The 56615-nt window shown below is 71.4% G+C and carries 55 protein-coding genes (1 of these 55 only partly in view); 33 read left to right on the forward strand and 22 right to left on the reverse strand.

What is annotated here, in order from left to right:
* The 4 genes from EIY87_RS25150 to rnhA all read right to left on the reverse strand — a co-directional run.
* Positions 1-1828, reverse strand: partial view of a glycosyl hydrolase 2 galactose-binding domain-containing protein gene (locus tag EIY87_RS25150; protein WP_191984258.1) — the 5' portion only. The gene continues 1247 nt to the left of window position 1, outside the view; only the first 1828 of its 3075 coding nucleotides appear in the window; the start codon lies at positions 1826-1828; the stop codon falls past the left edge of the window.
* Between the two features lie 114 nt (positions 1829-1942).
* Positions 1943-3175, reverse strand: coding sequence for a hypothetical protein (locus EIY87_RS25155; protein WP_125312353.1), 1233 nt, complete (start codon positions 3173-3175; stop codon positions 1943-1945).
* A gap of 44 nt (positions 3176-3219) precedes the next feature.
* A complete protein-coding gene (locus EIY87_RS25160; RefSeq protein WP_125312354.1) occupies positions 3220-3600 on the reverse strand; it encodes a YchJ family protein in 381 nt (126 codons plus the stop codon).
* A gap of 32 nt (positions 3601-3632) precedes the next feature.
* On the reverse strand, positions 3633-4094 hold the full coding sequence (gene rnhA, locus EIY87_RS25165; protein WP_086860213.1) for a ribonuclease HI: 462 nt from the start codon (positions 4092-4094) through the stop codon (positions 3633-3635).
* 86 nt (positions 4095-4180) lie between these two features.
* Here rnhA and EIY87_RS25170 point away from each other — a divergent pair, with 86 nt between their 5' ends.
* From EIY87_RS25170 to EIY87_RS25185, 4 genes are all read left to right on the forward strand, one after another.
* The gene (locus EIY87_RS25170) at positions 4181-4888 is read left to right on the forward strand and encodes a Crp/Fnr family transcriptional regulator (RefSeq protein WP_125312355.1); all 708 of its coding nucleotides are present in this window, start codon (positions 4181-4183) and stop codon (positions 4886-4888) included.
* 430 nt (positions 4889-5318) lie between these two features.
* Positions 5319-6284, forward strand: a complete 966-nt coding sequence (locus EIY87_RS25175) for a hypothetical protein (RefSeq protein ID WP_191984259.1) — start codon at positions 5319-5321, stop codon at positions 6282-6284.
* Between the two features lie 7 nt (positions 6285-6291).
* Positions 6292-6894, forward strand: coding sequence for a hypothetical protein (locus tag EIY87_RS25180; protein ID WP_125312356.1), 603 nt, complete (start codon positions 6292-6294; stop codon positions 6892-6894).
* A 20-nt stretch (positions 6895-6914) separates the two neighbouring features.
* Entirely contained in the window at positions 6915-7697 is a 783-nt protein-coding gene (locus EIY87_RS25185) for a DUF1684 domain-containing protein (protein ID WP_125312357.1), read from the forward strand.
* Here the strand turns inward: EIY87_RS25185 and EIY87_RS25190 are convergent.
* Together EIY87_RS25190 and EIY87_RS25195 are read right to left on the reverse strand one after the other, a co-directional pair.
* Entirely contained in the window at positions 7694-8179 is a 486-nt protein-coding gene (locus EIY87_RS25190) for an AMIN-like domain-containing (lipo)protein (RefSeq protein ID WP_125312358.1), read from the reverse strand. The two genes, EIY87_RS25185 and EIY87_RS25190, sit on opposite strands and share 4 nt — an antisense overlap.
* Positions 8180-8341: 162 nt before the next feature.
* Positions 8342-9019, reverse strand: coding sequence for an MBL fold metallo-hydrolase (locus EIY87_RS25195; protein WP_125312359.1), 678 nt, complete (start codon positions 9017-9019; stop codon positions 8342-8344).
* A gap of 110 nt (positions 9020-9129) precedes the next feature.
* On the opposite strand from EIY87_RS25195, the gene EIY87_RS25200 reads away from it, so the two are divergent.
* On the forward strand, positions 9130-10335 hold the full coding sequence (locus EIY87_RS25200; protein ID WP_125312360.1) for an acyltransferase family protein: 1206 nt from the start codon (positions 9130-9132) through the stop codon (positions 10333-10335).
* A gap of 77 nt (positions 10336-10412) precedes the next feature.
* Positions 10413-13274: an excinuclease ABC subunit UvrA gene (gene uvrA, locus EIY87_RS25205; protein WP_125312361.1), complete on the forward strand. Its 2862-nt coding sequence runs from the start codon at positions 10413-10415 to the stop codon at positions 13272-13274.
* A 3-nt stretch (positions 13275-13277) separates the two neighbouring features.
* Here uvrA and EIY87_RS25210 read toward each other — a convergent pair whose 3' ends face one another.
* Positions 13278-13814 (reverse strand): fibronectin type III domain-containing protein, encoded by a 537-nt coding sequence (locus tag EIY87_RS25210; RefSeq protein WP_125312362.1) that lies wholly within the window; start codon positions 13812-13814, stop codon positions 13278-13280.
* A gap of 222 nt (positions 13815-14036) precedes the next feature.
* On the opposite strand from EIY87_RS25210, the gene EIY87_RS25215 reads away from it, so the two are divergent.
* The 4 genes from EIY87_RS25215 to EIY87_RS25230 all read left to right on the forward strand — a co-directional run bounded on the left by EIY87_RS25215 (position 14037) and on the right by EIY87_RS25230 (position 16387).
* Complete coding sequence (locus EIY87_RS25215; RefSeq protein WP_125312363.1) at positions 14037-14540, forward strand: COG4315 family predicted lipoprotein; 504 nt, start codon at positions 14037-14039, stop codon at positions 14538-14540.
* A 146-nt stretch (positions 14541-14686) separates the two neighbouring features.
* On the forward strand, positions 14687-15238 hold the full coding sequence (locus EIY87_RS25220; protein ID WP_026469270.1) for a sigma-70 family RNA polymerase sigma factor: 552 nt from the start codon (positions 14687-14689) through the stop codon (positions 15236-15238).
* Positions 15235-15942 carry an anti-sigma factor family protein gene (locus EIY87_RS25225; protein ID WP_125312364.1) on the forward strand — a complete coding sequence of 236 codons (708 nt, stop codon included), beginning with the start codon at positions 15235-15237 and terminating at the stop codon, positions 15940-15942. Before EIY87_RS25220 ends, EIY87_RS25225 begins: the two co-directional genes overlap by 4 nt.
* Position 15943: 1 nt before the next feature.
* Positions 15944-16387 (forward strand): SRPBCC family protein, encoded by a 444-nt coding sequence (locus tag EIY87_RS25230; RefSeq protein WP_125312365.1) that lies wholly within the window; start codon positions 15944-15946, stop codon positions 16385-16387.
* Positions 16388-16487: 100 nt separating this feature from the next.
* Here the strand turns inward: EIY87_RS25230 and EIY87_RS25235 are convergent, their stop codons facing one another.
* A complete protein-coding gene (locus EIY87_RS25235; protein ID WP_125312366.1) occupies positions 16488-17927 on the reverse strand; it encodes an MFS transporter in 1440 nt (479 codons plus the stop codon).
* 105 nt (positions 17928-18032) lie between these two features.
* Between EIY87_RS25235 and EIY87_RS25240 the strand changes: the two genes are divergently transcribed.
* Entirely contained in the window at positions 18033-18425 is a 393-nt protein-coding gene (locus EIY87_RS25240) for a winged helix-turn-helix transcriptional regulator (RefSeq protein ID WP_125312367.1), read from the forward strand.
* 94 nt (positions 18426-18519) lie between these two features.
* Here the strand turns inward: EIY87_RS25240 and EIY87_RS25245 are convergent, their stop codons facing one another.
* On the reverse strand, positions 18520-19860 hold the full coding sequence (locus tag EIY87_RS25245) for a cation:dicarboxylate symporter family transporter (RefSeq protein WP_125312368.1): 1341 nt from the start codon (positions 19858-19860) through the stop codon (positions 18520-18522).
* 150 nt (positions 19861-20010) lie between these two features.
* Here EIY87_RS25245 and EIY87_RS25250 point away from each other — a divergent pair, with 150 nt between their 5' ends.
* The 3 genes from EIY87_RS25250 (at position 20011) to EIY87_RS25260 (ending at position 24092) form a co-directional block, all read left to right on the forward strand.
* The gene (locus EIY87_RS25250) at positions 20011-21585 is read left to right on the forward strand and encodes a sensor histidine kinase (RefSeq protein ID WP_125312369.1); all 1575 of its coding nucleotides are present in this window, start codon (positions 20011-20013) and stop codon (positions 21583-21585) included.
* Positions 21582-22250 (forward strand): response regulator, encoded by a 669-nt coding sequence (locus EIY87_RS25255; protein ID WP_125312370.1) that lies wholly within the window; start codon positions 21582-21584, stop codon positions 22248-22250. Before EIY87_RS25250 ends, EIY87_RS25255 begins: the two co-directional genes overlap by 4 nt.
* 93 nt (positions 22251-22343) lie before the next feature.
* On the forward strand, positions 22344-24092 hold the full coding sequence (locus EIY87_RS25260; protein WP_125312413.1) for a M64 family metallopeptidase: 1749 nt from the start codon (positions 22344-22346) through the stop codon (positions 24090-24092).
* 104 nt (positions 24093-24196) lie between these two features.
* On the opposite strand, the gene EIY87_RS25265 is transcribed toward EIY87_RS25260, so the two are convergent.
* Genes EIY87_RS25265 through EIY87_RS25300 form a run of 8 tightly spaced genes read right to left on the reverse strand, consistent with a single transcriptional unit; the run spans position 24197 to position 34121 of the window.
* Positions 24197-25570 (reverse strand): beta-N-acetylhexosaminidase, encoded by a 1374-nt coding sequence (locus EIY87_RS25265; RefSeq protein ID WP_125312371.1) that lies wholly within the window; start codon positions 25568-25570, stop codon positions 24197-24199.
* A 1-nt stretch (position 25571) separates the two neighbouring features.
* A complete protein-coding gene (locus EIY87_RS25270; protein WP_125312372.1) occupies positions 25572-26420 on the reverse strand; it encodes a carbohydrate ABC transporter permease in 849 nt (282 codons plus the stop codon).
* On the reverse strand, positions 26411-27358 hold the full coding sequence (locus tag EIY87_RS25275) for a carbohydrate ABC transporter permease (protein ID WP_125312373.1): 948 nt from the start codon (positions 27356-27358) through the stop codon (positions 26411-26413). Before EIY87_RS25275 ends, EIY87_RS25270 begins: the two co-directional genes overlap by 10 nt.
* Positions 27358-28641: an extracellular solute-binding protein gene (locus EIY87_RS25280; RefSeq protein ID WP_125312374.1), complete on the reverse strand. Its 1284-nt coding sequence runs from the start codon at positions 28639-28641 to the stop codon at positions 27358-27360. The genes EIY87_RS25275 and EIY87_RS25280 overlap by 1 nt, the downstream gene beginning before the upstream one ends.
* A 25-nt stretch (positions 28642-28666) precedes the next feature.
* Positions 28667-29794 carry a lactonase family protein gene (locus EIY87_RS25285; protein ID WP_125312375.1) on the reverse strand — a complete coding sequence of 376 codons (1128 nt, stop codon included), beginning with the start codon at positions 29792-29794 and terminating at the stop codon, positions 28667-28669.
* Between the two features lie 48 nt (positions 29795-29842).
* Positions 29843-31231 (reverse strand): GntP family permease, encoded by a 1389-nt coding sequence (locus tag EIY87_RS25290; RefSeq protein ID WP_125312376.1) that lies wholly within the window; start codon positions 31229-31231, stop codon positions 29843-29845.
* Entirely contained in the window at positions 31228-32823 is a 1596-nt protein-coding gene (locus EIY87_RS25295) for an N-acyl-D-amino-acid deacylase family protein (RefSeq protein ID WP_125312377.1), read from the reverse strand. Before EIY87_RS25295 ends, EIY87_RS25290 begins: the two co-directional genes overlap by 4 nt.
* Positions 32823-34121, reverse strand: coding sequence for an amino acid deaminase (locus EIY87_RS25300; RefSeq protein WP_125312378.1), 1299 nt, complete (start codon positions 34119-34121; stop codon positions 32823-32825). The genes EIY87_RS25295 and EIY87_RS25300 overlap by 1 nt, the downstream gene beginning before the upstream one ends.
* 151 nt (positions 34122-34272) lie before the next feature.
* Between EIY87_RS25300 and EIY87_RS25305 the strand changes: the two genes are divergently transcribed.
* The 3 genes from EIY87_RS25305 to EIY87_RS25315 are packed head-to-tail and all read left to right on the forward strand — an operon-like array spanning position 34273 to position 36346.
* Positions 34273-35208 (forward strand): sugar kinase, encoded by a 936-nt coding sequence (locus EIY87_RS25305; protein ID WP_263855624.1) that lies wholly within the window; start codon positions 34273-34275, stop codon positions 35206-35208.
* Complete coding sequence (locus EIY87_RS25310) at positions 35205-35963, forward strand: IclR family transcriptional regulator (protein WP_125312380.1); 759 nt, start codon at positions 35205-35207, stop codon at positions 35961-35963. The genes EIY87_RS25305 and EIY87_RS25310 overlap by 4 nt, the downstream gene beginning before the upstream one ends.
* Complete coding sequence (locus EIY87_RS25315) at positions 35963-36346, forward strand: RidA family protein (RefSeq protein WP_125312381.1); 384 nt, start codon at positions 35963-35965, stop codon at positions 36344-36346. The genes EIY87_RS25310 and EIY87_RS25315 overlap by 1 nt, the downstream gene beginning before the upstream one ends.
* A gap of 37 nt (positions 36347-36383) precedes the next feature.
* Here the strand turns inward: EIY87_RS25315 and EIY87_RS25320 are convergent, their stop codons facing one another.
* The 3 genes from EIY87_RS25320 to EIY87_RS25330 are packed head-to-tail and all read right to left on the reverse strand — an operon-like array spanning position 36384 to position 38422.
* Entirely contained in the window at positions 36384-37379 is a 996-nt protein-coding gene (locus EIY87_RS25320) for a 1-aminocyclopropane-1-carboxylate deaminase (protein WP_125312382.1), read from the reverse strand.
* Positions 37376-38011 (reverse strand): GntR family transcriptional regulator, encoded by a 636-nt coding sequence (locus tag EIY87_RS25325; protein WP_404800096.1) that lies wholly within the window; start codon positions 38009-38011, stop codon positions 37376-37378. The genes EIY87_RS25320 and EIY87_RS25325 overlap by 4 nt, the downstream gene beginning before the upstream one ends.
* 57 nt (positions 38012-38068) lie before the next feature.
* Entirely contained in the window at positions 38069-38422 is a 354-nt protein-coding gene (locus EIY87_RS25330; RefSeq protein WP_158641355.1) for a DUF1844 domain-containing protein, read from the reverse strand.
* Between the two features lie 197 nt (positions 38423-38619).
* On the opposite strand from EIY87_RS25330, the gene infC reads away from it, so the two are divergent.
* The 6 genes from infC (at position 38620) to pheT (ending at position 44550) form a co-directional block, all read left to right on the forward strand.
* Positions 38620-39228 carry a translation initiation factor IF-3 gene (infC, locus tag EIY87_RS25335; RefSeq protein ID WP_125312415.1) on the forward strand — a complete coding sequence of 203 codons (609 nt, stop codon included), beginning with the start codon at positions 38620-38622 and terminating at the stop codon, positions 39226-39228.
* 63 nt (positions 39229-39291) lie between these two features.
* Positions 39292-39486, forward strand: coding sequence for a 50S ribosomal protein L35 (rpmI, locus tag EIY87_RS25340; protein ID WP_125312384.1), 195 nt, complete (start codon positions 39292-39294; stop codon positions 39484-39486).
* 68 nt (positions 39487-39554) lie between these two features.
* Entirely contained in the window at positions 39555-39929 is a 375-nt protein-coding gene (gene rplT, locus EIY87_RS25345; RefSeq protein ID WP_086672344.1) for a 50S ribosomal protein L20, read from the forward strand.
* Positions 39930-39952: 23 nt separating this feature from the next.
* On the forward strand, positions 39953-40741 hold the full coding sequence (locus EIY87_RS25350; protein ID WP_263855623.1) for a TrmH family RNA methyltransferase: 789 nt from the start codon (positions 39953-39955) through the stop codon (positions 40739-40741).
* 183 nt (positions 40742-40924) lie between these two features.
* The gene (gene pheS, locus EIY87_RS25355; protein ID WP_086856942.1) at positions 40925-41986 is read left to right on the forward strand and encodes a phenylalanine--tRNA ligase subunit alpha; all 1062 of its coding nucleotides are present in this window, start codon (positions 40925-40927) and stop codon (positions 41984-41986) included.
* Positions 41986-44550 (forward strand): phenylalanine--tRNA ligase subunit beta, encoded by a 2565-nt coding sequence (gene pheT / locus EIY87_RS25360; RefSeq protein ID WP_125312385.1) that lies wholly within the window; start codon positions 41986-41988, stop codon positions 44548-44550. Before pheS ends, pheT begins: the two co-directional genes overlap by 1 nt.
* Before the next feature lie 62 nt (positions 44551-44612).
* Here pheT and EIY87_RS25365 read toward each other — a convergent pair whose 3' ends face one another.
* Positions 44613-45302, reverse strand: coding sequence for a DNA alkylation repair protein (locus EIY87_RS25365; RefSeq protein WP_125312386.1), 690 nt, complete (start codon positions 45300-45302; stop codon positions 44613-44615).
* A gap of 193 nt (positions 45303-45495) precedes the next feature.
* Between EIY87_RS25365 and EIY87_RS25370 the strand changes: the two genes are divergently transcribed.
* Positions 45496-47079, forward strand: coding sequence for an alpha/beta hydrolase (locus tag EIY87_RS25370; protein WP_125312387.1), 1584 nt, complete (start codon positions 45496-45498; stop codon positions 47077-47079).
* 200 nt (positions 47080-47279) lie between these two features.
* Positions 47280-47777, forward strand: a complete 498-nt coding sequence (locus EIY87_RS25375) for a helix-turn-helix domain containing protein (RefSeq protein ID WP_125312388.1) — start codon at positions 47280-47282, stop codon at positions 47775-47777.
* 354 nt (positions 47778-48131) lie between these two features.
* Here the strand turns inward: EIY87_RS25375 and EIY87_RS25380 are convergent, their stop codons facing one another.
* Complete coding sequence (locus EIY87_RS25380; protein ID WP_125312389.1) at positions 48132-49097, reverse strand: helix-turn-helix transcriptional regulator; 966 nt, start codon at positions 49095-49097, stop codon at positions 48132-48134.
* Between the two features lie 83 nt (positions 49098-49180).
* Between EIY87_RS25380 and argC the strand changes: the two genes are divergently transcribed.
* Genes argC through argH form a run of 8 tightly spaced genes read left to right on the forward strand, consistent with a single transcriptional unit; the run spans position 49181 to position 56608 of the window.
* Positions 49181-50209 (forward strand): N-acetyl-gamma-glutamyl-phosphate reductase, encoded by a 1029-nt coding sequence (gene argC / locus EIY87_RS25385; RefSeq protein WP_125312390.1) that lies wholly within the window; start codon positions 49181-49183, stop codon positions 50207-50209.
* Complete coding sequence (gene argJ, locus EIY87_RS25390; protein ID WP_125312391.1) at positions 50206-51366, forward strand: bifunctional glutamate N-acetyltransferase/amino-acid acetyltransferase ArgJ; 1161 nt, start codon at positions 50206-50208, stop codon at positions 51364-51366. Before argC ends, argJ begins: the two co-directional genes overlap by 4 nt.
* Positions 51363-52280 carry an acetylglutamate kinase gene (argB, locus tag EIY87_RS25395; RefSeq protein WP_125312392.1) on the forward strand — a complete coding sequence of 306 codons (918 nt, stop codon included), beginning with the start codon at positions 51363-51365 and terminating at the stop codon, positions 52278-52280. Before argJ ends, argB begins: the two co-directional genes overlap by 4 nt.
* Entirely contained in the window at positions 52277-53479 is a 1203-nt protein-coding gene (locus tag EIY87_RS25400; protein WP_125312393.1) for an acetylornithine transaminase, read from the forward strand. Before argB ends, EIY87_RS25400 begins: the two co-directional genes overlap by 4 nt.
* Positions 53479-54405 carry an ornithine carbamoyltransferase gene (gene argF / locus EIY87_RS25405; protein ID WP_125312394.1) on the forward strand — a complete coding sequence of 309 codons (927 nt, stop codon included), beginning with the start codon at positions 53479-53481 and terminating at the stop codon, positions 54403-54405. Before EIY87_RS25400 ends, argF begins: the two co-directional genes overlap by 1 nt.
* On the forward strand, positions 54402-54902 hold the full coding sequence (locus EIY87_RS25410; protein ID WP_125312395.1) for an arginine repressor: 501 nt from the start codon (positions 54402-54404) through the stop codon (positions 54900-54902). The genes argF and EIY87_RS25410 overlap by 4 nt, the downstream gene beginning before the upstream one ends.
* Positions 54899-55162 (forward strand): argininosuccinate synthase, encoded by a 264-nt coding sequence (locus EIY87_RS25415; protein ID WP_225440039.1) that lies wholly within the window; start codon positions 54899-54901, stop codon positions 55160-55162. Before EIY87_RS25410 ends, EIY87_RS25415 begins: the two co-directional genes overlap by 4 nt.
* Before the next feature lie 30 nt (positions 55163-55192).
* The gene (gene argH / locus EIY87_RS25420) at positions 55193-56608 is read left to right on the forward strand and encodes an argininosuccinate lyase (protein WP_125312396.1); all 1416 of its coding nucleotides are present in this window, start codon (positions 55193-55195) and stop codon (positions 56606-56608) included.
* Positions 56609-56615: the final 7 nt, after the last annotated feature.

The following is a 56615-nucleotide window of genomic DNA, read 5'->3' on the forward strand; positions in this document are numbered from 1 at the left end:
CGTACTGCGCCAGCTGCGCCTTCCGGACGTAGTCGTCGAGGCTCGCGGGCTTGCCGTAGCGGTTGGTGAGCGCGTCACCGAAGAGCTTCAGGTTGCCGAACGTCGAGGACGAGGACCGGTGGTACTGCGTGGCCGACGGATTCTTCCACAGCGTGTCCAGCTCACCGGCCGACATCATCCGCTTGAGCGTGTCCATGGTCGGGATGTCCGGCCCGGCACTGGTTTCGGAGTTGAAGCTCCACGCGCCGCCGAGGTCGCTGTGCGCCTTGTCGTACCAGTAGTTCGGCGGGACGTAGTCGTACGGCCCGTTCATCTTCATGCCGGACGACCCGAGCTGCGGCGACGACTTCGCCGACGCGGCCGGGACCACCGGGGTGGGCCAGTCCGCGGCGCTCAGCGCGTCGAGGTAGTTCTTCTCGATCGTCGCGTCGGGCGCGAAGTCGCTGCCGATGAGGAAGGAGATGACGCTCGGGTGGTCGCGCAGCCGCTCGGCCTCCGCGGTCATCGACGCCTTCGCGACCGGGTAGTCCGCGGCCGTCCACGGGTCACCCTTCTCCTCGCCGTTGACCTGGCCCTCCCACTTGTCGCAGCACTCCCAGCCGGGCAGCGTCAGCACGCCCATCCGGTCGGCGAGGTCGAAGAACTCGTCCGGCTCGATGTGCCCCTCCAGGCGCACGGTGTTGAGCCCGAGGTCCTTGACGTAGGCCAGCTTGTCGGCCGCGTACTGCTCGTTCCAGCGCAGGAACAGGTCCGGCGAGTAGCCGCCGCCCTTGATCAGCAGCGGGCGCCCGTTGATCGTGTACGCCCGGCCGCCGCTGGAGTTCTTGTTCGCCGTCACCGTGCGCACGCCGAAGCTGGAGTGCGAGGTGTCCGACGCCGTCCCGCCGACGGCCGCGGTCAGGTCGAGGTCGTAGAGCGGCTGCCCGCCCATCCCGGCAGGCCACCAGACCTGCGGGTTGTCGATCCCGATCACCGGGAAGGTGACGGTCTTCTTCTCCTTGGCAGCCAGGGAGATGGTCTGGCTGATCGGTTTGCCGGCGACCGTGCCGGAGACGGTCGTGGACACGGCGGCCGCGGAGTCGTTGCGGACGTCGGCCTTCACCGTCAGGTCGGCGTGGGACAGGCCGGTCAGCTTCGTCACGACGTGGCCGCCGCGCAGCGCCACCGGGCCGCTGCGCCGGACGAGGACGTCCCGCACGATGCCCATGTTCTGGTCCGGCGGGGTCTGGGCCCAGTCGATCCAGCCCATCGACAGGTCCTTGTTCGGGTCGTTCGGGTAGACCTTGAACGCGACGCTGTTCGTGCCCGCCTTCACCAGCGAGGTGATGTCGAGGTCGTGGCGCGTGTAGGCGCCGGTGACCTGCGTCTTGTCGGCGACGCGCGTCCCGTTGACCCAGACGTCGGCCTTGGACAGCACGCCGCTGAAGTCGAGGTAGGTCCGCTGGGTGGTGTCGGCGACGGTGAGGTCGGTGCGGTACCACCACGGGACCTGGAAGTCCGCGACCGGCACGTTCTTCATGTTCGTCGAGTAGAACGGGTCGGCGTACTTGCCGTTGGCCAGCAGGCCGGCGTAGACGGTCGAGCGCGGGCCGACCGGGTACCAGCCGGACGTGTTGTACCCCGGCTTGGAGACCGCCGAGTCGTCGCTGACCTGCGCCGACGTCTGGATCAGGAAGCCGGGGACGGCGGTGGCCGGGCTCGCGGCCGCGACCGTCGCTCTCGCCTGCTCCTGCCCGGTGGCGGCGGGGGTGGCCGCCCCGCTCACCGCGACGGCCAAGGCGACCGCCGACAGCAGCGTCGTCCGTGTTCTTCTCTGCCGATGACTCACTAGCGCGCCTCCTAGGCACCGCGGCGGCGAGGGACGGGTTTTCGTTAGTAAAGTTCCCTAACAATTGCGGACGATCGTAGCGGGCCGATCACGCGGAGAACAGGGGCGTTTCGGTCAGACCCGGGCCGCCTGCCACGCCGCCGCGGCACGCAGGGCCAGCAGGAGCGGCAGGGAGCCGTCCTCCCAAAGCCGTTGAGGAAGTGCCTCGCTGAGCGGGACACCGTCGGCCAGCGCGGCGCCGATCGCGGCGAGGTCGACGTCGAAGAGCGTCAGGCCGGCGCTGTAGAGCCGCTCGCCGCTGACCGGCCGGCGCCGGGCGACCTCTGCGCTGTCGACGGCCAGCTCGGTGAGCCCGAAGAACTCCGGCTTGGCGCCGCGGTCCATCCAGCGGGCGAACCCGACGACCTTCGTCCCGCGGACGTCGTCGGGCGTGAGGCCGCTTTCCTCGCACAGCTCGCGCTCCATCCCGGCGCGGACCGCGGTGTGCAGCAGGCGTCGCGCGCCGCCGTCCGGCGTGCGCAGGTCGCGCGGTTCGAGCGAGCCGCTGCCCGACGGCGCGAGCAGCAGTCCGCTCACGGCGTTGAGCGCCGACTGCCGGACGGTGACGAGCTTGCCGTCGGTGGTGAACGCGACCGTGGAGACGCCGACGTGGTCGGCCAGTGAGCTGCTGCTCAGCTCGCGCAGCGCGCCCGCGGAGTCGGTGAGCTCGGCCTTGCGCAGGTCGTACTCCTCGCCGGTGCCGGTGCGGGTGATGCGCAGGGTGCCGAGCTCGTTCGAGCAGACGGCGTCGAAGAACCGGGCGCGGTGCAGCCGGATCGGCGCGGGCCGCGCCCCGGCGGCGGGCAGCGGGTCGCCGCGCATGCCGACGACGGGGCCGTTGAACAGCAGCCGGCCGCGGGCCCGCAGCGGGAGGACGTGCGGCGCGGTCGCCTTGAGCGACGCCGGCAGCCGGTAGGGCTCCTCGGCGACCTCGATGGTGTGCCGCCCGGTCCAGAGGTCGCGGTCGATCGCGGCGCTGACCAGCGCGGTTCCCCGGGCGGGCACGGCGACGTACTCGGCTTGCGGGTACGCCGACGGCGGCGGCAGCTCCGCGGTGGGGAAGGGCGCGGCGATGGTCGTGAACTCGAACCCGGCCCACCGGCGGCGCAGCAGCCGCACGTCCCGGGTGAAGGTGGTGACGCCGAGAGCGAGCGCGACGACCGAGAGCACCACGCCGATCGCGCTCGGCAGGATGGTGACGACCCCGAGCAGCACCCCGAGCCCCGACGCGGCGAGCGGCCATTCCCGGGCGCCGAGGAAGCCGAGGTAGTCCGCCTTGGCCCGGGCGCGGCGCGTCAGTTTTCCCATCGCCGCACTGTTTAGCACGACGGCGGCGGTGCGCGGGACGGGTTTCAGGCTTCGGCGTCGAGGTAGACCCAGTGGCCGTCGTCACGCCGGAAGCGGCTGTTCTCCTCCAGGACCCCGTCGCGCCCGCGGTGGCGGTAGTGCGCCCGGAACTCGACCGTGCCCTCGGCGTGCAGCAGGCCCCCGCCGGTGCGCCCGAGGATCTCCAGCCGAGTCCACTCCTGACCGGGATCGAGGTCCAATCGCCGCGGCCGGGTGTCCGGGTGCCAGGTCCGCAGCAGATACGCGGTGTCGCCGACGGCGAAGGCACTGAACCGCGACCGCATCAGCAGTTCGGCCGTCGGCGCGGCGAGCGCCCCGGTGTGGAACCGGCCGCAGCAGGCGGCGTAGGACTCGGCGAGACCACACGGGCAGGGGGCGGGAGGCACCGGGGAATTGTGCCACGACCGTCCAATGGGGACTAACCGGCGTTGACCGGCTTCCCGCTCTCCCGCGCCTCTTGCGCCCCGCGCACCGCCAGCCGGTCGGCCCGCTCGTTCTCCGGGTGGCCCGCGTGACCCTTCACCCACAGCCATTCGACCTGGTGCTCGCCGATCGCTGCGTCGAGGCGTTGCCAGAGGTCCGCGTTCTTGACCGGTTCGCGTGCCGCCGTCTGCCAGCCGTTGTTCTTCCAGCGGGGCAGCCACTGCGTGATGCCGTTGCGCACGTACGTGCTGTCGGTGAACACGCGCACCTGCGACGGCCGCGTCAGGGTCTCCAGTGCCCGGATCGGGGCGGTCAGCTCCATCCGGTTGTTCGTCGTCGGCGTGGCTTCGCCGCCGTACAGCTCGCGCTCGTGCTTGCCGTAGCGCAGCACCGCGCCCCAGCCGCCCGGTCCGGGGTTCCCGCTGCACGCGCCGTCGGTGTAGATCTCCACGTCCACGCGGTGACCCTATCGGTTCCGGTGCTCGCCCAACGCCGCCACGCCGGGTTACGGTGGGCATCCGGAGCGGAGCGGGGATCGGGGCGATGAACGGGCACGACGACACGGCGGACGGGGCGCTCCTGGCCTACCTCGCCGACGCCGATCGCGAGTACCTGCTCGCCAGGGGCACCCGGCGGCGGTTCCGGGCGAACGACGTCGTGCTCATGGAAGGCGACCCCTCCGACCACGTCCACGTGCTGGTTTCCGGCTGGGTACGGGTTTCCGCGATCGTCGAGGACGGCCGCGAGGTGCTCTTCGGGCTCCGCGGCCCCGGCGAGGTGCTCGGCGACCTCGCGGCCGTGACCGGGCGCCCGCGCACGGCGTCGGTCCGCGCGATCGAACCCTGCACCGTCTTCCAGCTGACCGGCGCGCAGTTCATCGACGTCCTGCACGCCCGGCCCGAGATCGCCATCGCGACGATCAAGACCGTCGCGGCCCGGCTCCGCAACGCCGAGTCCGCCAGGGTCGATTCGGCGGCCCTCGACGTCACCCGGCGGGTCGCGGTGCACCTGCTCCGGCTGGCCGAAGAGCACGGGCGGTCCGTCCCGGAGGGCGTGGTCATCGAGGCCGCGCTTTCGCAGACCGACATCGCCGCCCAGGTCGGCGCCGCCCGGCGGACCGTCGCCCGCGCGCTGCGCGTGCTGCGCGAGCGCGGGATCGTCGAGACCGGCCGTCGCCGGATCCTCATCCGCAAGCTGCGCGTGCTGCAGGCCTTCGCCCGTTCTGAGCCAAACGGCACACAAGGGCAGTGACAGCGGGCATCTGACGACCGCCGCGACCCGGCGATGCTGGAACCCGGCCGGGAAATGAATGCGATGCCCCCGGCCGGGATTCCCTTTTCGAACGAGGCAGGGGAGTGCTCGTCCGGAACGTCTCGGCAGGTTTTCGGCCCAGGTGAAATCGGCCTTTTCCCGCGGCGGCCGGAAACGCGCCGGAACCCGCCACTGCCCGCCTCGGCCTGGGTGCTGCGATGAGGAGGTGTGTGATGGAAAGCCACTCGATCTGGGCCCTGATCTTCGGGGCCCGCTGAGCCCGCGGTGGGAACCCGGCCGGCCGGCACGCGGGGGGCCGGCCGGCCGGGCATTCCGCTGATCGCGTGTCCGGGATTTGTCACGTCACCGCCGCCCGTGACCGCTGGTAATGTCGGCAGCTCTTTCCACCGGCGGCGCGGAAGGGGGTGGGATGACGTCGGAGAACTCGTTCCCGTTCGTGCGCGAACTGAACGAACTGCGCCGCGGCCGCGGGCTCGACGCGGCCGACCTGCACCAGCGGATCGGCCCCTGCCTGCGGGCGGCCTGCGAGATCGCCGACGACGACCCGCCCGCCGCCGCGCGGCACAAGGTCGTGCTGCGGCTGACCGAGCTGTGCGGGCGGCTGCCCGCGGACCTGCGGCTCGCCGCGCTGGCGGCTCTCGGCCTGCACGAAGAGGCGGCCGGCGAGTTCCTCGACCGGCGGATCTCCTGGCTGGCCAGCGTCCTCGACCGCGACCCGCGCACCGCGCGCCGTCGCATCGACCTCGCGTTCCGCCGGCTCGACGAGCTGCTCGGCGCGCCCGCGCGCGAGCGCGACCTGCACCCGCTCGCCGGCTGGTACGTCGAGTCGATGAAAGCCGTGCTCCGGCTCGACCGCGACGCGCCGGACGTGCAGGAGGAACGCCGGATCGTCGCGGAGGTCGACGAGCTCGACGAGCTGGTGCTGTCGTTCAGCGTCCCCGCCGTGCCGGGCCTCGACCCGGTGCCCGCCATCGCCGCGGACGTGCTGTTCGGCGGTGAGATCGTCGAAGCGCGCCAGGTTTCGGCGAGCCACGCCCAGTTCGTCATGCGGCTGCCCAGCCCGTTGCGGCTCGGGCAGCGCCACGAATACGGCATCCGCTTCGCGCCGCAGCGCTCTTCGCTGCGGCCGTACTACGTCATGACCCCGTTGCGCCGCTGCGAGAAGTTCTCGGTGCGGGTGCGGTTCGACCGCGACGCGCCGCCGTCGCGGGTGTGGCGGCTCAACGGCGTGCCCGGCCGCGTGATCGACGACGGCACCGACTCCGGCGACGCGCTGACGGTCAACAGCCTCGGCGAGGTCGGGCTCGAGTTCCACGACCTGCACCAGGGGCTCAGCTACGGGCTCCAATGGTCGTCCGATCCCGGCGGGGACTGACCCGGCCGTGCGCACCGACCCGGTGACCGCGACCGTCGTCCGGCTCGGGATCGTCGCCCCGAGCCGGGGCCGGACCGCTCGCGCGGTGCACCTCGGCGTCACGCTCGACGCGGTGCTGGACGAGGTGTTCGAACGCGTCCCGGTGCCCTACCGCACGCCGACCTGGTTCCGCCGCGCCGAGGGCGACGCCACGACGTTGATCATCCCGCCGACGGTGCCGCGCGGCTGGATCGCGGCGGACCTCGTCGCGCTGCTCGCCGGGGCGCTGCGGCGGCGCAACCGCCACCTCAACGAGTTCGGCAAGCTCCGGCTGCGGGTGGCCGCCGACCACGGCGACGTCGTGCTGCGCCCGCCCCACTTCGGCGGCGCGGCGGTGGCGCTGGCGACGTGGCTGTGCGCGGCCGAGGAGCTGAAGGCGGCGATCGCGGCGGCACCGGAGCTGGACCTGCTGCTGATCGTCTCCGACCGCTTCCACACCGCCATCGCCGACGACCCCGGCTACCGGCGGATCGTCGTCCCGGCCGGCGGCGAGCGCGAAATCGCGTGGCTCGGCGGTCCGGATACTGGGACGCGGAATACCGGCACCGGCGGCGGGTTGGCACCGTCGTAGCCGATCGGAAGGGGCCCGCGATGAGCACGTTCACGCAGGAGTGGCAGGACTGGAAGACCCAGCGGGAGGCGGACCTCGCGGCCCCGCACGGCTGGCTGGCGCTGGTTTCGCTGGACTGGCTGACCGACTCCCCGCGCGAATACCCCGGCATCCCCGGCCGCTGGTGGCAGGACGCGGATGCGGCGTACGTCGACCCGGCCGGCGCTTCGCTGACGCACGAGGGCACGCCGATCACGGAGGTCCGCAGGTTCGAGCTGGTCAACAGCGGCGCGGGCACCCGGGTGCTGGCGGGCGACGTCGAGATCGAGGTGGCCCGCCGGTCCGGGTACCTGATCCGCGTGCACGACCCGAAGGCAGAGGTGCTGCGCGAGTTCCACGGCATCCCGGCGTACGAGCCGTCGGAGTCGTGGGTCTTGCAGGGGCGGTTCGAGCCGTTCGACGAGCCGCGCCCGACCACGGTCGGCGCGGTGGTGGAGGGCCTGAGCCACGTCTACACGGCGCCGGGCGTGGTCCGCTTTTCGCACGGCGGCTCGTCGCACACCCTGACGGCGTTCAACGGCAAGGACGGCGGCTTCAGCATCCTGTTCACCGACGGCACGAGCGGCGTCACGACGTACGCGGCGAACCGCTCGCTGCCGGTCGGCGCGCCGGCAGCGGACGGTTCGGTGACGCTGGACTTCAACCGCGCGGTGAACCTCCCGTGCGCGTTCACGGACTTCGCCACGTGCCCCCTCCCGCCGGCGGGCAACGACCTGCCGTTCGCGGTGGAGGCGGGGGAGAAGATCCCGTACGAGCGCGGTTAGGAGGCGACGTCGATCACGACGCGGTTGGGCGCGGTGAGCGTGAAGACGTGCACCGCGGTCCGCGTCCGCACCCCGAGCCCGATGGAGAGGTGCGCCTCGAAGTCCCCGGTGACGGCGACGGCCATGACGTTCCGGAGGTTCCGCGTCCGGAACTTCTGCGGCCCGGTGTAGGTGAGGTTCCCGTTCACGTCGTGCGCTGCGGCCGGCGTGGCGGTGACGTTGACGAAGTACTGGCCGGTGAGCCAGACGATTTCCCCGCTCGGATCGGCGGTCAGCTCGTCGAGCAGCTGGTAGCCGACGGCGGGCGCGGGACCGGAGCTCAGGTCGAGCACGATCCGGTCGAAGCCGGTGTTCAACCCGGTCCGGATGTTGGTCATGGCCGGGATGACGGGCCCTGCGGCTTGCGCCGGAGCGGCGGCGGCGAGGGCACCGGCGATGAGGATGGTGAGTGCGGCGAGCGCGCGCCGTGTGGGTCTGGACATGGTGGGCCTCCTGGCGGAGAGAACCGGTGGAAGTCCCAGCGCTGGGTCTGCTGTGGACGTCCGGTTCGTCCGGGAGTTGCCCAGGAGTCCTCTATCGTTACCCGGCTGCTCCGAACGGGTCAGCACCCGCCGGCTTCGTACGCGCGCAGCTCGCCGGCCAAGTCACCAGCCGCGCTCGCGCCACTCCTTCAGCTTCGCCCGCTCGGCGCCCAGCGTCGAGTCGTCGCCGTGGCCCGGGTAGAACCACGTCTCGTCCGGCAGCTCGCCGAAGATCCGCGACTCGACGTCGTCCAGCAGTGACCGGAAGTCCTCCGGGGACGTCGTCCGCCCCACGCCGCCCGGGAACAGCGAGTCGCCGGTGAACAGGTGCGGGTGGCCCGACGGGTCGCGGTAGAGCAGGGCGATCGAACCCGGCGTGTGGCCGCGCAGGTGGATCACCGAGAGGGTGACCTGGCCCACCGAAAGCGTGTCGCCGTGCTCGACCAGGAAGTCCGGCGGGACCGGCAACGGCGGGGCGTCCAGCGGGTGGGCCGCCGTGTTCGCGCCGTTCGCGCCCGCGACCGCGCCCAGTGCCTGCCAGTGGTCCTGGTGCTGGTGGGTGGTGACGACCGTCTTCAGCGCGGGCCGGTCCGGGCCGTGGCCGATCAGGTCGGAGATCCGCTCCGGGTCGCTCGCCGCGTCGATGAGCAGTGCCTCGTTGTCCGCCCGGCACACCAGCAGGTACGTGTTGTTGTCCATCGGGCCGACGGACAGCTTGGTGATGGTCAGCTCGTCCAGCGTGCGCCGGGTGGCGTCGCCGCCCGGGTCGACGTGCCCGGTGTAGGTGTCCACGATGTTCACCGTGCACACGGTAGTCGTTTCGCTCCAACCGGTTCCACCCGCACAAGCGCGCGGCCGCGGCGGCACGTAGGCTCACGGCGACCCCCAGCCAGCCCGACCTCAGGACGACCGTGCCCACCTCCCCGACGCCGCGCCGGATCAGCTGGGACCTCCTTCGCGTCGTCGCCGTCCTCGCGGTCATCCTCGGGCACGTCACCCACCAGGGCGCGCTGCTGCACCCGGAACTCACGGGGTACCCCTTCCGGGTGACAGCGCAGTTCGGCGCCGCGATCCTCCTGGTGATCTCCGCCTTCTTCGTTTGCGCCAGCCTCCGCAAGGGCGATCCGCGCCGGTGGCTGTGGAACCGCGTCGCGCGTCTCGTCCCCGCGTACCTCGTCGCAGTCATCGTGACCTACCTCGTGACGCGGTGGGCGGCCATCTCCTTCAGCGGACTGCCCTACCCGCCCGGCGTCACCGGGTTCCTCTTCGGGGTCCCGCAGGGGCCGCCGACGAACCCGTCGCCGTGGTACATCCCGACGTGGCTGGACCTGGTCACGAACCTCGGCATGGTGCAGGAGTGGGGCATCCGCTGGGACGCCTTCTACTACCTCGACGGCTCCTACTGGACCCTGCCCGTCCAGCTCATGGCCTTCACCGGCGCCGCGCTGCTGTGGCCGCGGCCGTGGCGCACCCACCGGCTGACCGTCGCCCTGCTGTGGGCGCTGATCCTGGTGCCGCTCACGCTGCGCTTCGTGGTCTTCCCGCCCGGGACGGCGAGCCCGCTCGTCGAGACGTTCTACTACGGCCTCGGCCTGCACCGGCTGCACGTCTTCGCGATCGGCGTCGCGATCTGGCTGTGGTCGCAGCGGCGCCTGAAGAGCTGGCACGTCGCGCTCTTCGTCTTCGCCGCCGTCGCCGCGCAGGACCTGCAGGTCTTCCCGTTCCACGTCGCGCTGCCGCAGGACGCGCTGCGCTGGCCGTCCACGATCGGGTTCGCCGTGCTCCTGCTGCTGGTCTGCCTGGCCGCCCGCGGCCCGGACTGGCGGTTCCCCGGGCTGGCGCGGATCGCCCCGGCCGTCACCTGGCTCGCGGGCATCTCGTATGGTCTTTATCTGGTGCACCAGGAACTGGGTTACATCCTGGCCCGCGCTCTGCTCGACCTCGGCCTCCCCGGCTGGCTGCGGCTCCCCGCGGTCGTCGGCGCCGCCGTGCTGGCCGGCTGGGCGGTCACCGCGGGGGTCGAGCGCCCGGCCCACCGGTGGCTCACCAGACGCCGGAAGCCCGCAAAACCGCAGGTGGAAGACGCGGAACCCGTTTTTGTCGGTGGTGGCTCGTAGCATGGATCGCGGCCACCCGTGCAGCTTGAGACCGGGTCGGCGACCGCAGCTGAAGAAGACATTGAGAGGACCCTGGCGTGGCTGATCGCCTCGTTGTTCGCGGTGCCCGCGAGCACAACCTCCGCGGCGTGGATCTCGACCTGCCCCGCGACAGCCTGATCGTGTTCACCGGCCTGTCCGGGTCGGGGAAGTCGAGCCTCGCCTTCGACACCATCTTCGCCGAGGGCCAGCGGCGCTACGTCGAGTCGCTCTCGGCGTACGCCCGGCAGTTCCTCGGGCAGATGGACAAGCCGGACGTCGACTTCATCGAGGGCCTCTCGCCCGCGGTGTCGATCGACCAGAAGTCCACTTCGCGCAACCCGCGTTCGACCGTCGGCACGATCACCGAGGTCTACGACTACCTGCGCCTGCTCTACGCCCGCGCCGGCAAGGCGCACTGCCCCAAGTGCGGCGAGGCGATCAGCAAGCAGACCCCGCAGCAGATCGTCGACCAGGTGCTGGAGATGGACGAAGGCGTCCGCTTCCAGGTGCTCGCGCCGGTGGTGCGCGGGCGCAAGGGCGAGTACGTCGACCTGTTCGAGAACCTGCAGCAGCAGGGCTACGCGCGCGTGGTCGTGGACGGCACGGTGCACTCGCTCACCGACCCGCCGAAGCTGAAGAAGCAGGAAAAGCACCAGATCGGCGTGGTCATCGACCGCCTGAGCGTGAAGTCGTCTTCGCGCCAGCGCCTCACCGACTCGGTCGAGACGGCGCTGCGGCTGGCCGACGGGCTGATCGAGCTGGAGTTCGTCGACCTGCCGGAGAACGACCCGCACCGCATCCGCGGCTTCTCCGAGAACCTCGCCTGCCCGAACGGCCACCCCCTCGCCATCGAGGACCTCGAGCCCCGCTCGTTCTCCTTCAACTCGCCCTACGGCGCCTGCCCCGAGTGCACCGGCATCGGCATCCGCAAGGAGGTCGACCCGGAGCTGGTGGTCCCGGACGACGAGCTTTCGCTGGCCGAGGGCGCGATCGCGCCGTGGTCGGGCGGCCAGAGCGCGGACTACTTCATCCGCCTGCTCGAGTCGCTGTCGGAGACCATCGGCTTCCGCATGGACACGCCGTGGCGGCGGCTGCCCGCGCGCGCCCAGAAGGCGGTGCTGCACGGCGTCGACGAGCAGGTGCACGTCCGCTACAAGAACCGCTACGGGCGCCAGCGCTCGTACTACGCGGCCTTCGAGGGCGTCATCCCGTTCCTCGAGCGGCGGCAGGAGCAGACCGAGTCCGAGTACATGCGCGAGCGGTACGAGGGCTACATGCGCGAGGTGCCGTGCCCGGCGTGCCAGGGCACCCGGCTCAAGCCGGAGATCCTCGCCGTGACGCTGGCGCACAAGACCCGCGGTGACATGTCGATCGCCGAGGTCTGCGCGCTGTCCATCGCGGAGGCGTCGCAGTTCCTCGACGAACTGGAGCTGGGCCAGCGCGAGGCGATGATCGCCGGCGCGGTGCTCAAGGAGATCCAGGCACGGCTGCGCTTCCTGCTCGACGTCGGCCTGACGTACCTCTCGCTCGACCGCGCGTCCGCCACTCTTTCGGGTGGGGAAGCGCAGCGGATCCGGCTGGCCACGCAGATCGGGTCCGGCCTGGTGGGCGTGCTGTACGTGCTGGACGAGCCGTCGATCGGCCTGCACCAGCGCGACAACCACCGCCTGATCGAGACGCTGACCCGGCTGCGCAACCTGGGCAACACGCTGATCGTCGTCGAGCACGACGAGGACACGATCCGCTCGAGCGACTGGGTGGTCGACATCGGCCCGGGCGCGGGCGAGCACGGCGGCCACATCGTCCACAGTGGACCGTACAAGAAGCTGCTGAAGAGCAAGGAATCGCTGACCGGGCAGTACCTGTCCGGCCGCAGGCAGATCGAGGTGCCGGCGATCCGGCGGCCGGTCGACAAGAAGCGGCAGCTGACCGTCGTGGGCGCGCGCGAGCACAACCTGCGAGGGCTGGACGTCTCGTTCCCGCTCGGCTGCCTGGTCTCGGTCACCGGCGTCTCCGGCTCGGGCAAGTCCACGCTGGTCAACGACATCCTCGCGACGGTGCTGGCCAACAAGCTCAACGGCGCCCGCCAGGTGCCCGGCCGGCACACCCGCGTGAACGGCCTCGGCAACGTCGACAAGCTGGTGCGCGTCGACCAGTCGCCGATCGGCCGGACCCCGCGGTCCAACCCGGCCACCTACACGGGTGTCTGGGACCACGTCCGCAAGCTGTTCGCCGCGACCACCGAGGCGAAGGTGCGCGGCTACCAGCAGGGCCGGTTCTCGTTCAACGTCAAGGGCGGGCGCTGCGAGGCCTGCGCCGGCGACGGCACGATCAAGATCGAGATGAACTTCCTCCCGGACGTCTACGTCCCCTGCGAGGTCTGCAAGGGCGCGCGGTACAACCGGGAAACCCTCGAGGTGCACTACAAGGGCAAGACCGTCTCGGACGTGCTCGACATGCCCATCGAGGAGGCCGCGGAGTTCTTCGAGCCGATCAAGGCCATCCACCGCCACCTGCAGACGCTGGTGGACGTCGGCCTCGGCTACGTCCGGCTCGGCCAGCCCGCGCCGACGCTGTCGGGCGGTGAGGCGCAGCGCGTCAAGCTGGCCAGCGAGCTGCAGAAGCGCTCGACCGGCAAGACGGTGTACATCCTCGACGAGCCGACGACCGGCCTGCACTTCGAGGACATCAACAAGCTGATCGGCGTCATCAACGGGCTGGTCGACAAGGGCAACTCGGTGATCGTGATCGAGCACAACCTCGACGTGATCAAGACCTCCGACTGGATCATCGACATGGGTCCCGAAGGCGGTTCGGGCGGCGGCACGGTGATCGCCGAGGGCACGCCGGAGCACGTCGCCGGGGTCGAAGGCAGCTACACGGGCGAGTTCCTGCGGACGGTCCTGGCAGCCGAATAGGCGTCACCGCTCCTTCCCGGTGGTCTGGTGGACCACCGGGGAGAGCGGGCCGTAGTGCAGCGTCCGGAGCCGGAAGGCCGAGTTCTCCTCACCGGGGAGCAGCGACAGCGCGCACGTGGTCGTGTCCGGGTCGGTCACCTCGACCGGGTCGAAGTCCGGCGCGCCCGGGCGGCGGATCTCCACGAGGTACCCGGCTTCGCCGCTCGCGCGGTCGGTCCAGGTGAACGTCACCGTGTCGCCCGAAGTCACGGCGCGCAGGTCGGTCGAGACCGGGCCGGTGAACGGCTGCACCCGGTAGTAGAACGGCGTCTCCGGGATGAGGTCCGGGTGGTGGTAGCTGGTCGTGTGCGCGGGGAGGAACCGCAGCGTCGTCCACGGCCCGGCCGGGTCGTTCGCGTACTCGACGCGGTGCCCGGCGTCGTCGTCCGGCCAGGTGAGCACCACATCCGTGGGTGAGGTCAGGGTCGCCGTGAACGACGGCGGGGCGGCGGCGCAGCCCGCGGCCAGCAGCGCCACCAGGACGAGGGGTTTCGCGGACACGGCGGCTCCCGGGACGAGCGGGGCGGCGGGGCGAACCCGGTCAGCTTAGGAACCGCACCCGTCCGGCGACAAGATCGTGCCGATCACCGGGACGCACCAATCCGCGCGCGCCGTGGCGCCGAATCGCGTGATCCCGGCTGAACCGTTCTTCGCGACCGTCCGTGTTACCCGGTGTCGAGGTCCGCCGGACGGCGGTGCCGCCCTCACCGAGGAGAGAACGTCATGAACCGTACCCGGCCGGTCGTCGTCAGCGCGGTCGCGCTCGTCGCCGTCGCCACGTTGTCCGCCTGCGGTGAGATGGCCGACGGCGCCCAAGGGCCGCAACACGGTGAACCGGGGCACAAGATGCTCGCGGTCGCGACGATCAACGGGGTCGGCGCCGTGGTCACCGACGCCGACGGCAAGACGCTCTACCGGTTCGACAAGGACCTCTCGCAGCCGCCGACGTCCAACTGCGACGGCGAATGCGCGACCGCGTGGCCGCCGATGCTCGCCGGGGTGGCCACGCCGATGCTCAAGGGCATCCAGGACACCCAGGTCGGCACGACGACCCGCAAGGACGGCAGCAAGCAGATCACGCTCAACGGCTGGCCGCTCTACGGGTTCTCGGGCGACAAGGCGGCGGGCGAACTGAACGGCCAGGGCGCCAACGGCACCTGGTTCGCGGTCGCCCCGGACGGCAGCAAGATCACCGCGGGCGGCAAGGCCGGCGGGTCCGGGTACTGACCACCGACGGATTTCCGGGCAGAACGAGGAAGGACGGGCAGCCGATGAACACCATGGTCGCGCTGCGCTCGGCGCACGCACCGCCGGTGGCCCTGCGGGTTGCAGTACTGTCCTCGCCGACTCAGAACACCGTCGGGAGGACGAGGGTGGCCATAGGAGGCAGGCGGCCTAAGAAGGCCAAGGGCGAGGACCTGATTCGGCAGCTGTACGCCGAACACGGGCGGAGCCTGCTGGCCTACGCGACGAGGCTGACCGGAGATCGGGCGGCGGCCGAGGACGTGGTCCAGGAGACGCTGGTCCGGGCGTGGAAGCACGCGGACGACTTGCAGAACGACGGGAAGGGCTCGGTGCGCGGCTGGTTGCTGACCGTCGCCCGCAACCTGGTCACCGACCGGGCCCGCGCCCGGGCGGCGCGGCCCCAAGAGGTGGCCGAACCGGCCGAAGGCGTGCCGACGCCGGCCGTCGAACGCGATCACGCCCAGGGCGTGGTCGACTCGATGACCGTGCTCGGCGCGATGGACGGCCTTTCGAACGAGCACCGAGAGGTCCTGGTGGAGATCTACTACCGGGGACGGACGGTGGCCGAAGCGGCGAGAACACTCGGCGTCGCACCGGGTACCGTGAAATCAAGGTCTTACTACGCACTGAGAGCACTGAGAGCGGCGATGATTTCGAGCGGAACGGAGGTGGCGCGATGAACTCGGTGGACGAGAGTCACACGCAGCTCGGCGCGTACGCCCTCGGCGCGCTCGATCCCGCGGAGGCGGCCGACTTCGAGCGGCGGCACCTGCAGACCTGCGCGCAGTGCCGGTTCGACCTGAACGAGCTCGTGGCGTTGCGCGAGTCGCTCGACGAGGTACCGCCCGAGGCGTTCCTCGACGGGCCGCCCGAAGGCGGGGACCTGCTGCTGCAGAAGACCTTGCGCCGGGTGCGCGACGAAGAGCAGGCGGCACCGGCCACCCGTTCGACGTCGAGGCGGGGCCTGGCCCTCGTCGCGGCGGCGGTGCTGGTGGTGGCCGCGCTCGGCGGCGGGGTCCTGGTGGGACGGCAGACGGCCGAGCCACCGCCCCAGGCGCTTCCCGGGCCGGAAGTGCCCGGCACGAAGACCGTCGAAGGCCGGGATCCGGCGACCGGGGTGCAGCTGACCGCGTCGGTGAGCCCGTTCCAGGGCTGGGTCCGGACGAACGTCAGCGTGAAGGGCGTCCGAGCCGGCGAGAAGTGCCTGCTCCAGGTGGTCACCAAGGACGGCAAGGCGGTGACCGCCGGCAGCTGGCAGGTGTCGGAGAAGTGGGAGAGCCAGGGCTTCTCGCTCGACGGGTCCGCGCTGGTCGCGCCCGACGACGTCAAGTCGGTCGACATCGTCACGGTGGACGGCCGGAAACTGGTCTCGGTCCCGGTGTGACGTGAGGGGCGCGAACTACCGGTTCCGCAGCACGTGGCTGCTGCCGGGAACCGTGCCCGAGCGGGTGTTCGGCGTGGTCACCGACCTCGCCGGCTACCCGCGGTGGTGGTCGGACGTCCGCGCGGTACGCCGCGTGGACGACGACACCGCCGAACTGGTCTGCCGGTCCCGGCTGCCGTTCCGGCTCGTCGTCCGGATGCACCGGGACCACCAGGACGAGCGCACGGGCCTGATGCGGGTCAGGCTCAGCGGCGACCTCGACGGGGTACTGGCCGGTGCGGTCCGCGCGGCGGGCGCGGGCACACTGCTGGAGATCACCCAGGAAGTCCAGGCTCGCAAGGAGTTGCTGCGGCGCCTCGACGCGGTGGCCCGGCCGCTGTTCCGCGCGAACCACGCGCTGATGATGCGGCGGGGCCACCGCGGCCTTTCCGCCTACCTCACCTGATCACCCGGCCCCAAGCACCCCAATGTGGCGTTGGTTGCGTCAGACGCACCCAATGTGGCGTTCGGTGCGTCCAACGCACCGAACGCCACATTGGGGCGCTTCAGGCGCGACCGGCGGTGCAGACCGCGGGCTCGGCCTCGGCAGCCGGGGCCGCGGGAGCCGGGGGAGCGGCGGCGCGGGTGCGGCGGGCCAGCACCAGTGCTCCCAGCGCCACCGCGGCTACCAGGAAGCCCGCGCTGACCCCGTACGCCAGCCGGAACCCCGCCGCCAGCGCCTCCCGGTGGTCACCACCGAGGCTCGCCGTGCGAGACGCCGCCACCGAAGCCAGCACCGCCGTGCCGATCGCCGCCCCCACCTGCTGGGTCGTGTTGATCAGCCCTGACGCCACGCCCGCGTCGGCCGCCGGGACGTCCGCCATCGCCAGCCCCATCAACGCCGGGATTGCCGCCCCCGCGCCGAGGCCCATCACCAGCAGAGGCGGCAGGACGTCGGTGAAGTACGACCCCGACACCCGCGTCAGCAGCACCAGGCCTGCGATCACCAGGCCGAGCCCGGACAGCAGCACCGCCCGCGGCCCGAACCGCGCGGTGAGCTTGTCCGCGAGGCCGAGCGACGCCACCGCGATCACCAGCGGCACCGGCAGGAACGCGACGCCCGTGCGCAGCGCGTCGAGGCCCAGCACCTGCTGCAGGTACAGCGCGGTGACGAACTGGAAGCCGAGCATGCCGGCGACCATCAGCACCATCACCAGGTTCGCGCCGGTCACCGCGCGGATCCGGAACAGCCGCAGCGGCAGCAGCGGCGTGCGCGCCTTCGCCTGCCGCAGCACGAACGCGGCCAGCAGGACGACCGCCGCCGCCAGCGCGCCCCACACCGCGGACGAAATCGCGTAGACGCCCAGCATCACGGCGCCGGTGACGAGCAGCGCGCCGAGCACGTCCAGGCCCGCCCGCAGCCCGGTCCGGCGGTCCGGCGCGACCACCCGGACGGCCAGCAGCAGCGCGGCCACGCCGATCGGCAGGTTGACGTAGAACGTCCAGTGCCAGCTCAGCGCCTGCGTCAGCGCGCCGCCCGCGATCAGCCCGATCGACGCGCCCGCCGCCTGCGTGAAGCTGTAGACGCCGATCGCGCGGGCCCGGGCCCGCGGCTCCGGGTACATCGTCACGATCATCCCGAGCACCACGGCCGACGCGAGCGCCCCGCCGACGCCTTGGGCGAACCGCGAGGCGACCAGTACGCCCGCGTCCGTCGCGAGGCCCGCGACCAGGGAAGCCAGCGTGAACAGGGCCAGCCCGCCGAGGAAGACGCGGCGGCGGCCGAGCAGGTCGCCGAGCCGGCCGGAGATCAGGAGCAGGCCGCCGAAGGCGACCAGGTAGGCGGTGACCACCCAGGCGAGCCCGGCGGGCGTGAACCCGAGGTCGGCCTGGATGGCGGGCAGCGCCACCGCGACGATGCTGCTGTCCAGCACGACCATCAGCGAGGCGGCGCACAGCACCGCCAGCGCGAGGCCGCGGGAGCGGGTGGGGTGGTTCTCGGCCATCTGAGGCCCCTCCAGTCGAGTGTTCCCCCTGGTCGTCGCCAGGGCACTTCTTGTAACAGTGCCCATCATGTGTGACCATGGGAGCCCGCGTAAGGAGGCACTTCCATGTCCCAGGGGAACATCGGTGTACCCGTCCAGGTCACGGAGATCGACCCGGAAAAACTCGATGTCTGCACGGTGCTGGAGGTCATCAACCGCATCAGCGGGAAGTGGGCGATCGGCATCCTGCTGGAGGCCATCCGCGGGCCCGTGCGGTTCACCGAGCTGGAACGCGCGGTCAACGGGATCAGCCGCCGGATGCTGACGCTGACCCTGCGCAACCTCGAACGAGACGGCCTGCTGAAGCGCACCATCTACCCGACGGTGCCGCCGCGGGTCGAGTACGAAGCCACGCCGATGGCCAAGGAGCTGTACCAGTCGCTCAACGGCCTGCTCGGCTGGGCGGAACGCCACCGCGACGACATCGCCGCCGCGCGCGTGGCCTACGACGTGGCCTGAAACGTGGATCGGGCCGCGGTGCGAGGTCGGGGAGACTCGCACCGCGGCCCGCGGTGGCTCGTGCTCAGCGGGGGCATGAGCACGAACGTCTGCGTTACTTCGCGACGGCTTCGGCGGGTTCCCGCTCTTCGTCGACCATCGTGGCTTCGTCGAACGGCGCCTGCCCGGCGAACACGCGCTGGGCCTGTTCCCGGTCGAACTCCTTGGTCCAGTTCCCGATGAGGACGGTCGCGACGGCGTTGCCGGCGAAGTTCGTCAGCGCGCGGGCCTCGGACATGAACCGGTCGATGCCGAGGATGAAGCCGACGCCGTTGACCAGTTCCGGCCGGTGCGACTGCAGGCCGCTGGCCAGGGTGGCGATGCCGGACCCGGAGACGCCCGCGGCGCCCTTCGACGCGATGATCATGAAGACCAGCAGGCCGATCTGCGCGCCGATCGACAGCGGCTCGTCCTGCGCCGCGGCGATGAACAGCGTCGCCATGGTCAGATAGATCGCGGTGCCGTCGAGGTTGAACGAGTACCCGGTGGGCACGGTGATGCCGACGACGGACTTGTCGACGCCGAGGTGCTCCATCTTCGCGATCAGCCGCGGCAGCGCCGACTCCGACGACGACGTCGAGAGGATCAGCAGGAACTCGCGGCCGAGGTAGCGCAGCAGCTTCAGGATGTTGACGCGGGCGCCGAACCACAGCACCAGCCCGAGGACCACGAACACGAAGACGAGACAGGTCGCGTAGAACCCGATCATGATCACCGCGAGGCTCTTCAACGCGGCCCAGCCGGTCGCCCCGACCACCGCGGCGATGGCGCCGAACGCGCCGATCGGGGCGGCCCACATGATCATCGCCAGGATCCGGAAGACCAGCTTCTGGAGGTGCTCGACACCGCGCAGGATCGGGGCGCCCTTCGGGCCCAGCTTCTGCAGCGCGAACCCGACGAGCAGCGCGACCAGCAGCGTCTGCAGCACTTCGCCTTCGGTGAACGCGGAGACGAGCGTCTTCGGGATGATGCCGAGCAGGAAGTCGACCGGGCCTTCGGCGCCGGAGGCGGACTTCTGGACGCTCTTAACGTCGGCCGGGTTCAGGTGCAGCCCGGTGCCCGGGTGCAGCAGGTTGCCGACGACCAGGCCGATGGCGAGCGCGAAGGTCGACATCACGATGAAGTAGACCAGTGCCATCACACCGACCTTGCCGACCTTGGCCGCCTTGGCGACCGAGCCGACGCCGATGACGATCGTGCAGAAGATGATGGGCGAGATCATCATCTTGATCAGGTTGACGAAGCCGTCGCCGAGGGGCTTGAGGCCCTTGGCGAAGCCCGGGAAGAGGAAGCCCACCAGGATCCCGAGCAGGACCGCGACGATCACGGCCAGGTACAGGTAGTGGGTCTTGTCCCGCTTGCGCGGGGTCTCCTCGGTGGTCGGTGGGGTCGGCACCGTTGCCTCCAGCTCAGGGGTGTTCCAGGTTGCGGCACACTGTAGGCGCACTTCGGTGACCCGGCTCACTTGTGTTCATTGAGTTCGCGCGACCGTCCCGTTCGGACACCGGGGGAGCGCGTGTGCTGGTATGAGGAGGTGCCCCCGACGATGCGGTCCCGCTGGAGCCTGGCCCGCCAGCTGCTCGTGCTGCAGCTGGTGGTGCTCTGCGTGCTGGCCGGCGCCGGCAGCACGTTCGCCTACCTCGACGCGTCCCGCGCGGTGAACGAGAACGCGCGCGACCAGGTCCGCGCGGTCGCTTCGGCGGTGGCCGACGCCCCGACCGTCGCCGCCGCGGTGGCGACGGCGGACCCGAGCGCGACGCTGCAGCCGTTCGCGGTGCGGGTGCAGGCCGACACCGGCGTCGACTTCATCACGATCATGAGCCCGGCCGGGATCCGGTACACCCACCCGAATCCGGCGCTGATCGGCCAGCACTACATCGGCACCATCGAACAGGCGCAGCACGGGCAGACCTACACCGAGACCTACACCGGCTCGCTCGGGCCGTCGGTGCGCACAGTCGTGCCGGTGTTCGAGCCGGGGCAGCGGGTGGTGGCGCTGGTCGCGGTCGGGATCACCGTCGCGGCCATTTCCGCCGAGCTGCGCGAACGGCTCTGGCCGCTGTTCGGCGTCGCCGGGGCGGTCCTGCTGGTCGGGGCGCTGGGCGGCTGGCTGATCAGTGCCCGGCTGCGGCGCCAGACCCGCGGGGTCGCGCCGGACGAGCTGAGCAACCTCTTCGAGTACCACGAAGCCGTGCTGCACTCGGTCCGCGAGGGCGTGCTGCTCGTCGGCCGGGACGGGCGCGTCGGCCTGTGCAACGACGGCGCGCGCACCCTCCTCGGCCTCGACGCCGACCCGGTCGGGCGCGAGCTGGCCTCGCTCGGGCTGCCGGACGAGCTGGCGCGGGCGTTCACGTCGGCGGAGAACCGGGCCGAGGAACTGCACCTGACCGACTCCCGGGTGCTGCTGGTCAGCACGACGGCCGTCCGCTCGGGCGGCCGCGCGCAGGGCACCGTCGTCGTCCTGCGCGACCACACCGAACTGCAGACGCTGACCGGGGAACTGACCACCGCGCGCGGCCTCGCGGAGGCGTTGCGGTCGCAGGCGCACGAGGCGGCGAACCGGCTGCACACGGTCGTTTCCCTGGTGGAGATCGGGAAACCCGAGCAGGCGGTGGAGTTCGCGACCGCCGAGCTCGCGCTGGCGCAGGAGCTGACCGACCGCGTCGTCGGCGCCGTCGCCGAGCCGGTGCTGGCCGCGCTGCTGCTCGGCAAGGCCGCCGAGGCGAGCGAGCGCGGCGTCGAGCTGACCGTCACGCCGGACACCGTGATCGACGACGTCTCGCTCGGGGTCGCGGCCCGCGACCTGGTGACCATCCTCGGCAACCTCATCGACAACGGCCTCGACGCGGCGGTGCGCGGCAGCGGGCACCCGAAGGTCGTCGTCACGGCCCGCACCGAGGACGACGGCCTGCTGCTGCGCGTGGCCGACACCGGGCCCGGCGTCCCCGACGACGCCGACGTCTTCCGCCGCGGCTGGTCGACGAAGGCGGAAGACGGCCACGGCCTCGGGCTGGCGCTGGTCGGGCAGGCGGTGCGCCGCTACGGCGGCACGGTCGACGTCGGCCGGGACGGCGGCGCGGTGTTCACCGTCCGGCTGCCGCGGCAGGAGGCGAGCCGGTGATCCGGGTGCTGGTGGTGGAGGACGAGCCGGTCGCGGCCGAGGCGCACCGCGTGTACGTCGAGCGGCTCCCCGGCTTTTCGGTCGCCGGCGTGGTCCATTCCGGCGGCGACGCCCTGCGGTTCTGCGAACGCGAGCCGGTCGACCTGGTGCTGCTGGACTTCTACCTCCCCGACACGCACGGCCTGGCGGTGTGCCGGTCCCTGCGCGCGGCCGGGCTCCCGATCGACGTCATCGCCGTGACGTCGGCGCGGGACCTCGGGCTGGTGAAGGCGGCGGTGTCGGTCGGGGTGGTGCAGTACCTGCTCAAGCCGTTCACGTTCGCGACCCTGCGCGAGAAACTGGAGCGCTACGCGGAGTTCCGCGACGCCTCCGGCGAGGTGACCGGCCAGGCCGAGATCGACCGGGCCCTCGGCGCGTTGCGCACGACCGAGCAGCCGCCGCTGCCGAAGGGGATGAGCGTCCAGACCCTCGAAGCGATCCAGGACGCGCTTTCCGGCGCGGCGGAAGGCCTTTCGGCAGGCGCGGCGGCTTCGGCGATCGGCGCGTCGCGGGTGACGGCCCGCCGGTACCTGGAGTACCTGGCGGACAACGGGATGGCCCACCGCGAGCCCCACTACGGCCAGGTCGGACGGCCGGAGGTCTGGTACCGCCTCACTCGCGTATAACGATCTATACGGCGAGCCTCCCGACTTCCGGCGGTTCCGGCGGCGCGGTGCGTGCGGTACACCGGGAAGATCGCCGACCAGGGGAGTGCCGCCATGCGGAAGTGGGCCGGGATCGTCGCAGTCGCGGTCATGGTGCTCGGGCTCGCCACTCCGGCGAACGCCGACGAGCCCGCCGGCACCGTCACCGAGGTCCAGGTGACCGGGCCGGTCGCGCAGCGGTTCAACCTCGTCGTCCTCGGGGACGGCTACACCGCCGCCGAACAGCCCAAGTTCTTCGCCGACGTCCAGCGGCACGTCAGCACGCTCTGGTCGCTCGAGCCGTTCAAGTCCTACCGCAGCTACTTCAACGTCTTCGCGGTGTCGATCGCCTCGCCCGAGTCCGGTGTGGACTGTGACCCCTCGCTCGACGCGCCGAAGAAGAACACCCCGCTGGACATGGGTTTCTGGGGCGGGTGCAACGCGCAGAGCGTGCAGCGGCTGCTCGCCGTCGACGACGCCGCGGCGCAGCGGTACGCCGACCTCGTGCCCGGCACGACCGCGGCGAACCGGCAGATCCTGGCGCTGGGCAACAGCAGCACCTACGGCGGCGCGGGCGGTTCGTACGCGACGGCGTCGGGCGGCAGCGCGTTGTCCGCGCTCATCTCGCCGCACGAACTCGGCCACTCGCTCGGCGGTCTCGACGACGAATACGACTACTACGCGCGCGCGGTTCCCGGCGGCGCTTACGAAGGCGGCGAGCCTGACTCGATCCACCACACCCTGCTGACCGAGAAGCAGCTGCGCGACCAGCACGCGAAGTGGTGGCGCTGGCTCGGCGAGCCGAGCGAGTCCGGCGGCCCGATCGGCCGCTTCGAAGGCGGTCTGTACACGCAGACCGGCGTGTGGCGGCCGAGCGAGCACTCGATGATGAAGACCCTCGGCTACGCCTTCGACCAGGTCGGCCGCGAGCGGATGACGCAGCGGATCTCGGCGAAGGTCCCGCTGGTCAGCGGTGGCACGCCGGCCGGGACGATCGGCGCCGACCGCGTCGTGTGGCTGCGGACGATGCACCCGGTGAGCCACCGCCTGGACGTCCGCTGGACCCTCGACGGCCGTCCGCTGCGTGGTTCCGACGCCCTCGATCTCCGGCAGGCGCACGTGAAGCCGGGCAAGCACACGCTGACGGCGACGGTGACCGACCCGACGCCGTTCGTCCGCGACCCGGCGGTCCGGCCGACGGCCACGCGCACGTGGACCGTGGACACCTCGGTGGTGACGCCGCCCGCGAGCGGCCCGGCCGTCGTCGCGTCGACCCCGACCGCGCAGCCGGTCGGCGGGCACGACGTCGTCTACGTCGAGACGGGGGAGCCGACCGGTTCGGTGCCCTTGGTGCGCTGGGCCCTCGACGGAAAGCCGGCCGGGACCGGGCCCGACTTCGCCCTCTCGGAGACGCGCGGTGCGCACACGCTGACCGCGACGACCGGCGGCACGACGCTGACCTGGACGGTGGACGCCACGGGCCCGACCACGACGGCCGAAGCCCCGGCGGGCCAGGTGGTCCACGGCTCGTTCACGATGCGCCTGACGCCGTCGGACGGGATGGCGGAGTTCCGCGTGGACGGCGACGGCTGGCACAAGTACTACGGCTGGCCGACGGACCCGGACGCGCCGTACCTGTTCACCCCGCGCGGCACCGACATCGACGGCCTGGCGTACGGCAACCTCGGCACGGGCGGGCTGACCGTGTCGCCGTTCGCCGAGCGAGCCCCGGGCTACGGGCGGCACCGCATCGAGTACCGCTCGATCGACGCGGCAGGCAACACCGGCCCGGCGCGCTCGTTCGAGGTGACGCTGCTGCCCTGAGCCATCCCACAGCCGGCGGGCGCTTGGTCTGCCCGGGCTCGCGGGATGTCATGAAAGAGTCGTTCATGTCGTCTGGCGAGGGGTCGAGCTGGGGAACCGCTGAATCAGCGTGGCCGCCCCGGCACGCCAGGCCGGGTCTGCCACGGGTGCGGCCCGTCGAGCGGCCGGTACTCGACGCCGAGCGCGTCGAGCCGGGGGAGGTGGTGGTCGCGCAGGCGCGGCAGGAACTCCGCGTAGTCGCGATCACCGGCGCTCCACGCGACCTCCGCGAACGCCGACAGCCGCGGGAACGCCATGTAGTCGACGCGCCGGACGCTGTCCAGGTGCTCGCTCCACACCTGCGCCTGGACGCCGCGCAGTCGCGGGCCGGCGAGCGCCGGCTCGTACGCGTACACGTCCTCGAGCGTGTGCAGCTCGCCGACCGGGATCGGCTCGTCCGGGTGGTCGGCCTGGCGGTGGTCGAGGTAGACGTGCTGCTCCGGGCACATCACGACGTCGTGGCCGGCTTCGGCCGCCCGCAGGCCAGCGGCCTCGTTCTGCCACGAGCCGATCACCATCGGGGGAAGGCCGCCGATGTCGAGGACCTCGTCCCAGCCCATCGGCGTCCGGCCGCGCGAAACCAGGTGCTCGGCCAGCAGGCGGACGAACTCGCGGTGCTCGTCGGTCGCGCCCGGCGTCTCGTCGCCGCCCAGCGCGATCACCGGCGACGGGAAGATCTCCAGCAGGTGGTCGAACACCGTGCGGAAGAAGTCCAAAGTAGACGATGACGGCGAAAGCAGGGAAGTGCTGATGCCCCAGGACGTCCAGACCTCGTACGAGGATTCGGTGCCCAGCGCCGGGTACGCGGCCAGCGCCGCCCGCGCGTGGCCGGGGATGTCGATCTCCGGCACCACCGTGATGGCCCGCGCGGCCGCGTAGGCGACGATCTCCCGCAGGTCGTCGCCGGTGTAGAAACCGCCGTGCGGGCGCCCGTCCTGCGCGCCGCCGCTGCCCACCATCGACGACGGCCGCCAGCCGCCCACCGACGTCAGCTTCGGGTACTCCGGGACCTCGAAGCGCCAGCCCTGGTCGTCGGTGAGGTGCAGGTTCAGCACGTTCAGCTTGTGCGCGGCCAGCAGGTCGACGAACCGGAGCACCTCGGCCTTGGTCCGGTAGTGCCGGGCGACGTCGAGCAGGCAGCCGCGCCAGCCGAACCGCGGGTGGTCTTCCACCACGCCGCACGGCACCGAAAGCCCGGTCTCGAGCGACGCCGCCCGGAACGCGTCCGGGCCCGCGAGCTGGCGCAAAGTCTGCCGCCCGTAGAACTCCCCGGCCGCGTCGGCGCACGAGAGCACCACGCCGGACGGCGCGATCTCCAGCCGGTAGCCCTCCGGCGGCAGCGAAGCGGACCGAACGTCCACAGGGGACGGCCAGGGGCACGAACCCGCAGCGGGCGTGACCGAAATCGGGCGGGGGAGCAGGGTCTCGAAGGAAGACATGTCAGCCCTTCACGGCGCCGGCCATGCCGGACACCAGTCGTCGCTGGACGAGGACGAAGAACACGAGCACCGGGATCGTCATCAGCGTCGAGGACGCCATCACCGCACCCCAGTCGGTGTCCTCCGGCTTGAAGAACACCAGGATCGCCTGCGGCAGCGTCTGGTTCTCGGTCTTGGAGATGATGAACGTCTTCGCGAACAGGAAGTCGTTCCAGGCGTGGATGAACGCGAGCACGCTCACCGCGACCAACCCGGGCGCCACCAACGGGAACAGGATCTGCCAGGTGAACCGCATCCGCGACGCACCGTCCAATTTGGCCGCTTCTTCGAGTTCGGCCGGTACCGCGGCGACGAACCCGCGCAGCATCCAGATCGCGAACGGCAGGCTGAACGCCAGGTGCACCAGCACCAGCGAGCCCAGTTCGTTGAGCCCGAACGCCGGTACCACGCCGCCGATCTGGCGCATCAGGAAGAACAGCGGGATGGTCAGCGCCTCCACCGGCACCATCTGCGCGACCAGCGTCATCACCAGCAGCACGGTCCGGCCCTTGAACGAGAACCGCGTCAGCGCGACCGCCGACAGGAACGACAGCAGCAGCGACAGCGCCACGACGACCAGGGCCACGAGCAGGCTGTTGAGGAAGAAGCGCCCGAACCCGGACACCGTGAGCACGCGCGAAAAGCTGTCGAACGACGGGCTGAACGTCCACGGCTTGGGGTTCGCCGACTGGATCTCACCCGGCGGCTTCACCGCCGACAGCAGCATCCAGTACAGCGGGAACGCGATCAGCCCGGCGATGACGATGGTGACGGCTTCGGCGACCAGGCGCCCAGGACGGTTCACAGCCATGCCGCGCTCCGGCGCTGCGACCGGACGTACAGCCCGGTGATCGACAGCAGCAACAGCGTCATCACGACTCCGATCGCCGACCCGAGGCCGTATTCCTGCCCGGCGAAGGCTTGTTGGTAGGCGTAGACGTTGAGCACGAGGTTGCGCCCGGCCACGCCGCCGCCGTTGGTCATCACGTAGATCTGGGTGAACACCTTGAAGTCCCAGATGATCGACTGGACGGTCGCGATCATCAGCAGTGGCCGCACCATCGGCAGCACGATCGACCAGCTCGCGCGCCACACCGACGCGCCGTCGAGCGACGCGGCCTCGAGCACCTCGTCCGGTACGCCCTTGATCCCCGCGTACATCGTGACCAGCACGAACGGGAACGAGCACCAGATGACCTCGGCGGCGACCAGGCCGAACGCGCCGAGCGTGCCGAACGTCCACGAGTGGTGCTCGAACGGCAGCCCGAGCCCGGTCAGCACCTCGTTGACCAGGCCGAAGTCGGTGTCGAAGAGGAACAGCCAGACGTAGGAGCCCGCGATCGCCGGCGTCGACCACGCGCCCAGCGCGGCCAGGAACAGCAGCGACCGGGGGAGCGAACGCACCCGCGAAGCCAGCACCGCGAGCCCGGTGCCGACGATCAGCGAACCGACGACGCAGGCCGCGGCGAACCCGACCGTCTTGCCGAGCACGGTCCAGAACTGCGCCTGGGACAACAGGTCCGCGTAGTTCGCGAAACCGAGGAACACCAGCGGCGCGTTGCCCGCGGCCTGCGGCTGGCCGTAGTCGTAGAACGAGATCAGGACGAGCTGGTAGATCGGGTAGGCCAGCATCGCGGCGAGCAGGATGCCCGCCGGGGCGAGGTAGAGCGCCGCGGCCCGCCCGTCCCCCTGCCGCCGCGGCTTCCGCGCGGGAGCCGTGACGGCAGGGGCCTCTTGGACGGTCACCACTAGCCGAAGGCCTTGTCCATCGCGGCCGCGGCGTCGGTGAGGGCCGCCGCGGGGTCCTTGCCGCCGGTCGCGATCTGCTGCACGGCGGTGGGCAGGACGTTCTGGCTGTCGATCTTCGACCACGCCGGCGTCGCCGGGACGAACTTCGTGCCGGACTTCAGCGTGTCGACGAACGGCTTGAGGAACGGGTCGTTCGCGGCGAGCTTCTGCTGCACGCTGCTCAGCGTCGGCAGGTTCCCCATCGCCGTGTACATCTTCTCCTGATACTTCGCGCCGCCCAGCAGCTCGATGAACTCCAGCGCCAGGCTGCGGTGCTTGCTCGCGTTGAAGACGCCGAGCAGGTTGCCGCCGGCGAACGCGGGGGCGATCTTGCCCGGCGTGGCGCCCGGCAGCGGGACGACGGCGTACTTGACCTTCGCCGCGCCCTGTTCGACGGCCTTGCGGTTGAAGTCGCCGCCGATGGTCATCCCGGCCTTGCCGCCGGCGAACGCCGTGACGCTCTGCGTGCCGGTGAGGTTCGCGCACTGCGCGGGCGGGCAGACGTCGTCCTTGAGCAGCGACGCGTACTGCGTGACGCCGGTCTTGGCCTGCTCGTCGGCGACGGCCGACTTCCACTTGCCGCCGGTGTCCTTGGCCAGCTCACCGCCGTTGGCCCAGAGGAACGGCAGCATCGCGTAGGTGTACTTGCCGCCGACGGCGATGCCGTAGAGGTCCGGCTTGGCGGCGCGGATCCGGCGGGCGGTGTCGGCCAGCTCGGTCAGCGTCGCGGGCGGCTTCAGGCCCAGCTCGGTGAAGACGTCCGTGCGGTAGTAGAGCGCGCGGATGCCGGTGTACCAGGGCAGGCCGTAGGTCTTGCCGCCGGACTTCGCCGTGTCGAGCACGGTCGGGATGAGGTCTTTGCCCTCGCTCCACGACGCGAGGTCGCCGCTGAGGTCGGCCAGCGCGCCGGTGGCGGCGTAGCTGGAGACGTCGGTGTTGCCGAATTCGGCGGCGTCCGGCGCGTTGTTGGGATCGTTGAAGGCGCCGGAGAACTTGTCGGCGCGGCCCTCGACCGGCACCCACTGGACGTCGACGTCGACGCCTTGGTGCGCGGCCTTGAACTCGGTGATGGCCTCCTTGACCGCGGCCTCCTTCGGCGCGCGGTTGGCCTCGTCGAACAGCCAGACGCGGACGGTGCCGGTCTTGTCGTCCCCGCCGCCGCCCGCGGGGGCGGACTGGGTGGGCGCGCAGCCGGCCAACAGGGCCACCGCGGCGAAAACGGGCAGGGTGCGGCGCAGTCTCATGGTGTGCTCCAGTGGGGACCGGGGATCAGGCGAAGTAGACGGAGTTGACGCTGCCGACGGCGAGCGAGCCGGCGGGGGCACCGGGCAGGCCGGTGGCCGGGTCGCGGGGCAGCCAGGTGACGGTGCCGGAGCGCTGGTTCGAGACGTAGAACCAGTTCTCCGCCGGGTCGAGGACCACGTGCCGCGGCCAGTTGCCGCCGGTGGCCACAGTGGACACCAGCTTCAGCGAAGCGCCGTCCACGGCGAACGTCGCGAGGGTGTTGGGGCCGCGGACGGTGGCGTAGGCGAACTTCCCGTCCTTCGACAGCGCGATCTCACCGGGGTACAGCTCGCCGGTGCTGCCCGGCGGCACGGCCGGGACGACGGAAAGCGCCTTCAGCGTGCCGGTGGCCGCGTCCCAGCTCGCCACCGTCACCTCCGGCCGCAGCTCCTGCAGGATGTAGGCGAACGCGCCGGTCCTGTCGAACGCGAGGTGCCGCGGCCCGGCGCCGGCGGGCAGTTTCAGTTGCTGGTGCGGGGAAAGCTTTCCGGTGGCGACGTCGAGGGAGTAGACGTACACCGAGTCGGCCCCGAGGTCGACCGCCAGCACCCAGCGGCCGGTCGGGTCGTTGACGACCTGGTGCGCGTGCGCCTGCCCGGAATCCGCGTGGTGCGTCACGAGATCCGTGGCCGCGCCGAGCTTGCCTCCGGCCACGATCGGCAGCACGACGACGCTGCCCGAGCTGTAGTTCGCGGCCAGCACGTACTTCTGGCTCGAGTGCACGCTCAGGTGCGTGGGCGCGCCGCCCTTCGACGAAACCTTGTTGAGCAGCTTCGGCTTCGTGGCGTCGGCGACGTTCAGCGCCGAGACGTACCCGGCGGGATCGCCTTCGTTGGTGACGTACAGCGTCTTGCCGTCGGCGCTGCGGTCGAACCACGACGTGTCGGTGATGCCCGGCACGGTCCGGACGGGGCCGAGGGTGGCTCCCGTCCGGACCGAGACGTCGAGGCCGTGCCCGGTGGCTCCGCTGGTGTAACTGCCGATGTACGCGGTTCCCCCGACGATGCAGCCCTTCGAAGTGGTGACCGCGGCGGCGGCCTGCGCACCGAGAACGGTCGCGGCACCCGCTCCCGCGGCGGCGCCGAGGAACGTACGACGGGAAAGTCCGGTCATCGTCTTTGTCTCCCAACGGTTCGGGCGGCGGCTTTGCTCCAGTATGGTCTAGACCACGGCCATGAGCAATGCCGAAACCCCGAAACCGGAAAGGGAAAGCACGGTTTCCAGTGCGGTCCAGGACTTCAGCGTCTGCGGCACCGTCAGGTTGAAGTACCGCGAAACGATCCAGAAGCCGCCGTCGTTGACGTGCGAGGCGATGATCGACCCCGCCGAGATCGCCATGACCAGCAGTGCCAGCTGGACCTGCGAGTACCCGAGCTGCGCCACGGTCGGCGCGACGATCCCGCTCGTGGTCACGATGGCGACCGTCGCCGAGCCCTGCGCGATCCGCATGCCGCAGCTGATCACGTACGCCGCGAGCAGCACCGGCAGCCCGGCGTCGTGCAGGGAATCGGCCACGGCCTTGCCGATCCCGGTGGCCGAGAGCACCGCGCCGAAGAACGCGCCCGCGCCGACGACCAGCAGGATCATCGCGACCGGCCGCAGCGACTTCGCGGCCAGCTCGTTGAGGTCCTTGCCGGTGAACCCGCGCCGCAGCCCGAGCAGCCAGGACGCGAGCAGCACGGCGACGGTCAGCGCGACCGCGGGCGTGCCGATGAACGCGGCGACCCCGGCGAGCGCGGAACCCTTGGGCAGCCAGATGCTGCCGAACGTGCCGGCCAGGATCAGCACCAGCGGCACCGCGATGATCGCGGCGACCAGGCCCAGCGACGGCGGGTTCGCCTCCTTCTCGCCTTCTTCCTCGGCGAAGACCATGTCCTCGGGCACGTCGACGACGATCCGCTTGCCGATCCACGTCGAGTACAGCACGCCGCCGATGAGGAACGCGGGGATGCCGCAGGCCAGGCCCATCAGGATGATCCAGCCGAGCTCGACGTGCAGCAGGCCGGCCGCGGCCACCGGGCCGGGGTGCGGCGGCAGGAACGCGTGCGTGATCGACAGGCCGGCCAGCAGCGGCATCGCGTACAGCACCAGCGACTTGCCGCCCTGCTTGGCGGCGACGTAGACGAGCGGAGCCAGCACGAAGATGCCGATGTCGAAGAACACCGGGATGCCGAAGACGAACCCGGCGACACCCATCGCCAGCGGCGCCCGCTTCTCGCCGAACGACCGCAGCAGCGCGCTGGTGAGCACCTTCGCGCCACCGGAGCGTTCCAGGATCGACCCGAGGATCGTGCCCAGGCCGATGATCGCCGTGATGTGCCCGAGGATGCTGCCGAACCCCTTCTCCAGCAAGGAATCCGACGCCTTCTGGGCCGAGCCGACGATCGTCCCGACGGGCAGGCCCGCGGCCAGCGCCGTCAGCAGGCCGACCACGATCAGCGCGATGAACGGCTCCAGCTTGAGCTTGATGATCAGCACCAGCAGGACGGCGATCGAGACGGCGGCGAGCGTCAGCAGCCCGCCCGTGGTGTGTTGCAGCCAGTGGATCATCGGGCTCTCCGGGGGTTGCGCAGGGAGTGTCCGGCGAGGGCGCCGGTGGGGGTTCCCTCGTCGAGGGCGGCGACGCCGTTGACGAAGACGTGGGTGATCCCGGCGGCGGCCTGCCGGGGATCGTCGAAGGTGGCGGTGTCGGTGACCGCCTCGGGGTCGAACAGCACCAGGTCGGCGGCGTACCCGGCGCGGACCAGCCCGCGGTCGGCCAGCCGCAGCCGCCGCGCGGCCCGCCCGGTCAGGTGGGCGACGCACTCGGCGAGGTCGAGCACACCCAGCTCGCGGACGTACCGGGCGAGGTAGCGGGGGAACGTGCCCCACGCGCGCGGGTGCGGCCGGGCGCCGACGAGGAGGCCGTCGCTGCCGCCGGTGTGCGTGCGGTGCCGCATGATCGCCTGGACGTTCTCCTCGTGCCCGACGTGCATCAGGCACGACGTCCCGAGCTTTTCGTCCAGCAGCGTGTCGAAGTAGAGGTTCGCGGGAGTCACGTTCGCCTTGATCGCCGACGCCGCGACGCTGTGCCCGACGAGGTGGGCGTTGTGGTCGTTGCGGACGCCGTTGATTTCGATGGCGTCCCAGTCGATCGGGACGCCGTGCGCACCGTCCGAACCGGACTCCTCGATGGCCACCCGGATCCGCTCGCGCGTGTCCACATCGGACAACCGGGCCAGCGTCGGCTCGAGGCCGCCTTCGGTCGCCCAGCTCGGCAGCAGCGCGGAGAGGTAGGTCGCGCCGGGCAGGTACGGGTAGGTGTCGAGGCTGATGTCGCAGCCGTCGTCGAGCGCGTCGTCGAGGAGCTTCAGCAGGTCGGGTGCCTTGCCCTTGTTGACCGAGAAGTTCATCGTCGCGTGCGCCAGGTGCAGCGGGCAGCCGGACTGCCTGCTGACGTCGATCATCTCGGCGAACGCTTCCAGCGCGCCCTTGCCGTAGCTGCGGTGGTGCGGGCTGTAGAACCCGCCGCCTTCGCCGACGACGCGGCACAGCTCGACCAGCTCGCTCGTCCCCGCGTACATCCCCGGGGTGTAGGTGAGCCCGGACGACATCCCCATCGCGCCCTCGGCGAGCCCGGTCGCGACGAGTTCCTTCATGCGGTTCATTTCCGCGTCGGTCGCGGGCCGGTCGTCGAAGCCGACGGCGAGCATCCGGACGGTGCCCTGCGGCACGAGGTAGGCGGCGTTGACGGCGATGCCCCGGTCGAGGCGGTCGAGGTACTCGCCGACCGAGCGCCAGTTCCAGTCGAACCCGGCCGGGTCGTCGTTCCAGCCCGCGAGCTGCTGCCGGAGCGCTTCGAGCACGGCGTCGTCGACGGGGGCGTAGGACAGCCCGTCCTGGCCGAGCACCTCGGTCGTGACGCCCTGGGTGATCTTCGCCGGGTGGTCCGGGTTGGCCAGCAGCTGCAGGTCGGAGTGCGAGTGCATGTCGATGAACCCGGGCGCGAGCACGAGCCCGGCGGCGTCGATGGTCCGGCCGCCGGTCAGCGAGCCCGGGTCGCCGACGTCCGCGATCCGGCCGTCGCTGATGCCGACGTCGTGGCGGGAGAGGGGCTCGCCGGTGCCGTCCGCGACCAGCGCGTCCTTGATGACGACGTCCATCAGAACCACGTCCGGACGAGGTCGACGACGGTTTCGCCGTCGGCCGCGGTCACCGGCAGCAGCGGCCACTTGTCGAACACCGTGCAGGGGTGCGAGAGGCCGAGCCCGATCCAGTCGCCGACCTCGACCGGCGACCCCGGCGGCAGCGTGAGGAACGCGTGCTGGTCGTTCATCTTCGCCACGACGTGCCCTTCGAGCGGCTCCGCCGGTCCGTCCACTGTGCGGCGCAGCTGCGGCTCGGGCATGCCTTCGTCGAAGGACGCGTCGCGCTTGCCGATGGTCAGCAGCGCGAGGGTGTCCGACGGCTTCGACGTCACCTGTGCCCAGGCCCGCAGCGCCGGCCGGAACGACTCGACGCCGTCGATGCGCGGGTGGTCGCCGAGCGGCGAGATCTCGCGGTAGAAGCCGTCGTCGTGGGTGAGGTAGGCGCCGCTGCGCAGTACCGGCAGCACGTCGAGGCCGGCCGGCCACGGCTTGGTGAGTTCGTTCGCCACCTGGTCGAAGTACGCGCTGCCGCCGGCGGTGACGATGATCTGCCCGTCGAGGAGTCCCTTGTCCGCGAAGGAGATCGCGAGGTCGCGCAGACCATCCACATAGGAGCTGATCTTCGCGAGCGCGGCTTCGTCGGTGTGGTGGGAGAGCGCGCCTTCGTAGCCGCCGGTGCCGCGCAGCCGCAGCACCGGGCTGGCGTCCACGGCTTCGGCGACGGCCCAGGCGGTGGCGGTGTCGCGGACGCCGGTGCGGCCACCGTCGGCGCCGAGTTCGACCAGGACGTCGACCGGGCGCTCGCTGCCCGCGAGGGCTTCGGTCATCAGCTCGACGCCGCGCACCGAGTCGACCCAGCAGACGAACTCGAAGCCCGGGTCCGCGGCCAGCTCGGCGGCCAGCCAGCGCAGGCCGGCCGGGTCGAGGAGCTGGTTGGCCAGCAGGACCCGCGAGACGCCGAACGCGCGGTAGATCCGGAGGTGACCGGCGTTCGCGCAGGTGATGCCCCACGCGCCGTGCTCGATCTGGCGCGCGAACAGCTGCGGCGCCATGGTCGTCTTGCCGTGCGGGGCGAGCACGACCCCGCGCGCGGCGCACCACGCGGCCATCGTCCGCAGGTTGTGCTCGAGAGCTTCGTCGTCGAGCACGACGAAGGGTGCGAAGAACCCGTCGGTGAAGAGGTTGAGCCCGCGGTCCGCGGCTTCTTCCAGGGTGAGCCCGGTCAGGGCGGGGGCGGCGGAGCGGAACCGCCAGTCGACGCGCTCCCGGCGGAGGGCGTCGAGCGCGGCGGTGTCCATGGTGCAGTCGTTCATCGGCGGCGACCTCTGTTGCGTATGTTGCAACGACTGTTGCGCATTTTGAGTGTCATAGGTGTAGCATCCGGGTCGCTACAGGTCAACGGGGTGAAGGGCAGGGAGACGGACAGTGACGAGCGGGCCCGAGGTGCTGTGTGTCGGCGAGTCGATGGCGATGTTCGTGCCCGCCGAAGCCGGCCCGCCGGACGAGGTGAAGCAGTGGCTGCGCACGATCGGCGGCGCCGAATCGAACGTGGCCTGCAACCTGCCGGCGCTGGGGGTTTCGAGCGGCTGGGTGAGCGCCGTCGGGGACGACCCGTTCGGCCGCGCGATGGTCCGCGAAATCGCGGCGAAGGGCGTCGACGTCAGCGCGTGCTCCGTCGACCCGCTCCGCCCGACCGGGCTGTACATCAAGGAAAGCGGCGCGGGCGGCAGCCCGGTGCGCTACTACCGGACCGGCTCGGCCGCCTCGGCGATGGGCCCCGAGGTCCTCGACCGGCTCGACCTCGACGGCGTCCGCGTGCTCCACCTGTCCGGCATCACGCCGGCGTTGTCCGACAGCTGCCTCGCGCTGGTCCGCGCGCTCTTGGACCTGCCGCGCGGCGACCGGCTGATCTCGTTCGACGTCAACTTCCGCCCCGCGCTCTGGACCGGCCGCGACCCGAGCCTGCTCGCGGAGCTGGCCGGGCAGGCCGACATCGTGCTGACCGGCGACGACGAAGCCCAGCGCGTGTGGGGGACCGGCGACCCGGCCGAACTGCGCGCCCTCCTGCCGGGCCCGCGCACGCTCGTCGTCAAGCACGGCGAGCGCGGCGCGACCCTGGTCGAAGGCGAGCCGCTGTTCTCGCCGGCGCTGCGGGTCGACGTCGTCGAGCCGGTCGGCGCCGGGGACGCGTTCGCCGCCGGCTTCCTCGCCGCCACCCTGCGTGGCGCCGAGCCCCTGGCCCGCTTGCGCCAAGGTCACCTGCAGGCCGCCGTCACCCTGCTCACCCACGACGACGTCGGGGTCCCCCTGCCGCGCTCGGTGGTGGATAGCCTGCTCCAGGCGGATCCGGACGAGTGGCGTTCGGCCCGGCTGACCGGAGAGGGGCTGGTGCGGACGTGAGCCAAAGCCTGGACCGCGCGCTGACGCTGTTGAACTCGATCGCGAAGGACGCGCGCACCCTGGACGACCTCGCCGACGAGATCGGCGTGCACAAGTCGACCGTGCTGCGGTTGCTGCGCACCCTCGAGCAGCACCACTTCGTCCGCCGCGAAGGCGCCCGCCACTACCGGCTGGGCAGTGCGATGTTCGACCTGGCCAACCAGGCGCTCGACTCGATCGACGTCCGGCGCAGCGCCCAGCCCGCGCTGGCCGCGCTCAACGCGCGCACCGGTCACACCGTGCACCTGGCCAGCTACGACGACGGCGAAGTCGTCTACATCGACAAGTACGAGGGCCGCCATTCGGTGCGGATGTACTCGCGCGTCGGCAAGCGCGCGCCGCTGCACTGCACGGCGGTGGGGAAGGTGCTGGTCGCGGCGATGCCCGCGGCCCGGCGCGAGGAGATCGCGCGGTCGATCGAGTACCCGGTGCTGACGCCGAACACGATCACCTCGGCGTCGGACTTCCTGGCGGAGCTGGAGCGCGTCGCGCGGCTCGGGTACGCCGTCGACAACGCCGAGCACGAGGACTTCATCCACTGCATCGCGGCGCCGGTCCGCGGTGCGGACGGCGAAGTGCTGGCCGCCGCGTCGATGTCGGTGCCGAAGGTGCTGCTCGACTACGAAGGCCTGCTCGCGCTGGTACCGGACCTGCGCGCCGCGACCACGGAAGCTTCCGTCCACAGTGGATGGACGGAGAACGGAAAGGGGCACTGATGAGCAAGACGGCAGTTTCCACCGAGAACGCGCCGAAGCCGCCGGCGAAGTTCTCGCAGGCCGTCCGCAAGGGGAACCTGCTGCAGGTCGCCGGCCAGGTCGCGTTCGACCCCGCGACGGGCGCGATCGTCGGCGACGACGTCGTGGGACAGACCCGGCAGACGTTCAAGAACATCGAGGCCGTGCTGGCGGAGGCGGGCTCGAGCCTGGCGGACGCGATCATGGTCCGGGTGTACCTGACCGACACGGCGCACTTCGCGCCGTTCAACGAGGTCTACAACGAGCTGATCGGCGAGGCCCCGCACGCCGCGCGCACGACGGTGTACGTCGGCCTCCCGGGCGAGCTGCTCGTCGAGATCGACGTGCTCTGCGTGCTGGACTGAGGCTTTCCCCGGGGCCGGCTTCCCGGCCCCGGGGTGCTCAGCCGAGGACGCTCGTGTAGCCGTTGAGCGCGGGCTGCCCGCCGAGGTGGGCGTAGAGGACGTTCGAGTCCTTCGCGATTTCACCGTTCTTGACGAGGTCGATGAGCCCCGCCATGGACTTGCCCTCGTACACCGGGTCCGTGATCATGCCCTCCAGCCGGGCGCACGTCTCGATCGCGTCCACTGTGGACTTGTCCGGGATGCCGTAGATCCCCGCGTGGTACCGGTCGTCCAGCTCGACCTCGGGGATCTCGCCCGCCCCGATCAGCTCGGCGGTGTTGCGCGCGATCCGCGTGATCTGTTCGCGCGTCTCGGCCGGCTTCGCGGAGGCGTCGATGCCGAGGATGCGCCGGCTCTTGTTGCCGGCCACCCCGGCGACCATGCCGCCCTGCGTGCTGCCGGTGACCGAGCAGACGACCACCGTGTCGAAGAAGACGCCGAGTTCTTCTTCCTGCTGTTCCAGCTCGACGATCCAGTTCGCGAAGCCCAGCCCGCCGAGCCGGTGGTCCGAGGCGCCCGCCGGGATGGCGTAGGGCTTCCCGCCCCGCTCTTCGATCTCGGCGACCGCATCCTCCCACGCCTGCTTGAAGCCGATGCCGAAGCCTGCCTGGACGAGCCGGACGTCCGCACCGAGGATGCGCGAGAGCTGGATGTTGCCGACCTTGTCGTAGAGCGGGTCGTGCCAGTCGACCCAGCTCTCCTGCACGAGCACGGCCTTGAGCCCGGCCCGCGCCGCGGCGGCCGCGACCTGCCGGGTGTGGTTGGACTGGACGCCGCCGATCGAGACGAGCGTGTCCGCGCCTTGGTCCAGGGCGTCCGCGACCAGGTATTCGAGCTTGCGGGTCTTGTTGCCGCCGTAGGCGAGCCCGGAGTTGACGTCCTCGCGCTTGGCCCAGACCTGCGCGCCGCCGAGGTGCTCGGTGAGCCGCTCGAGGGGGTGCACCGGCGACGGGCCGAACAGCAGCGGGTAGCGGGGGAAGTCGGCGAGGGTCATCGGTCCTCCAGGAGGTCGGTCCAGATGGTGGCGATCACGGAGACGGCGGTGGCGGTGTCGTGGGCTTCGAGGGCGTCGATGAGCTTCGTGTGGCGCAGGACCGAGTTCCAGGCCGACGCCGAGCTGAACCGGGCGTGTTCCAGGCGGCGCAGCAGGGGTGTGTAGCGGTCGAGGGTCGCGGCGACGGCGGCGTTGCCCGCCAGGCGGACGGGGATGGCGTGCAGTTCGTCGTCCGCGTCGACGGCTGCCTTGACGTCCCCGGCTTCGATCGCCTTCGCGAACCGGTCGTTGGCCGCGCGCATGTCGGCGACGTCGGCCGGCCGGCACCTGGGGGCGGCCTCCCGGACGGCGAACTCGTGGAGCACGCGGACGATCTGGCGGGCGTCGATGACGTCGCGGGACATGACGTCGGAGACGCGCGTGTAGCTCTGCGGCTTGGACTCGGCGAGCCCGTCGTCGGCCAGCCGCCGGAGTGCTTCGCGGACGGGGGCTTTCGAGAGGCCGAGCTGCTCGGCGAGGTCGCCGTCCCGAAGGGGGGTGCCCGGCGGCAGTGTGCCGTCGACGATGGCTTGGCGGATGCGGTCGTACGCCTCGTCTCGGAGCAGCGGGCGGGTGACCTTTGAGAGACTCACATCTAACATGTTAGATGTCGGAAAACTCGTCCGGCAAGGTACCGGGCGAGTGAAAGGTCAGTAGATGGGTCCGGTGTACTTTTCCCCGGGGCCTTGGCCCGGCGGGTCGGGCACGACCGAAGCCTCGCGGAAGGCCTTCTGGAGCGACTGGAGACCGTCGCGCAACGGGCCGGCGTGCAGGCCCAGGTACTCGGCGGACGCCGTCACGAGCCCGGCGAGCGCGGTGATCAGCCGGCGGGCCTCGTCGAGGTCGCGGTGCGGGGAGGTCTCCGGGTCGGCGTCGGCGAGACCGAGCCGCTCGGCACCGGCCGACAGCAGCATCACGGCCGCGCGGCTGATCACCTCCACGCTCGGGATCTCCTCGAGCTGCCGGGTGGAATAGGGGGGCTGTTCGGGGGGTTGTTCTGACACGTCTGGTACCCTTCCACGAGCGACCAGCCCTCGAGCGATCGGGGGCGGCAAGTGGAGCCCCGCTCCCACCCGCGTCACCGCTCAGGTGGCCGGGTCCGGTCTCGCCCGGACGTAGTCCAGGGTGAAGAAGTGTCCTCCGGGACACGATCGGAAACAGAGTGGGCCCCGCGCACCGACAGGTGACCGGGGCCTTCGCTATGTGGGCACCAGGTCGAAACGAGAACAGGAAACATTCCTCGGACCAAGGAGGCCCCATCAGCTCCGAGACACGCATCAACGACCGAATCCGGGTGCCGGAGGTCCGCCTCGTCGGGCCCGCCGGCGAGCAGGTCGGCATCGTCCGGATCGAGGATGCGCTGCGCCTGGCGCAGGAGAACGACCTCGACCTCGTCGAGGTCGCGCCGCAGGCCCGCCCGCCGGTGTGCAAGCTCATGGACTTCGGCCAGTTCAAGTACGAGAGCGCGCAGAAGGCCCGTGAGTCGCGGCGCAACCAGCAGCTGACCGTCATCAAGGAACAGAAGCTGCGCCCCAAGATCGACCAGCACGACTACGAGACCAAGAAGGGTCACGTGTCGCGCTTCCTGGCGGCGGGCAACAAGGTCAAGGTCACGATCATGTTCCGTGGTCGCGAGCAGTCCCGGCCGGAGCTCGGTTTCCGGCTGCTGCAGAAGCTCGCCGACGACGTGACCGAGCTGGGCTTCGTGGAGTCGTCGCCCAAGCAGGACGGTCGCAACATGATCATGGTGCTGGCCCCGCACAAGAACGTGAAGCCGAAGGCCAAGGCCGAGGCGGCCCCCGAGGCGTAAGCGCCGACCAGCACGAGCGGCTCACCGGATCTCCGGTGAGCCGCCGCACGAAAGAGGACTGAAATGCCGAAGATGAAGACCCACAGCGGGACGTCCAAGCGGATCCGCGTCACGGGCTCGGGCAAGCTGCGCCGCCAGAAGGCCGGTCGCCGCCACCTGATGGAGAAGAAGTCGAACCGCCTCACCCGCCGGCTCGAAGGCACCACCGAGCTGGCGAAGACCGAGGCCGGCCGCGTCAAGCGCCTGCTCGGCATCTGATCCCGCAGAACTTGCTGTAACCACCCGGGGCGTCCCCCTTCGCCCCCTGAGATCGACAGGATGGACCCGTGGCACGCGTCAAGCGGGCGGTCAACGCCCAGAAGAAGCGTCGCGCAACTCTCGAACTGGCCAGCGGCTACCGCGGCCAGCGTTCGCGGCTGTACCGCAAGGCCAAGGAGCAGACGCTTCACTCGCTCAACTACGCCTACCGGGACCGCCGTGCCCGCAAGGGTGACTTCCGCCAGCTGTGGATCACCCGCATCAACGCGGCGGCTCGCGCGAACGGCGTGACCTACAACCGGTTCATCCAGGGCATCAAGGCCGCGGGTGTCGAGGTCGACCGCAAGATCCTCGCGGACCTCGCCGTCAACGACGCCGCCGCCTTCACCGCGCTGGCCGAGCTCGCCAAGGCCAACGTGAACACCGAAGCGAAGTCGGCCTGACCGGCAGCTTTCCCCGGCCCGGGGTGGATCCGTTCACCGAACGGACCCCCCGGGTCGTTGCTGCGCGCAAGCTGACGCGGCGCGCGGAACGCGACAAGACCGGCCGGTTCCTGGCCGAAGGCGCCAACGCCGTCGAGGCCGCGCTGGCCGCCGGCACGGTGCACGAGCTGTTCGTCACAGCCCGCGCGGCGGAGCAGCACGCGGACCTGGTCGACGCCGCCCGCGCGGCCGGCGTAGCCGTCTCGCCGATCACCGACCGCGCCGCCGACGGCCTGTCGGAAACCGTGACGCCCCAGGGCATCGTGGCCGTCTGCGCGCTGCTGGACCGTCCCCTCGAAGAGGCCGTGACCCCGGGCGCCCGGCTCGTCGTGGTGCTCGTCGACGTCGCCGACCCCGGCAACGCGGGCACCGTGATCCGCGTCGCCGACGCCGCGGGCGCCGACGCGGTCGTCCTGGCCGGCGACACCGTCGACCCGCACAACGGCAAGTGCGTCCGCGCCGCCGCCGGCAGCCTCTTCCACCTGCCGATCACGCGCGTCCGCGACGTCCCCGCCGCGCTGGCCGCCTGCTCGGCCGCGGGCCTGCGGACGTTCGCCGCCCACGGCTACGCCGAAGCCGAACTCGATCGGGTGGACCTCACCGCGCCGACCGCGTGGGTGTTCGGCAACGAGGCCCACGGCCTGCCCGCCGACGTCCTCGAGCGCACCGACCTGGCGGTCCGCATCCCGTTGTACGGCAAGGCGGAGAGCCTCAACCTCGCCACCGCGGCGGCGGTCTGCGTCTACACGAGCGCGATGGCGGCACACCGCTGAGCGAGGTCGCGGAGCCCGGCGTCGCAGGGGATTTTCCACGCGCGTTGAGCGCGTAGCCGCACGGCCCCGGGGCGACCGGGGGCGCGCCGACCCGATCCCATAGACTTTTCCCGCCTTTGACCTCTCGTGCGCCGCGTGTCCGGCGGCGCACGAACGACCAGTCCCAGCGGACGCCGAGGAGTTATGTCCGGAGCCAAGGAAAAGGAAGCCCAGGGCGCGGTACTGGCCCCCGAGACGCTGCAGGAGGCGGTCAAGGCCGCCGAAGCGGCGTTCGCCGCCGCGACCGGGCTCGAGGCGCTGGCCGAGGTCAAGCCGGCGCACCTCGGTGACCAGGCCCCGGTGGGCCTGGCCCGCCGCGAGATCGGCGCCCTGCCCAAGCAGGAGAAGGCCGAGGCGGGCAAGCGCGTCAACGAGGCCCGGCAGGCCGTCCAGGCCGCCTTCGACGCCCGCCGCGCCGAGCTCCAGGTGGAGCGCGACGAGCGGGTCCTGCGCGAAGAGGCCGTCGACGTCACCCTGCCGTGGGATCGCGTCCCGCGCGGCGCCCGCCACCCGATCAGCACCATCTCCGAGCGCGTCGCGGACGCGTTCGTCGCGATGGGCTACGAGGTCGCCGAGGGCCCCGAGCTCGAAGCCGAGTGGTTCAACTTCGACGCCCTGAACTTCGGCAAGGACCACCCGGCCCGCCAGCTGCAGGACACGTTCTACGTCGGCGAAGAGGACTCCGGCCTGGTGCTGCGCACGCACACCTCGCCGGTGCAGGCCCGCACGCTGCTGCACCGCGACCTGCCGGTGTACGTCGTCTGCCCGGGCCGGACGTACCGCACCGACGAGCTGGACTCGACCCACACCCCGGTGTTCACCCAGGTCGAGGGCCTCGCGGTGGACAAGGGCATCACCATGGCGCACCTCAAGGGCACCCTGGACGCCTTCGCCCGCGCGATGTTCGGCGAGAGCTCCAAGACCCGCCTGCGCCCGCACTTCTTCCCGTTCACCGAGCCGTCCGCCGAGGTCGACGTCTGGTTCGAGGAGAAGAAGGGCGGCCCCGGCTGGGTCGAGTGGGGTGGCTGCGGCATGGTCAACCCGAACGTCCTGCGCGCCTGCGGCGTCGACCCCGACGTGTACTCGGGCTTCGCCTTCGGCATGGGCATCGAGCGCACCCTGCAGTTCCGCAACGGGATCCCGGACATGCGCGACATGGTGGAGGGCGACGTCCGCTTCACCCTTCCCTTCGGAACGGAGGCGTAGTGCGAGTCCCAGTCAGCTGGCTGACCGAACACCTCGATCTCGCTGAGGAGGTCACCCCGCAGGACCTGGCCGACGCCTTCGTGCGGATCGGCGTCGAGGTCGACGACCTGAGCGAGCTCGGGCCCGTCACCGGACCGCTGGTCGTCGGCCGGGTGGCCGAGATCGAAGAGCTCACCGAGTTCAAGAAGCCGGTCCGGTTCTGCCGCGTCGACGTCGGCGAGCCCGCCGACGAAGCCGAAGAGCTGGACGACGAGGAAGACGAAGACGAGGACGACGAAGCCGGCGAGTTCGACGAGGGCCCGCACGGCATCAAGACCCGCGGCATCATCTGCGGCGCGCGCAACTTCACCGAGGGCGACCTGGTCGTCGTCGCGCTGCCCGGCGCCGTCCTGCCCGGCGACTTCGCGATCGCGTCCCGCAAGACGTACGGCCGCATCAGCGACGGCATGATCTGCTCGGCCCGCGAGCTCGGCCTCGGCGACGACCACACCGGCATCCTCGTGCTGCCCTCGGGCACGGCGAGCCCGGGCGACGACGCCCAGGAGCTCCTCGGCCTGAACGACACGGTCATCGAGCTGGCCCCGACCCCGGACCGCGGCTACGCGCTGTCGATCCGCGGCCTGGCCCGCGAGCTGTCGAACGCGCTGGACGTCCCGTTCGGCGACCCGGCGCTGCTCGAGGTCCCGGCGGCCGAGGGCGACGCCTGGCCGGTCCACGTCGAGGACCCGGAAGGCTGCCCGCGGTTCGTGCTGCGCCGGGTCACCGGCCTGGACGCGACCGCGCCGACCCCGTGGTGGATGCGCCGTCGGCTGATGCTGGCCGGCATCCGCTCCATTTCGCTGGCCGTCGACGTCACGAACTACGTGATGCTCGAGCTCGGCCACCCGCTGCACGCGTTCGCCACCAAGGCCATCCAGGGCGACCTGGTGGTCCGGCGCGCGAAGGCGGGCGAGAAGCTGACGACGCTGGACGACGTCGAGCGCGCGCTCGACCCGGACGACATCGTCATCGCCGACGACAGCGGCGTCATCTCGCTAGCGGGCACGATGGGCGGCGCGAGCACCGAGATCACGACGGAGAGCACCGACGTCCTGCTCGAGGCGGCGCACTGGAACCCGGCCGCGATCAGCCGCACCGCACGGCGGCACAAGCTGTTCTCCGAGGCCGCCAAGCGCTTCGAGCGGTTCACCGACCCGCAGCTGTGCCCGGCCGCCGTCGAGCTGGCCGCCCGCCTGCTGCGCCAGTACGGCGACGCCTCGATCCGCCCCGGCCGCACCGACGAAGGCACCGTCGAGCCCAACCCGCCGGTCGTCATGCCGATCAACCTGCCCGACAAGGTCGCGGGCGTGAACTACCAGCGCGGCGTCACGGTCCGCCGGCTCACCCAGATCGGCTGCAAGGTCTCGGTGACCACGGGCGACGACGGCACCGGCCTGGTCACGGCGACCCCGCCGAGCTGGCGCGGCGACCTGCGCCAGCCCGCCGACCTCGTCGAAGAGGTCCTGCGGCTGGAGGGCTACGACAGCATCCCGTCGACGCTGCCCGCCGCCCCCGCGGGCCGCGGCCTGACCGACGCCCAGCGGCGCGTCCGGGGTGTTTCCCGGGCCCTCGCCGAGTCGGGGTACATCGAGGTGCGCCCGTTCCCGTTCGTCAGCGACGCGGTGTGGGACGCCTTCGGCCTGCCGGCGGACGACGTCCGCCGCAATGCGGTCGTGGTCCGCAACCCGCTGGAGGCCGACCGCAACCGGCTGGCCACCACGCTGCTGCCCGGCCTGCTGGACACGCTGCAGCGCAACGTGTCCCGGGGGATGAAGGATGTCTCGCTGTACCACATCGGCCAGGTCGTGCTGCCCGCGCCGAACCCGCTGAAGGTCCCGGACCTCGGCGTCGACCACCGCCCGACCGACGAGGAGCTGGCCCTCCTCGAAGCGGCGGTCCCGCTGCAGCCCCTGCACGTCGCGGTGGTCCTGTCGGGCAACCGCCGCCGCGCGGGCTGGTGGGGCGGCGGCGAGCCGGCGAACTGGGCCGACGCGGTCCAGGCCGCCCGCACGGTCGCGGAAGCCGCCGGTGTCGAGCTGACGGTCCAGGCGACCGACCTCCCGCCGTGGCACCCGGGCCGCTGCGCCCAGCTCCGCGTCGGCGACTGGCCGGTCGGCCACGCCGGCGAGCTGCACCCCAAGGTGGTCGAGGCCCTCGGCCTGCCGCCGCGGACGGTCGCGATGGAGCTGGACCTGGACGCGATCCCGCTGCCGGACTCCCGCCCCGCCCCGAGCGTGTCGGGTTACCCGCCGGTGTTGCTCGACGTCGCCCTGGTGGCGGCGTCGGACGTCCCGTCGGCCGACCTCGCGGCGGTGCTGCGCGAGGGAGCGGGCGAGCTCCTCGAGGACATCACGCTGTTCGACGTGTACGCGGGCGAGCAGGTCGGCGAGGGCAAGCGTTCGCTGGCGTACAAGCTCCGCTTCCGCGCGGCCGACCGCACCCTGACGGTCGACGAGGCCACCAAGGCCCGCGACGCGGCAGTGGCCGCGGCAGGCGAGCGCTTCGAGGCGGCCCTGCGCGCCTGACGGAACGCACCACGTTGACGAAGGAGGGCCGGGCGACCGGCCCTTCTTCGCGTTCCGGCCCGTCAGCCGAGGTGCTTGAGCGCCTCCCGCCGCGACAGTCCGGACAGCCCCGGGTGATCGTCCACGAAGGACCGCACCCACTCCGGCGCCGTCTTCGCGTAGTCCCGCAACGCCCACCCGATTCCCTTGCGCAGGAAGAACTCCGGCTCGGCGATCGCGGGCTCGATCGCCCGGGTCAGCAGGTCCGTGTCGGTCTCCTCCTTGGCGCCGACCTGGCAGATGATCGCCGTCCGCCGGCGCCACAGGTCGGCGTCGGCCGCCCAGCTCAGCATCACCGGCGTGACCCGGGCACGCTCGGCGCGGAGGATCGGCCCGACCCGGCGGATCGCCAGCTCGTCCACGTGGTCCCACCAGGCCCCGCTGACGATCATTTCCTCGTACATCGGGAGCAGCCCGGCGTCCTGCCACCCGCGGTACGCCCGAAATCCGGAAAGGTCGATGGCCGCGTAGCGCTCTTCGCGGAATTCGGCGGTCCGCCACAACTCCAGGACGGTCGCTGAATATGTCACCCGATCGGGCAGTATGTGGTCGGCCAGTACCCGCTTCATCAGCGTGCTGCGCTGCGGCTTCGCCACCCCGCGGAACGGCATCGCCGACTTCATGTACGCCTGCATCGCCGGCGCTTTCGCCGGGTCGGCCAGCTCCGCCAGCCCGGTGCGGATCGCCTTGACCAGCCGATCGTCCACGTTCACCCGTCCTCCCCACGCCCTCCGGCGACCCGCAGCGTACTGCCGGCCACCGACAGTTCCGGCGCTCGACGGCGGGCGCAGGTACCGACGAAAGGCGGATGGCGGAAGGCGCGTCGGTCGGCGAGATTGTCCAGGGTTGCCGGTAGTTTCGCCGGACTACGGCGAACGCTGTCGAATGCGGACGAAAAGGACGACTGTGAAAAGAATCGTTGCCGCCGTCGCCGCCGCGGGACTCGCGGCCGGGCTGATGGCCGCCGCGCCCGCCGCGTCGGCGGATCCCGGGGTGCAGTTCACCCCCGCGCCGATCGCCTGGGGGCCCTGCGCGTCGGCGAGCCTCAAGGCCAACGGCGCCGAGTGCGGGTTCCTCGAGGTGCCGATGGACTACGCGAAGCCGGGCGGGGCGAAGGTCTCCGTCGCGGTGTCGCGGATCAAGCACAAGACCGCGCAGTCCCAGGGCATCATGCTCGTGAACCCGGGTGGCCCGGGTGGTTCCGGCCTCGGGCTCTCCGTGCTCGGCAAGTACGTGCCGAACCACGCGGGTGACAACTACGACTGGATCGGCTTCGACCCGCGGGGCGTCGGGTCCAGCAAGCCCTCGATCAGCTGCGACGGGAACTACTTCAGCTACAACCGGCCGGCGTACGTCCCGACCACGCCGCAGCTGGAGAAAACGTGGCTCGCCCGCTCGAAGGGGTACGCCGACGCGTGCCGCAAGAACGGCGAGATCCTCGACCACATCAAGACGACCGACGTCGCGCAGGACATGGACAGCCTGCGCAAGGCGCTGGGCGAGAAGCAGATCAACTACTACGGCTTCTCCTACGGCACCTACCTCGGCCAGGTCTACAGCACGCTGTACCCGAAGAACGTCCGCCGGATGGTGCTCGACGGCAACGTCGACCCGCGGAAGGTCTGGTACGAGGCCAACCTCGACCAGGACGTCGCCTTCGACAAGAACATCAAGATCTACTTCGACTGGCTGGCGTCCTACGACAACGTCTACCACCTCGGCAAGACCGGCGGCGCCGTCGAGAAGCTGTGGTACGACACCCAGCGCAAGCTCGCCAAGAACCCCGCGGGCGGGGTCATCGGCGGCGACGAGTGGACCGACATCTTCCTGCAGGCCGGCTACTACGTCTTCGGCTGGGTCGACATGGCCAAGGCCTTCGACGGTTACGTGCACAAGGGTGACTGGCAGACGCTCAAGGCGCTCTACGACGACTCGAACCCGCCGGGCGACGACAACGGGTTCGCCGTCTACCTCGGCGTGCAGTGCACCGACGTGCAGTGGCCGACCAACTGGAACAAGTGGCGCGCCGACAACTGGATCACCTACTTCAAGGCCCCGTTCGAGACCTGGGGCAACGCCTGGTTCAACGCGCCCTGCGTGTTCTGGCCGGCGAAGGCGGGCAAGCCGGTGAACATCGACGGCAGCAAGGTGGCCGGTGCGCTGCTCATCAGCGAAGAGCTCGACGCCGCCACGCCGTACGCCGGCAGCCTCGAGGTCCGCAAGCGGTTCCCGAAGTCGAGCCTGATCAGCGCGCCGGGCGGCACCACGCACGCCGGCTCGCTGTCCGGGGTGTCCTGTGTGGACGACAGGATCGCCGACTACCTGGCCACCGGCACCCTGCCGACGCGCCAGCCCGGCAACCACTCGGACGTCCAGTGCGACCCGGTGCCGGCGCCGGTGCCCGACGGCGCCGCGGCGCAGAAGTCGGACAGCTCCGCGAAGGCGGCCCAGGAGAAGCAGAGCACGCTCGCGCAGCTGCTGCACTTCTGACCGCAAGTCCCACCCGGTGCCCCGGTCCGGCTCGTCCGGACCGGGGCACCGTCTTGTCCGCCGGTGTCTCATCGTCGCCTCCTCGTGACGGGGTGTGCTTGCCCGGGACGTTAGGGGAGGGGCCCGACAATTTCGGAGCGAAGTCGGCCGTGAGCAGCGCGTGGCCGAAAATTGTCGGGGGTGCGCGCTAGCTTCGCGGCATGTCGATCATCGAACAGCGCCGGACCGAGATCCGGGCACAGGAAACCACCTACCACGTCGTGGTCGCGACCAGGACGGACGTCGACCGCGCCGAACCGACCCCCAAGGTCATGATTACGCTGGAAGCCGGCGGTCCCGACGGCGAACCGGTCGTCGAGGGCAGCCTCGACCTGGACGTCGCGGTGGCGGCCACGGTCGCCGACCTGGTCGCGGACGAGCTGCTCTCCGCGACCGGCGCGGCCCGGCCGACCCGGCGAAGATCCGCCGGCCGCCCCGCCCAGCAAGGGCGCCCGTGGAACGACGAGCTGGACGCGGAGCTGGAGGCCCGCTGGATCGCGGGCGAGAGCGTCGCCGAAATCGCGACGTCGTTCGAGCGCACCCCCGGCGGCATCCGCGCCCGCCTGCCCCGCGTCGGCTGCGACCCGGAGAACCCGGGCTGCTACCTGCCCGTACCGCCGAGCAGGCGCACGGACCTGGACGGAGGCGAGCCGAGCTGACCAGCGGCGGTGGGCCGGTCCACCTCGGACCGGCCCACCGCCCCGAGCGGGGGGAGAAATCCAGTGAGCAGACCATCGACGAACAGCCGAACCGCTGCGGCACGCCCGGCTGATGCCGGCGCCGGAGCGGTGCGGGAGCGAGCGCGGCCGTCGACCGTGTCCGTCCGCGTCGAACCAGCACCAGCGCGGGGGCAGTCTCGAGTGCGCCACCGGACCGAAAGCGGCCCCTCGGTCGCGGCCCGCGGCGTCCGGTTGGCACGAGCGCAGCGTCCGGCACCGGAGCGGGCCGAACGAGCCCCGATGGTGGCACGGGCGCGCCCGCCGTCCCATCACGGTCAGGCGGCGCTGTCCCGTTCAGTCCACCGGCACACCCGCCGCCGCATTGGCCCGTGCGGCCAGCACCTTCAACCGTTCGGCCAGTTCCACCGGCTCCTCGACCGTGAACGCGCACCCCAGCGCCAGCAGCCGGAACGCGAGCCAGTCCAGGGTGTCCGCGTGACTCCGCCACCGGCACCGGCCGTCCCCGAGGTCGGTCAGCTCGCCGGCCGCCACGCCGAGCCGGCCCGCGATCTGCGTGGCCGGTTCGCCCAGCACCGCCACCGCGCGGTACGTCGGCGCGAGGTCGTAGAGCCGGTCGAGGACATATGCCGCGAGGTCCGCGGCGGGCGGTTGCCGGGGGACCACCCGGCCGCCGGTCGCCTGGGCGTCGCGGACGCGGTCGGCGCGGAAAACCCGCCAGTCCGCCCGGTCGAGGTCGTAGGCCACCAGGTACCACCGGCGCCCCGCGGCGACCAGCCGGAGCGGCTCGGCCCGGCGGCGGGTCTCCGCCCCGTCGTTCGCCCGGTACCGGAAGCGGACCGTCTCGTGGTTGGCGATCGCGCCGGCGAACACCGTCAGCTGCGCGGGGTCGACGACGGGCCCGGTGGCCGCCACGGCGACCGTCGCCGTGCCGATCGTGCCCACCCGGCGGCGCAACCGCGCGGGCAGCACCTGCTCCAGCTTCGCCAGTGCCCGCACGGACGCTTCCTCGATCCCGGAAACGGACTGTCCCGCGGCGGTCCGCAGTCCCACGGCGATCGCGACGGCTTCGTCGTCGTCGAGCACCAGCGGCGGCATCGCGGTGCCCGCGACCAGCCGGTACCCGCCCGCGACACCACGGCTGGCCTCGACCGGGTAGCCCAGGTCGCGCAGCCGGTCGATGTCGCGGCGGATGGTGCGCGGGCTGACCCCGAGCCGTCCGGCCAGCTCGCTGCCCGGCCACTCCCGGGGTGTCTGGAGCAGCGAAAGGAGGCCGAGCAGCCGGGCCGGGGTGTCCGTCATGCGCTCAGCATCCCAAGGTGGCGGGCACCACTTCCCGGTAAACCTGTTTGTTTAGCCTTGCAAGGGCGTGCATAATCATGCGTATGACGGTGAACATCGCGGTGGCCGGAGCCAGCGGGTACGCGGGTGGCGAACTGCTGCGCCTGCTGCTGACCCATCCCGAGGTCGAGATCGGCGCACTCACGGCCGCCAGCAGCGCGGGCACCAGACTCGGCGTCCACCAGCCCCACCTCGTCCCCCTCGCCGACCGCGTCCTCGCCGAGACGACGCCGGAGACCCTCGCCGGGCACGACGTCGTCTTCCTGGCGCTGCCGCACGGGCACTCCGCCGAGATCGCGGCGCAGCTCGGCCCGGACGTCCTGGTCGTCGACCTCGGCGCCGACCACCGCCTGGCCGACCCGGCCGACTGGCAGCGCTGGTACGGCGGCGAGCACGCCGGCCAGTGGCCGTACGGTCTGCCGGAACTGCCCGGCGCCCGCGAGCGGCTCGCCGGCACCAAGCGCGTCGCCGTGCCCGGCTGCTTCCCGACCGGCGGGTCGCTGGCCCTCGCGCCCGCGTTCACCGCCGGGCTGATCGAGTCGGACGTCACGGTCGTGGCGGTCACCGGCACCTCCGGCGCGGGCAAGAGCCTCAAGCCGAACCTGCTCGGCTCCGAGGTGATGGGCTCGGCGAGCGCGTACGGCGTCGGCGGCGCCCACCGCCACACCCCGGAGTTCGCGCAGAACCTCTCGGCCGTCGCGGGGGAGCGGGTCACCGTGTCCTTCACCCCGGTCCTCGCGCCGATGCCCCGCGGCATCCTCACCACGGCGAGCGCGCCGCTGAAGGGCGACGTCGACGAAGCCGCGGTCCGCGAGGCCTACGAGAAGGCCTACGACGCGGAGCCGTTCGTCCAGCTGCTGCCGGCCGGCGCCTGGCCGACGACGTCGGCGACGCTCGGCTCGAACAACGTCCAGCTGCAGGTCACGGTCGACGCCGACGCGAAGCGCCTGGTCGTCGTCGCCGCGATCGACAACCTGACCAAGGGCACCGCCGGCGGTGCCGTCCAGTCGATGAACCTGGCCCTCGGCCTCCCCGAGACCACCGGCCTTTCCACCGTAGGAGTGGCACCGTGACCGTCACCGGCCCCCAGGGCTTCCGCGCCGCCGGCGTCGCCGCCGGGATCAAGGCTTCCGGCGCGCTCGACCTCACGCTGGTCGTCAACGACGGCCCGCTGGACGTCGCGGCCGGCGTGTTCACCCGCAACGTCATCAAGGCCGCGCCGGTGCTGTGGTCGCAGGAGGTGCTGAAGCAGCAGCGGCTCAAGGCCGTCGTCCTCAACTCGGGCGGCGCCAATGCGGCGACCGGGCCCGGCGGCTTCCAGGACACCCACGCCACCGCCGAAAAGGTCGCCGAAGTCCTGCAGGCAGGCGCGATCGAGGTCGCGGTCTGCTCCACCGGCCTGATCGGCGAGCGGCTGCCGATGGACGCCGTCCTGTCCGGCGTGGACACCGCCTTCAAAGCGCTGGACGCGAGCGCCGAAGCGAGCCTGAACGCGGCCACCGGCGTGATGACCACCGACACGAAACCGAAGCAGGCCTTCGCGAAGCACGACGGCGGCTGGAGCGTCGGCGGCTTCGCCAAGGGCGCGGGCATGCTCGCGCCGAACCTCGCCACCATGCTCTCGGTCCTGACCACCGACGCCGTGGTGGACAAGGAAACCCTCGACCGGGCGCTGCGCGCGGCGACCCGCGTGACCTTCGACCGGCTCGACGTCGACGGCGGCACGTCCACCAACGACACCGTGCTGGTCCTGGCGTCCGGCGCCAGCGGGGTCGAGCCGACCGAACTGGAACTCACCGAGCTGCTCACCAAGGTGAGCCTCGACCTCGTGCTGCAGCTGCGCGCGGATTCCGAAGGCGCCACGAAGGACGTCAACATCACCGTCCAGGGCGCCGAGTCCGAGACCGACGCGATCGCGGTCGCCCGCACGATCGCCGAGGACAACCTGGTCAAGACCGCGCTCTTCGGCTCCGATCCCAACTGGGGCCGGATCGCCATGGCGCTCGGCCGGGTCCCGGCCCGGATCGACCCGGAGACGGTGTCGATCACGATCAACGGCGTCACCCTGTTCGCCCAGGGCATGCCTGCCGCCGACCGGACCGCGGCGGACCTCACCGCGCGGGCGATCGAGATCGTCGTCGACCTCGGCGTCGGCACCGAAGCGGCCACCGTCTACACCACGGATCTTTCCCACGGTTACGTCGAAGAGAACAGCGCGTACTCCTCATGAACCAGGAGGCTCTGATTTCCGCGGACGAAAGACTCGCGACGGCGGCCGAAAAGGCCGGGGTCCTGATCGAAGCGCTGCCCTGGCTGCAGCGCTTCCACGGCGCCACCGTGGTGGTGAAGTACGGCGGCAACGCCATGATCGACGACCAGCTGAAGGCGGCCTTCGCCGAGGACATGGTGTTCCTGCGGCTGGCCGGCCTGCGCCCGGTCGTCGTCCACGGCGGTGGCCCGCAGATCACGGCGATGCTCACCCGCCTCGGCGTCGAAGGCGAGTTCAAGGGCGGCCTCCGGGTCACCACGCCGGAGACGATGGACATCGTCCGGATGGTGCTCACCGGCCAGGTCAGCCGCGAGCTCGTCGGGCTGATCAACGCCCACGGCCCGTACGCGGTCGGCATCTCCGGCGAAGACGCGCGGCTGTTCACCGCCGAGCGCAAGCAAGCCACTGTGGACGGTGAGCAGGTCGACATCGGGCTGGTCGGCGAGGTCGCCGAGGTCAACCCGGACGCGGTGCTCGACATCGTCAACGCCGGGCGCATCCCGGTCGTCTCCACCGTCGCCCCGGACGTCGAGGGCGTCGTGCACAACGTCAACGCCGACACCGCGGCGGGCGCGCTGGCGGCCGCGCTGGGCGCCGAAAAGCTCGTCGTGCTCACCGACGTCGAGGGCTTGTACGCGAACTGGCCCGACCGGTCGTCGCTGATCGACCGCATCCGCGTCGACCGCCTCGAGACCATGCTGCCCGGCCTGGCCAGCGGCATGATCCCGAAGATGGAGGCGTGCGTGCGCGCCATCCGCGGCGGCGTGCGCCGGGCGCACGTGATCGACGGCCGCCTCGCCCATTCGGTGCTCCTGGAAGTCTTCACCTCGAGGGGCATCGGCACCATGGTCTTCCCCGAAACGGAGCTCCCGTGACCGACCTCAAGTCCAATGTGGACGGCCAGCAGCACTGGCAGTCCGCCCTGATGGACAACTACGGCACCCCGGCGCTGACGCTCGTGCGCGGTGAAGGCGCGAAGGTCTGGGACGCCGACGGCAAGGAGTACGTCGACCTGCTCGGCGGCATCGCCGTCAACGCACTGGGCCACGCCCACCCGGCGGTCGTCGAAGCCGTCACCGCGCAGATCAAGCAGCTCGGCCACACCTCGAACCTGTACGTCAACCCGGTCGCCGTCGAGCTCGCCGAAGCACTGCTCGACGTCGCCGGCCTCGCCGGCAACGGCCGGGTGCTGTTCGTCAACTCCGGCGCCGAGGCCAACGAAGCCGCGCTGAAGATCAGCCGGCTGACCGGGCGCACCAAGGTGATCGCCGCCGAAGGCGCGTTCCACGGCCGGACCATGGGCGCGCTGACGCTCACCGGCCAGCCCGGCAAGCGCGACCCCTTCAAGCCGCTGGTGCCCGGGGTGGAGCACGTCCCGTACGGGGACGTCGCGGCGCTCAAGGCCGCCGTGGACACCGACACCGCGGCCGTCTTCCTCGAGCCGGTGCTGGGCGAGGCCGGGGTGTTCCCGGCGCCCGACGGCTACCTGCAGGCCGCCCGCGAGATCACCAAGGCCACCGGCACGCTGCTGGTGCTCGACGAGGTGCAGACCGGCATCGGCAGGCTCGGCACCTGGTTCGGCTACCAGCAGGCCGGCATCGTCCCGGACGTGATCACCCTGGCCAAGGGCCTCGGCGGCGGGCTGCCGCTGGGCGCGGTCATCGGCGTCGGCGCGGCGGGCGACCTGCTCAAGCCGGGCCACCACGGCACGACCTTCGGCGGCAACCCGGTGTGCTGCGCCGCCGGCCTGGCCGTGCTGAAGACCATCGCCGCGGACGGTCTCCTCGACCACGTCTCCGCGCTGGGCAAGGACATCGCGGCCGGCGTCGAGGCGCTCGGCCACCCGCTGGTCGCCGGGGTGCGCGGGGCCGGCCTGCTGCTCGGCATCGCACTGAAGCAGCCGGTCTCGGCGGCGGTCGCGAAGGCCGTCCAGGACGCCGGTTACCTCGTCAACCCGATCGCCCCGGAGACGATCCGGCTCGCGCCGCCGCTCGTGCTCGACGGCGAGCAGGTCGAAGGCTTCCTCGCCGCACTCCCGAACGCGCTCGACTCCACCACGAAGGACTCCGACTGATGCTCCGCCACTTCCTCCGCGACGACGACGTCAGTCCCGCCGAGCAGAAGGCCATCCTCGACCTCGCCGACGCGCTGAAGGCCGACCCGCTGGGCACCAAGACCCTGGCGGGCAAGTCGATCACGGCGATCTTCGAGAAGAACTCGACGCGCACCCGGTTCTCGTTCGAGGTCGGCATCAGCCAGCTCGGCGGGCACCCGGTGATCGTCGACGGCCGCTCGATGCAGCTCGGCCGCGAGGAGACCATCGAAGACACCTCGCGCGTGCTGTCCCGGTACGTCGACGGGATCGTGTGGCGGACCTTCGCCCAGAAGCGCATCGAGGCGATGGCCTCCGCGGCGTCGATCCCGGTGGTCAACGCGCTCACCGACGAGTTCCACCCGTGCCAGGCGCTCACCGACCTGATGACCATCCGGGAGCGCAAGGGGAAGCTCGCCGGGCTGACGCTGGTCTACCTCGGTGACGGCGCCAACAACATGGCGCACTCGCTGCTGCTCGCCGGGGTCACCGCCGGGATGCACGTCCGGGTGGTCTCGCCGCTCGGGTTCCAGCCCGACCAGCAGGTCATGCTCGACGCCAAGAAGCGGGGCGAGGAGACCGGCGGCACGGCCACCGTCTTCACCGACCCGTACGAGGCGGTCGGCGGCGCGGACGTGCTCGTCACCGACACGTGGACGTCGATGGGGCAGGAGAACGACGGCCTCGACCGGGTCGGGCCGTTCCGGGCGCTCCAGGTCAACGCCGAGCTGCTCAAGAAAGCGGCGGACGACGCGATCGTGCTGCACTGCCTGCCCGCGCACCGCGGCTGGGAGATCACCGACGAGGTGATCGACGGCCCGGCCAGCGCGGTGTGGGACGAGGCCGAGAACCGCCTGCACGCCCAGAAGGCCTTGCTGGTCTGGCTCTTCGAAGAGAGCCGGCGATGACCAGCAGCCGGGTGGGGCGGCAGGCGCGGATCACCGAACTGGTGTCCACCATGACCATCCGCAGCCAGACCGAGCTGGCCAAGCTGCTGGCCGCCGAAGGCATCGAGGTCACGCAGGCGACGCTGTCGCGCGATCTCGACGAGCTCGGCGCGGTCAAGCTGCGCGGTCCGGACTCGGGGGCGCCGGTCTACGTGATCCCCGAGGACGGCAGCCCGGTCCGCGGGGTGCAGGGCGGGACGTCGCGGCTCTCCCGGCTGCTGGCCGAGCTGATGGTCTCGGCGGACTCGTCCGGCAACCTGATGGTGCTGCGGACCCCGCCGGGCGCGGCGCAGTTCCTCGCCAGCGCGATCGACCGGGCCGCCCTGGAGGAGGTCGTCGGCTCGATCGCCGGGGACGACACGGTCGCGGTCATCGCCCGGGAACCCCTGACGGGCAAAGAACTCGCGGAGCGCTTCGCCGCTCTCGCCCAGCGATCGGCGGACGAAGGGTCGTCATGACCGCTCTCGCCGACATCTTCCCGGCCGAGGGCGAGTTCCTCGCGCCGGACGAGGTCGTGATCACCTTCGACCACGGGATCCCGGTGGCGATCGACGGCGAGACCGTCTCCGTCGCCGAAGCCCGCCGGATGCTGAGCGCGCGCGGCGAGGCGCAGCGGATCGGCCGCGGCGAAGCGTGCGCCGCACTCGAACGGCGGACCGGCCGCGGATGTGCCAGTGTCCGCCTGGTCCTGTACGACGGCCGGATCACGGTCGCCTGAACACCTGAAAACCGAGGAGAAGCGAGAACAGTGAGCGGGAACGAGCAGCCGGTCCAGCTGTGGGGCGGCCGGTTCGCCAGCGGTCCGGCGGAGGCCATGGCCGCGCTGAGCGCGTCGACGCACTTCGACTGGCGGCTGGCGCCCTACGACATCGCCGGCTCCCGCGCGCACGCCCGCGTGCTGCGCAAGGCGGGCCTGCTCACCGAAGACGAGCTGACGGGCATGCTGACCGCGCTGGACGCGCTGGCCAAGGACGTCGCGTCGGGGGCGTTCACCCCGACGATCGCGGACGAGGACGTGCACACGGCCCTCGAGCGCGGCCTGCTCGAGCGGGCGGGCACCGAGCTCGGCGGCAAGCTGCGGGCCGGCCGGTCGCGCAACGACCAGGTGGCGACGCTGTTCCGGATGTGGCTGCGCGACGCCGCCCGCCGGGTCGTCGCCGGCACCCTGGATGTCGTCGACGCGCTGGTCTCGCAGGCCAAGCGGCACCCGGACGCGATCCTGCCCGGCCGCACGCATCTGCAGCACGCCCAGCCGGTGCTGCTCGCGCACCACCTGATGGCTCACGGCCAGGCCCTGCTTCGCGACGTCTCGCGGCTGCAGGACTGGGACGCCCGCACGGCCGAGTCGCCGTACGGCTCGGGCGCGCTCGCCGGCTCGTCGCTGGGCCTCGACCCGGAGGCCGTCGCCGCGGAGCTGGGCTTCACGACCAGCGTCGAGAACTCGATCGACGGCACCGCTTCGCGTGACTTCGTCGCCGAGTTCGCGTTCGCCGTCGCCATGCTCTCGGTCAACCTGTCCCGGATCGCCGAAGAGGTGATCATCTGGAACACCGCCGAGTTCGGCTACGTGACGCTGGACGACGCCTGGGCGACCGGCAGTTCGATCATGCCGCAGAAGAAGAACCCGGACGTCGCCGAGCTGACCCGCGGCAAGGCGGGCCGGCTGATCGGCAACCTCACCGGCCTGCTCGCCACGCTGAAGGCGCAGCCGCTGGCCTACAACCGCGACCTGCAGGAGGACAAGGAGCCGGTGTTCGACTCGGTCGAGCAGCTCGAGCTCCTGTTCCCGGCGATCGCGGGCATGCTCGCCACCCTGACCTTCCACACCGACCGGCTCGCCGAGCTCGCGCCGGCCGGGTTCACGCTGGCCACCGACATCGCGGAGTGGCTGGTGCGCCAGGGCGTGCCGTTCCGCGTCGCGCACGAAGCGGCGGGCGAAAGCGTTCGCGTCGCCGAGGCTCGTGGCGTCGGCTTGGACGAGCTCACCGACGAGGAGTTCGAGAAGATCAACCCGGCGCTCACGCCCGAGGTGCGCGCGGTCCTCACCGTCGAAGGCTCGGTGAAGTCCCGCAACGCCCGGGGCGGGACGGCGCCGGAGCGCGTCGCCGAACAGCGCGACCGGCTGGAGGAGCGCGTCACCGCGGCCCGCCAGTGGCTCGGCTGACCCGCTG

Origin of the sequence: Amycolatopsis eburnea, assembly GCF_003937945.1 — a bacterium.
GTDB lineage: Bacteria > Actinomycetota > Actinomycetes > Mycobacteriales > Pseudonocardiaceae > Amycolatopsis > Amycolatopsis eburnea.

Excerpts from the sequence above, each read along its gene's own strand:
- EIY87_RS25155 (WP_125312353.1), bottom strand. The coding sequence starts at position 3,175 with ATGGGAAAACTGACGCGCCGCGCCCGGGCCAAGGCGGACTACCTCGGC.
- EIY87_RS25170 (WP_125312355.1), top strand. The coding sequence starts at position 4,181 with ATGAACGGGCACGACGACACGGCGGACGGGGCGCTCCTGGCCTACCTC.
- EIY87_RS25175 (WP_191984259.1), top strand. The coding sequence starts at position 5,319 with ATGACGTCGGAGAACTCGTTCCCGTTCGTGCGCGAACTGAACGAACTG.
- EIY87_RS25185 (WP_125312357.1), top strand. The coding sequence starts at position 6,915 with ATGAGCACGTTCACGCAGGAGTGGCAGGACTGGAAGACCCAGCGGGAG.
- EIY87_RS25190 (WP_125312358.1), bottom strand. The coding sequence starts at position 8,179 with ATGTCCAGACCCACACGGCGCGCGCTCGCCGCACTCACCATCCTCATC.
- EIY87_RS25215 (WP_125312363.1), top strand. The coding sequence starts at position 14,037 with ATGAACCGTACCCGGCCGGTCGTCGTCAGCGCGGTCGCGCTCGTCGCC.
- EIY87_RS25225 (WP_125312364.1), top strand. The coding sequence starts at position 15,235 with ATGAACTCGGTGGACGAGAGTCACACGCAGCTCGGCGCGTACGCCCTC.
- EIY87_RS25235 (WP_125312366.1), bottom strand. The coding sequence starts at position 17,927 with ATGGCCGAGAACCACCCCACCCGCTCCCGCGGCCTCGCGCTGGCGGTG.
- EIY87_RS25240 (WP_125312367.1), top strand. The coding sequence starts at position 18,033 with ATGTCCCAGGGGAACATCGGTGTACCCGTCCAGGTCACGGAGATCGAC.
- EIY87_RS25250 (WP_125312369.1), top strand. The coding sequence starts at position 20,011 with ATGCGGTCCCGCTGGAGCCTGGCCCGCCAGCTGCTCGTGCTGCAGCTG.
- EIY87_RS25260 (WP_125312413.1), top strand. The coding sequence starts at position 22,344 with ATGCGGAAGTGGGCCGGGATCGTCGCAGTCGCGGTCATGGTGCTCGGG.
- EIY87_RS25265 (WP_125312371.1), bottom strand. The coding sequence starts at position 25,570 with ATGTCTTCCTTCGAGACCCTGCTCCCCCGCCCGATTTCGGTCACGCCC.
- EIY87_RS25270 (WP_125312372.1), bottom strand. The coding sequence starts at position 26,420 with ATGGCTGTGAACCGTCCTGGGCGCCTGGTCGCCGAAGCCGTCACCATC.
- EIY87_RS25280 (WP_125312374.1), bottom strand. The coding sequence starts at position 28,641 with ATGAGACTGCGCCGCACCCTGCCCGTTTTCGCCGCGGTGGCCCTGTTG.
- EIY87_RS25285 (WP_125312375.1), bottom strand. The coding sequence starts at position 29,794 with ATGACCGGACTTTCCCGTCGTACGTTCCTCGGCGCCGCCGCGGGAGCG.
- EIY87_RS25290 (WP_125312376.1), bottom strand. The coding sequence starts at position 31,231 with ATGATCCACTGGCTGCAACACACCACGGGCGGGCTGCTGACGCTCGCC.
- EIY87_RS25295 (WP_125312377.1), bottom strand. The coding sequence starts at position 32,823 with ATGGACGTCGTCATCAAGGACGCGCTGGTCGCGGACGGCACCGGCGAG.
- EIY87_RS25300 (WP_125312378.1), bottom strand. The coding sequence starts at position 34,121 with ATGAACGACTGCACCATGGACACCGCCGCGCTCGACGCCCTCCGCCGG.
- EIY87_RS25305 (WP_263855624.1), top strand. The coding sequence starts at position 34,273 with ATGGCGATGTTCGTGCCCGCCGAAGCCGGCCCGCCGGACGAGGTGAAG.
- EIY87_RS25315 (WP_125312381.1), top strand. The coding sequence starts at position 35,963 with ATGAGCAAGACGGCAGTTTCCACCGAGAACGCGCCGAAGCCGCCGGCG.
- EIY87_RS25320 (WP_125312382.1), bottom strand. The coding sequence starts at position 37,379 with ATGACCCTCGCCGACTTCCCCCGCTACCCGCTGCTGTTCGGCCCGTCG.
- infC (WP_125312415.1), top strand. The coding sequence starts at position 38,620 with ATGTGGGCACCAGGTCGAAACGAGAACAGGAAACATTCCTCGGACCAA.
- rpmI (WP_125312384.1), top strand. The coding sequence starts at position 39,292 with ATGCCGAAGATGAAGACCCACAGCGGGACGTCCAAGCGGATCCGCGTC.
- pheS (WP_086856942.1), top strand. The coding sequence starts at position 40,925 with ATGTCCGGAGCCAAGGAAAAGGAAGCCCAGGGCGCGGTACTGGCCCCC.
- EIY87_RS25375 (WP_125312388.1), top strand. The coding sequence starts at position 47,280 with ATGTCGATCATCGAACAGCGCCGGACCGAGATCCGGGCACAGGAAACC.
- EIY87_RS25380 (WP_125312389.1), bottom strand. The coding sequence starts at position 49,097 with ATGACGGACACCCCGGCCCGGCTGCTCGGCCTCCTTTCGCTGCTCCAG.
- argC (WP_125312390.1), top strand. The coding sequence starts at position 49,181 with ATGACGGTGAACATCGCGGTGGCCGGAGCCAGCGGGTACGCGGGTGGC.
- argB (WP_125312392.1), top strand. The coding sequence starts at position 51,363 with ATGAACCAGGAGGCTCTGATTTCCGCGGACGAAAGACTCGCGACGGCG.
- argF (WP_125312394.1), top strand. The coding sequence starts at position 53,479 with ATGCTCCGCCACTTCCTCCGCGACGACGACGTCAGTCCCGCCGAGCAG.
- EIY87_RS25410 (WP_125312395.1), top strand. The coding sequence starts at position 54,402 with ATGACCAGCAGCCGGGTGGGGCGGCAGGCGCGGATCACCGAACTGGTG.
- EIY87_RS25415 (WP_225440039.1), top strand. The coding sequence starts at position 54,899 with ATGACCGCTCTCGCCGACATCTTCCCGGCCGAGGGCGAGTTCCTCGCG.